This is a genomic window from Mucilaginibacter aureus, from assembly GCF_053514885.1.
On the sequence record NZ_CP170601.1, the window covers coordinates 5010961 to 5068631 of the forward strand.

At 42.1% G+C, this 57671-nt stretch carries 50 protein-coding genes and 2 rRNA genes (1 of these 52 running past the window's edge); 26 read left to right on the plus strand and 26 right to left on the minus strand.

Annotation, left to right across the window (positions count from 1 at the left end; all coding sequences use genetic code 11):
• The 17 genes from ACFGVR_RS21490 to kdsA form a co-directional block, all read right to left on the minus strand.
• Positions 1–1072, minus strand: partial view of an oligosaccharide flippase family protein gene (locus ACFGVR_RS21490; protein ID WP_448699643.1) — the 5' portion only. Its footprint begins 380 nt before the window's first position; 1072 of the gene's 1452 nt are visible here — the first part of the coding sequence; its start codon is at positions 1070–1072; the stop codon falls past the left edge of the window.
• A 25-nt stretch (positions 1073–1097) separates the two neighbouring features.
• On the minus strand, positions 1098–2108 hold the full coding sequence (locus tag ACFGVR_RS21495) for a phytanoyl-CoA dioxygenase family protein (protein WP_448699645.1): 1011 nt from the start codon (positions 2106–2108) through the stop codon (positions 1098–1100).
• Entirely contained in the window at positions 2105–3136 is a 1032-nt protein-coding gene (locus ACFGVR_RS21500; protein WP_448699647.1) for an acyltransferase, read from the minus strand. The genes ACFGVR_RS21495 and ACFGVR_RS21500 overlap by 4 nt, the downstream gene beginning before the upstream one ends.
• 80 nt (positions 3137–3216) lie before the next feature.
• The gene (gene pseI, locus ACFGVR_RS21505; protein WP_448699648.1) at positions 3217–4254 is read right to left on the minus strand and encodes a pseudaminic acid synthase; all 1038 of its coding nucleotides are present in this window, start codon (positions 4252–4254) and stop codon (positions 3217–3219) included.
• Between the two features lies 1 nt (position 4255).
• On the minus strand, positions 4256–4966 hold the full coding sequence (locus tag ACFGVR_RS21510; protein WP_448699650.1) for a PIG-L deacetylase family protein: 711 nt from the start codon (positions 4964–4966) through the stop codon (positions 4256–4258).
• On the minus strand, positions 4944–5618 hold the full coding sequence (locus ACFGVR_RS21515) for a formyltransferase family protein (protein WP_448699651.1): 675 nt from the start codon (positions 5616–5618) through the stop codon (positions 4944–4946). The genes ACFGVR_RS21510 and ACFGVR_RS21515 overlap by 23 nt, the downstream gene beginning before the upstream one ends.
• Positions 5619–7064 (minus strand): UDP-2,4-diacetamido-2,4,6-trideoxy-beta-L-altropyranose hydrolase, encoded by a 1446-nt coding sequence (gene pseG, locus ACFGVR_RS21520; protein ID WP_448699652.1) that lies wholly within the window; start codon positions 7062–7064, stop codon positions 5619–5621.
• Positions 7065–8372, minus strand: a complete 1308-nt coding sequence (locus ACFGVR_RS21525) for an aminotransferase class III-fold pyridoxal phosphate-dependent enzyme (RefSeq protein WP_448699654.1) — start codon at positions 8370–8372, stop codon at positions 7065–7067. It abuts the gene before it with no gap.
• A gap of 3 nt (positions 8373–8375) precedes the next feature.
• Positions 8376–9137, minus strand: a complete 762-nt coding sequence (locus tag ACFGVR_RS21530) for a cytidylyltransferase domain-containing protein (RefSeq protein ID WP_448699655.1) — start codon at positions 9135–9137, stop codon at positions 8376–8378.
• Positions 9125–10000 (minus strand): aldo/keto reductase, encoded by an 876-nt coding sequence (locus ACFGVR_RS21535; RefSeq protein WP_448699657.1) that lies wholly within the window; start codon positions 9998–10000, stop codon positions 9125–9127. Before ACFGVR_RS21535 ends, ACFGVR_RS21530 begins: the two co-directional genes overlap by 13 nt.
• Positions 9984–10658, minus strand: coding sequence for a class I SAM-dependent methyltransferase (locus tag ACFGVR_RS21540; RefSeq protein ID WP_448699658.1), 675 nt, complete (start codon positions 10656–10658; stop codon positions 9984–9986). The genes ACFGVR_RS21535 and ACFGVR_RS21540 overlap by 17 nt, the downstream gene beginning before the upstream one ends.
• Positions 10651–11841, minus strand: a complete 1191-nt coding sequence (gene pseC, locus ACFGVR_RS21545) for a UDP-4-amino-4,6-dideoxy-N-acetyl-beta-L-altrosamine transaminase (protein ID WP_448699660.1) — start codon at positions 11839–11841, stop codon at positions 10651–10653. The genes ACFGVR_RS21540 and pseC overlap by 8 nt, the downstream gene beginning before the upstream one ends.
• Before the next feature lie 3 nt (positions 11842–11844).
• Complete coding sequence (gene pseB, locus ACFGVR_RS21550) at positions 11845–12855, minus strand: UDP-N-acetylglucosamine 4,6-dehydratase (inverting) (protein ID WP_448699662.1); 1011 nt, start codon at positions 12853–12855, stop codon at positions 11845–11847.
• Between the two features lie 121 nt (positions 12856–12976).
• Positions 12977–14059: a lipopolysaccharide biosynthesis protein gene (locus tag ACFGVR_RS21555; RefSeq protein WP_448699664.1), complete on the minus strand. Its 1083-nt coding sequence runs from the start codon at positions 14057–14059 to the stop codon at positions 12977–12979.
• A gap of 4 nt (positions 14060–14063) precedes the next feature.
• Positions 14064–16529 carry an SLBB domain-containing protein gene (locus ACFGVR_RS21560; protein ID WP_448699666.1) on the minus strand — a complete coding sequence of 822 codons (2466 nt, stop codon included), beginning with the start codon at positions 16527–16529 and terminating at the stop codon, positions 14064–14066.
• 159 nt (positions 16530–16688) lie between these two features.
• Positions 16689–17624 carry a KpsF/GutQ family sugar-phosphate isomerase gene (locus tag ACFGVR_RS21565; protein WP_448699667.1) on the minus strand — a complete coding sequence of 312 codons (936 nt, stop codon included), beginning with the start codon at positions 17622–17624 and terminating at the stop codon, positions 16689–16691.
• A gap of 10 nt (positions 17625–17634) precedes the next feature.
• Positions 17635–18414 (minus strand): 3-deoxy-8-phosphooctulonate synthase, encoded by a 780-nt coding sequence (gene kdsA, locus ACFGVR_RS21570; RefSeq protein WP_448699669.1) that lies wholly within the window; start codon positions 18412–18414, stop codon positions 17635–17637.
• Between the two features lie 513 nt (positions 18415–18927).
• On the opposite strand from kdsA, the gene ACFGVR_RS21575 reads away from it, so the two are divergent.
• A complete protein-coding gene (locus ACFGVR_RS21575) occupies positions 18928–19647 on the plus strand; it encodes a carboxypeptidase-like regulatory domain-containing protein (protein ID WP_448699670.1) in 720 nt (239 codons plus the stop codon).
• Here ACFGVR_RS21575 and ACFGVR_RS21580 read toward each other — a convergent pair.
• Together ACFGVR_RS21580 and ACFGVR_RS21585 are read right to left on the minus strand one after the other, a co-directional pair.
• Positions 19644–20918: a M16 family metallopeptidase gene (locus tag ACFGVR_RS21580; protein ID WP_448699672.1), complete on the minus strand. Its 1275-nt coding sequence runs from the start codon at positions 20916–20918 to the stop codon at positions 19644–19646. The two genes, ACFGVR_RS21575 and ACFGVR_RS21580, sit on opposite strands and share 4 nt — an antisense overlap.
• A complete protein-coding gene (locus tag ACFGVR_RS21585; RefSeq protein WP_448699674.1) occupies positions 20918–22153 on the minus strand; it encodes a M16 family metallopeptidase in 1236 nt (411 codons plus the stop codon). Before ACFGVR_RS21585 ends, ACFGVR_RS21580 begins: the two co-directional genes overlap by 1 nt.
• Positions 22154–22353: 200 nt before the next feature.
• Between ACFGVR_RS21585 and ACFGVR_RS21590 the strand changes: the two genes are divergently transcribed.
• Both ACFGVR_RS21590 and ACFGVR_RS21595 read left to right on the plus strand, forming a co-directional pair.
• On the plus strand, positions 22354–23715 hold the full coding sequence (locus tag ACFGVR_RS21590) for a pyridoxal-phosphate dependent enzyme (protein ID WP_448699676.1): 1362 nt from the start codon (positions 22354–22356) through the stop codon (positions 23713–23715).
• A gap of 206 nt (positions 23716–23921) precedes the next feature.
• A complete protein-coding gene (locus ACFGVR_RS21595; RefSeq protein WP_448699677.1) occupies positions 23922–24500 on the plus strand; it encodes a DUF4251 domain-containing protein in 579 nt (192 codons plus the stop codon).
• 56 nt (positions 24501–24556) lie between these two features.
• On the opposite strand, the gene ACFGVR_RS21600 is transcribed toward ACFGVR_RS21595, so the two are convergent.
• A complete protein-coding gene (locus ACFGVR_RS21600) occupies positions 24557–25027 on the minus strand; it encodes an Lrp/AsnC family transcriptional regulator (protein ID WP_066001504.1) in 471 nt (156 codons plus the stop codon).
• Between the two features lie 128 nt (positions 25028–25155).
• On the opposite strand from ACFGVR_RS21600, the gene ACFGVR_RS21605 reads away from it, so the two are divergent.
• The 6 genes from ACFGVR_RS21605 to ACFGVR_RS21630 all read left to right on the plus strand — a co-directional run bounded on the left by ACFGVR_RS21605 (position 25156) and on the right by ACFGVR_RS21630 (position 29267).
• Complete coding sequence (locus ACFGVR_RS21605; protein WP_448699679.1) at positions 25156–25812, plus strand: metal-dependent transcriptional regulator; 657 nt, start codon at positions 25156–25158, stop codon at positions 25810–25812.
• On the plus strand, positions 25809–27725 hold the full coding sequence (locus ACFGVR_RS21610; RefSeq protein WP_448699680.1) for an Nramp family divalent metal transporter: 1917 nt from the start codon (positions 25809–25811) through the stop codon (positions 27723–27725). Before ACFGVR_RS21605 ends, ACFGVR_RS21610 begins: the two co-directional genes overlap by 4 nt.
• A 38-nt stretch (positions 27726–27763) precedes the next feature.
• Entirely contained in the window at positions 27764–28147 is a 384-nt protein-coding gene (locus ACFGVR_RS21615; RefSeq protein WP_448699682.1) for a hypothetical protein, read from the plus strand.
• Between the two features lie 68 nt (positions 28148–28215).
• Positions 28216–28668 carry an SsrA-binding protein SmpB gene (smpB, locus tag ACFGVR_RS21620; RefSeq protein ID WP_448699684.1) on the plus strand — a complete coding sequence of 151 codons (453 nt, stop codon included), beginning with the start codon at positions 28216–28218 and terminating at the stop codon, positions 28666–28668.
• Between the two features lie 79 nt (positions 28669–28747).
• Complete coding sequence (locus ACFGVR_RS21625) at positions 28748–28954, plus strand: hypothetical protein (protein WP_448699686.1); 207 nt, start codon at positions 28748–28750, stop codon at positions 28952–28954.
• On the plus strand, positions 28944–29267 hold the full coding sequence (locus tag ACFGVR_RS21630) for a type II toxin-antitoxin system RelE/ParE family toxin (RefSeq protein WP_448699687.1): 324 nt from the start codon (positions 28944–28946) through the stop codon (positions 29265–29267). The genes ACFGVR_RS21625 and ACFGVR_RS21630 overlap by 11 nt, the downstream gene beginning before the upstream one ends.
• A gap of 17 nt (positions 29268–29284) precedes the next feature.
• On the opposite strand, the gene ACFGVR_RS21635 is transcribed toward ACFGVR_RS21630, so the two are convergent.
• Positions 29285–29941, minus strand: a complete 657-nt coding sequence (locus ACFGVR_RS21635) for a protein-L-isoaspartate(D-aspartate) O-methyltransferase (RefSeq protein ID WP_448699689.1) — start codon at positions 29939–29941, stop codon at positions 29285–29287.
• Between the two features lie 114 nt (positions 29942–30055).
• Complete coding sequence (locus ACFGVR_RS21640) at positions 30056–30652, minus strand: YhcH/YjgK/YiaL family protein (RefSeq protein ID WP_448699691.1); 597 nt, start codon at positions 30650–30652, stop codon at positions 30056–30058.
• 60 nt (positions 30653–30712) lie between these two features.
• Here ACFGVR_RS21640 and ACFGVR_RS21645 point away from each other — a divergent pair, with 60 nt between their 5' ends.
• The gene (locus ACFGVR_RS21645) at positions 30713–30877 is read left to right on the plus strand and encodes a hypothetical protein (RefSeq protein WP_448699693.1); all 165 of its coding nucleotides are present in this window, start codon (positions 30713–30715) and stop codon (positions 30875–30877) included.
• Between the two features lie 39 nt (positions 30878–30916).
• Here the strand turns inward: ACFGVR_RS21645 and priA are convergent, their stop codons facing one another.
• Both priA and ACFGVR_RS21655 read right to left on the minus strand, forming a co-directional pair.
• On the minus strand, positions 30917–33400 hold the full coding sequence (priA, locus tag ACFGVR_RS21650) for a replication restart helicase PriA (RefSeq protein ID WP_448699695.1): 2484 nt from the start codon (positions 33398–33400) through the stop codon (positions 30917–30919).
• A complete protein-coding gene (locus ACFGVR_RS21655) occupies positions 33401–33787 on the minus strand; it encodes a DUF423 domain-containing protein (protein ID WP_448699696.1) in 387 nt (128 codons plus the stop codon).
• Between the two features lie 90 nt (positions 33788–33877).
• Between ACFGVR_RS21655 and ACFGVR_RS21660 the strand changes: the two genes are divergently transcribed.
• From ACFGVR_RS21660 to ACFGVR_RS21735, 16 genes are all read left to right on the plus strand, one after another.
• Positions 33878–35464, plus strand: a complete 1587-nt coding sequence (locus ACFGVR_RS21660) for a hypothetical protein (RefSeq protein WP_448699698.1) — start codon at positions 33878–33880, stop codon at positions 35462–35464.
• Positions 35461–35886: a DUF3995 domain-containing protein gene (locus tag ACFGVR_RS21665; protein ID WP_448699700.1), complete on the plus strand. Its 426-nt coding sequence runs from the start codon at positions 35461–35463 to the stop codon at positions 35884–35886. Before ACFGVR_RS21660 ends, ACFGVR_RS21665 begins: the two co-directional genes overlap by 4 nt.
• A 7-nt stretch (positions 35887–35893) precedes the next feature.
• Positions 35894–36385: a D-glycero-alpha-D-manno-heptose-1,7-bisphosphate 7-phosphatase gene (locus tag ACFGVR_RS21670; protein WP_448699701.1), complete on the plus strand. Its 492-nt coding sequence runs from the start codon at positions 35894–35896 to the stop codon at positions 36383–36385.
• Positions 36386–36909: 524 nt separating this feature from the next.
• A complete protein-coding gene (locus ACFGVR_RS21675) occupies positions 36910–37794 on the plus strand; it encodes a class I SAM-dependent methyltransferase (protein ID WP_448699703.1) in 885 nt (294 codons plus the stop codon).
• 48 nt (positions 37795–37842) lie between these two features.
• Positions 37843–39423: an N-acyl-D-amino-acid deacylase family protein gene (locus ACFGVR_RS21680; protein ID WP_448699704.1), complete on the plus strand. Its 1581-nt coding sequence runs from the start codon at positions 37843–37845 to the stop codon at positions 39421–39423.
• 4 nt (positions 39424–39427) lie between these two features.
• Positions 39428–40516: a hypothetical protein gene (locus tag ACFGVR_RS21685; protein ID WP_448699706.1), complete on the plus strand. Its 1089-nt coding sequence runs from the start codon at positions 39428–39430 to the stop codon at positions 40514–40516.
• Positions 40517–40640: 124 nt separating this feature from the next.
• A complete protein-coding gene (locus ACFGVR_RS21690) occupies positions 40641–40856 on the plus strand; it encodes a hypothetical protein (protein WP_448699707.1) in 216 nt (71 codons plus the stop codon).
• A gap of 67 nt (positions 40857–40923) precedes the next feature.
• Positions 40924–41217, plus strand: coding sequence for a putative quinol monooxygenase (locus tag ACFGVR_RS21695; RefSeq protein ID WP_448699709.1), 294 nt, complete (start codon positions 40924–40926; stop codon positions 41215–41217).
• A gap of 147 nt (positions 41218–41364) precedes the next feature.
• On the plus strand, positions 41365–42225 hold the full coding sequence (locus ACFGVR_RS21700) for an alpha/beta hydrolase (RefSeq protein WP_448699711.1): 861 nt from the start codon (positions 41365–41367) through the stop codon (positions 42223–42225).
• A gap of 98 nt (positions 42226–42323) precedes the next feature.
• The gene (locus ACFGVR_RS21705) at positions 42324–44825 is read left to right on the plus strand and encodes a glycosyl hydrolase 115 family protein (RefSeq protein WP_448699713.1); all 2502 of its coding nucleotides are present in this window, start codon (positions 42324–42326) and stop codon (positions 44823–44825) included.
• A 264-nt stretch (positions 44826–45089) separates the two neighbouring features.
• Complete coding sequence (gene msrA / locus ACFGVR_RS21710; protein WP_448699715.1) at positions 45090–45635, plus strand: peptide-methionine (S)-S-oxide reductase MsrA; 546 nt, start codon at positions 45090–45092, stop codon at positions 45633–45635.
• A 95-nt stretch (positions 45636–45730) separates the two neighbouring features.
• Positions 45731–48172 (plus strand): beta-propeller fold lactonase family protein, encoded by a 2442-nt coding sequence (locus tag ACFGVR_RS21715; protein WP_448699717.1) that lies wholly within the window; start codon positions 45731–45733, stop codon positions 48170–48172.
• A gap of 102 nt (positions 48173–48274) precedes the next feature.
• The gene (locus ACFGVR_RS21720) at positions 48275–49147 is read left to right on the plus strand and encodes an aldose 1-epimerase family protein (protein WP_448699719.1); all 873 of its coding nucleotides are present in this window, start codon (positions 48275–48277) and stop codon (positions 49145–49147) included.
• A gap of 223 nt (positions 49148–49370) precedes the next feature.
• Entirely contained in the window at positions 49371–52178 is a 2808-nt protein-coding gene (locus tag ACFGVR_RS21725) for an outer membrane beta-barrel protein (protein ID WP_448699721.1), read from the plus strand.
• A gap of 7 nt (positions 52179–52185) precedes the next feature.
• A complete protein-coding gene (locus ACFGVR_RS21730; RefSeq protein WP_448699723.1) occupies positions 52186–52959 on the plus strand; it encodes a GLPGLI family protein in 774 nt (257 codons plus the stop codon).
• A gap of 48 nt (positions 52960–53007) precedes the next feature.
• The gene (locus ACFGVR_RS21735) at positions 53008–53616 is read left to right on the plus strand and encodes a hypothetical protein (RefSeq protein WP_448699725.1); all 609 of its coding nucleotides are present in this window, start codon (positions 53008–53010) and stop codon (positions 53614–53616) included.
• Between the two features lie 764 nt (positions 53617–54380).
• Here the strand turns inward: ACFGVR_RS21735 and rrf are convergent.
• A 5S ribosomal RNA gene (gene rrf / locus ACFGVR_RS21740) occupies positions 54381–54492 on the minus strand.
• A 177-nt stretch (positions 54493–54669) separates the two neighbouring features.
• A 23S ribosomal RNA gene (locus ACFGVR_RS21745) occupies positions 54670–57547 on the minus strand.
• Positions 57548–57671: the final 124 nt, after the last annotated feature.

A 57671-nucleotide genomic window follows, 5' to 3' on the forward strand; every position in this document is an offset into this window, starting at 1 on the left:
ACAACGGGTAAGTAAAAAATGTATAAATACTCCAAAACATATACGAGCACAAAACAACGATAGCAATAGGATATGCTTCTCTTAGCTCTGGTTTTCTGAAAAGGAAAAAGAAGATCTCTTTTGTCCACAAACCGCCTGAAAATAAAATGCAGGATATAAGCAATGGGATAAATATCATCGACCTTTTAATAAAGGTTTTATGTTGCTCAGTGTCGTTCCTAAAGCCATCTTGCAGCTTTTTGGATAGCGCCTGAAATACACCATTTATGATGATATTGCTTTGAGAACCCAAATTATACCCCTGACTATACAAACCAATACTTCTTATGGGAACTTTCATATAATCGAGCAACAGCCGATCGGAGATACCCAATATATAAAGTGACAATTGATGAGGGGTTAATGGTAACCCTATTTTAAGCGCCTTTTTAACAAATATTAGCTTCAAATTAAAAACAGGAAATAGCATTTCTTTAACAAAAATCCTCCTGGCGTAGTAGATATAGCTCAGTAAAACAGTAATAGGCAATGAAATAATCCACCCCAGGTAGCCCATTTTAAAATACCTGATAGTTATAAATGTAATGCCTGTAGTGATGAGGCCCGTTAAAGCCGCACCATAAGCATAAGGCAGGGCCTTTTCTTTGAGTACGTAATAGTTAACAACAATAATATCAATTGGAGAAAGTATAAGGTAAGTACTAACCATTATTAAAACTGCCAGCCAATTGTTACCTAATTTATCAATAAAAGTAAGGTAAATAATGAGGGATAAAATAATACTGCTTACCAAACCGGCCATAATCATTAAACCGAATGATCTTTTCCAAACCAGCTTATAGTTTTCCCTATGGGTAAAAAATGAGTTTTGAAGTAAGATGTTTTGGCCCAGCACAATAACAATTTGAAATATGGATACATAGGCCATTACAAGTCCGTATATACCGTAATCCTGCAAGGTTAGATATGGACTTATTAACGGAAGTATCAATAAGGACGCAGCGAAAGAAACTTTAGGTAGTATAGTATATATCAGAGAATCCCGGAATATTTTTCTTTTAGAAATATCCATATCGGCTTTGAAGGCTATTCATTTATCATAATTTTTCGATCAGGAGCTGACCGTAGGTGTACGGGTACTGAAGTGCCAGCGACTTTATCTTATCGTTGGCGTATTTTATTTGTACCGGCGGGTATGTCTGGCCAAACATGCTATTGGCAAATTCAATCTGGAACAACAAACGTGAATTGGTTACAAGCTCTTTACCTTTATGAAAACCACGTGTATCAACTGCTATGATCGTCCCCCTTTTCCCACAAATTTCTAACATGTTTTGCTTACCGTAAGCTTGTTCAATTTCTTCGTCTGTAAATCGTCCATCACGCGCCAAACTAGCAGGTAATGTGGTATGCGATCCTTTTACGTAACAATGTGGGCCGGTATTTGTGTCAACATCGGTAAGATAGAAGAAGAATTTCATAAACTTTATTCTATCCATATCAAAATGGTACATCTGTGCTGCTGCCGATTTAACCTCACCGCTAAAAGGTGCACTCCACCAAAATGCCAAAAGATCCAATATCGGCTTAACGCCTAAATACTTTTGTGCAAATGCCAAAAGGGTTTGGTCAAAAATCAAGTTTTGTATTGACGCTAACTTCACGATCGAGTTATCATCGAACTGATATCTCGCGCTTATTGGCTTTGATAAGTCAAATACTATCTTTTCAGGAGAGTAATCCTGTGTGTCTTTATCCAGGTAATTTACAGGCTCTGTTACGGCAAAATTGTATATTTCGTCTACAATACTGTCCGGCAATGTTTTATCAAAAATATAAAAGCCGTCCCTTTTCATTTGATCAACCATTGCGTTTAATTCCGCATCGGTAGGTTTACCCAGTACGCCTTCGGTTGTTATATGCTGGTATTTACCTACCTTTTTATTAATGGTTGCCGAAATACGGTCGTTAGATTCCCCTCTGGTTGAAACAAACATTTGCCTCATCATTTGATAGGCATCCGGAGTGGTTGTGCCGGTTTTTTCAAACAGATCAAGCCCTTGTTTCAATTTATATCCGTGCCAGTATTTTTTTAGCAGACCGATCATGCCGTTTCTATTTTAGTTATTGAAAATGAAGGGACCGTTTGTGTGTTGTTCGTTTTAAATTCGATAATAACACATAAAAACCGTTTTAGTTCGCAAGTTAAGTCCCGATATAAATGATTTGTTACCTTATTTTGCAAAGGCTGATGTTGATTTAAAGAGAGTTCTTTTTTCAAAATACCACGAGCTATAGGCACATCAGCTATCAGCTCTTCACCGGCCCAAACCGCCATTAAACCCTCCTCATGTATTTCACCGGATAAAATTAGTGAATTTCTTTCAGATCTTTCTAAAATACAAATAGCTGTACCCCAACAAGGTAAGCCATTTTCACCCGTTCCACTGTGATCAAACCCCTTATAAAAGTATGGTCTTTCTGCTATTTTATCAGAGTTAATCTGGGATGGCGGAGTGAACTCTAAGCGTTTTTTTATAAATTTTGCCGGCGAGCCAGCCCAGATTTCATATGGTGGGATATTGGATTTAACAAATGAATTTGCGCCTATGATTGCTCCCCTGCTTACAACAACTCCCGATGCAATAACGCTGCCTTTCCCAAGCCAGCAATCTTCTTCTATGATTACAGGTTTATTATGCACGCTAAATTTATCCGCCGAATCAATTAAAAGGGCATCTTGTTGTTTAATAGGCAGTTCAGGCTGGTAGTTGTAGTGATGATTGCCGGAGGATAAAAAAACATCCGGAGCCAGTAATGTATCGCGGCCAATGTTAACCGTACCTAATATTTTGCACCTGTCCTGGATCGAAACATTTTTTTCTAAGATAATTTTACTACCGTAGTTAGTTTGAATTTCGACATCGCGGCCTATCCAGCACTTTTCTTCTATAATTATATTGGCTTCTTTATTTACCGGTTGAGTAACCAAAAGCCTGGACCCGTTTTCAATATACGAATGATTGCTAACCTTAATATTGGCTTTATTGACAAATTCGACCCCATCAAAATACCGGCCATTCAATATACCTCTCGCTTTAATACGAAGAATTGATTTAATTATAGCTAAAAGCATTTTAAAATATCCCACTATCGTATTGTTTGAATTAATATTCGGGGCCTCAAAATTAACAGGTAAAGTTTGATAATTTGTTGCTAAAACATTTCCGTGGTTAATCCGGTTCCCCGTTCCACATCAGTTTTGAATGTTTTGCCCAAAACCTCATTATAGTATTTGGGATGCATGCCATAACCCGGGCGTATCGATCTTACGTTTTCGCTGGTTATTTGTTCGCCTGCTTTTACATCCTGTACAACATAAAGCGATCTCGAAAATTCTCTCCCGCTCTTCTGGTTTTTTGTGAGGGTATAATCTACATATCCGCTGGCTTTTTCGGCTTCTCTTACAGCTTTAACCATTGCTGTAAATTCTTCTTCATTCATAGAGAATGACGCATCCGGACCACCTATCGCCCTATCTAAAATAAAATGCTTTTCGATGATTTTTGCACCATATATCGTAGCTACAACGGGTGCAGTGCTACCCATCGTATGATCAGATAAGCCACTTATAACCCCAAATCTGTCTGCTAAATCTTTCACCATTATCAGGTTAGCCTCCTCTATGGGTGCCGGATAACTCGATGTGCATTTTAACAATGCAATATCGCTGTTCCCCTTTCTTTTGCAGGCATCTATGGCCAATTGAATATCTTCAAGTTCGGCAATACCTGTAGATATGATTACCGGTTTCCCTTTTGATGCCACATATTCAATTAACGGAATATCTGTTATCTCAAAGGACGCGATCTTATAGGCGGGGGCGTTCAGATTTTCCAACAGGTCGACAGCTGTAAAGTCAAATGGTGATGAAAAACATACCAGCCCCTCGGCTTCGGCCACCTCAAATAATTGTTTGTGCCACTCCCAGGGGGTATAAGCTTCCTGATAAAGCTCATAAAAATATTTATCGTCCCAAATGGTGCCTTGCTTTAGTCTAAAATCTTCTTTTTTAGAATCAATAGTCATTGTATCGGCCGTGTAGGTTTGTAGTTTAATACAATCTGCACCGGCGCGTTTTGCTGCCTTAATGGTTTCGATAGCATTTTCTAAACTGCCATTATGATTCGCGGATAATTCTGCGATAATAAATACAGGGCTATTTGCTGTTATATTACGTGGTCCAATTTTCATCTTAATTAATATTTCTAATTAAACAAAAAGCTTCGGCATATTCAACGCCTGTTGCTATTCCCCATCGTTGTGCAACTATTTTTAATGCTTCGGGAGAGCGGGGATGCGGGTATGCCCTTTTTTCAAACTCATATGATTCCATAGCTTTTATTTTAGCGTTCAGGCCTTGCTCTGTGACCGAAACAAAAAGATTTGGAATAAAATGTTTGGGATCTGATGATGCCCGCCATTCTGTACCAGACATGGTTTCAAATGTTATGATAGTTTTAACTGTTTCGTGAGCCATTGGCCTGCAACAGGTTATTACGGCTTCAAATGTTCTTTGATGATCAATATTTACATCGCCACCATGATGTGTAAATATTACATCCGGAACAAAATCTTGCTTTTCTTTTTCAATTACTTTGATGATATCCAGTAAATCAACAGAATCAAACCGATTATCGGCAAAATTATATATTGAAACGCTTTGGTATCCTATCGCTTTTTGTGCGTTATAAATGTTAGCCCGGTGAATATTTAGCTGTTCATTCCACAGGGTAGTATCCCGCACATCTGATCTCGAGGTAATACCTTCTCCAAGTATAACTACATGTGTACTAACGCCATAGTCTGATACCAAACGGTTCATGGTGGCACCTAAACCCAATATCTCATCATCGGGATGTGCAACAACAATTAAAATTTTTTTATTTCTTAATGATTCTAACATTAGCGGTTAATTCATTTTCACTTAAAATATCAGCTTTGGTAAATTCAAATCTGAACTTTTCATTTTCCAAAAAAGCATGCGGATAACCATCGGCATCCAGCATTCGTATTATATCGTATAATTTTTCGATATCCTGTATTTCATCACTTATCAAACTTTGCTCTGGCTTTCTTCTTTTAAAGTAAACAGGCTCTCCGGTTTGTTTTACCGGCTTTATATCATTGTTAATGATATTCTCTATCATTTGTTCTATTACATTTCCGGCCCGTTTAAATATCTCGGTAGCTGTACCGTTTAATTGTAAGTCGGCTTTCATGTATATATCACCGGTATCAATCCCATTATCAACTTTTATCGCACTAATTTTAGTGCTTTTATGCCCTCTGACGATTAGGTTTTGCAAAGGGCTTCCTCCTCGGCCATAGGGCAAATCAGTCATGTGAAAAACAATACAATTATACTTATTATAAACATCCTCCGGAATGATCCATGACCAATGAAGAAAAAAAATATGAGCCGGTTTAATGTCCTCTAAGTTCTCTAAGTTGAGCTCTTCTTTGCTTTTTATTCCAATTGCATTGTACTTTAATAACAGGTTGTTTTGTACTTGATTTAAAGTAGGGTTGCAATTGGCTATAATTATCTTTTTCATTCAAAGATCGCTTATAATTTTCACAAATTTAACTATATCAGTAGTTGTAGATGTCACATTATATCCCAATTTTTTAAATACTTTAACCGACGCTGAGTTTTCGGCAAGCACCTCTCCTTCAATGACATGAATATCAATATCTGCTTCCTCTAATAGCACGTTCAGACCTTTTTTCAATAAGATGGTTCCTAATCCTTTATTTTGATATGCGGGATCGATCAAATAACTTATAGTTGCCACGTTTCCTTTTACATCAAACCTGATCGAACCAAACAAATTATTTTCATATTCGCCCACATAATAAAAACAGTCGGCACTTTGCAGTTTGCTTACAAACCATTTTTTGTGAACATCGTAAGGTATAGCTTCTTTATTATAAAAAAATTTTCTAATATCTGTATTATTAGCCCAGGCAAAGGTTTTTTCGATATCGTTTATGTTAGCTTTTCTTAAACTAACATTGTCTTCGTTATTGAGTTGTAAAAAGCAGTTTAACAATCTTTTCCCCGAATTGCCATCTATTACTTTTTTACTTTTTACCGGCTCACCAAGCACTTTCTTTATAGCATTAACAATATCACTTTCTGAAAACTGGCCCGCACTTTCAAAAGCATTCAATTCGCGGTATTTTTCGAAAAAGTACTTTTGATTATCTACGTACATACCCGAAATAATTTGGGGGCCTATTGATAACACTTCCTGCAAAATACCACTGCATGGTACAATGGCTAATTGGGCTTGTGCAATCAAATCAACCATGGTTTCGGAGTTAACCGCACGATTTAAAAAAAACCGTGGGTCTCCGGCTATAGTTTCGATCAATGAATTCGAAAAGTTATAGGCCGCGCCGGTTACCAAAATAATTTTTTTAAACGTTTTATACCGCTTAATAATACTTGCAACAAGCTGCGTTATGTTTTTACTGTCAGAACCTCCAAAACAAACAAAAACGGTTTCTATTTCATTTTTGCTTATAGCCTGTTTAGTGTTGTTTAAAAATGGGGGGCGCAATAATGCATAATCTGGTCCTAAGGCAAATTGTGTAAAGTACTTTGCCCGATAATCTGCCGCACCTACTCCGGGGGCATGATTGATGATCAGATCGGCCAGGTAATCCTGATTATGCAGATCGTCAATAAACACCAGCTTACAGCCTGTTGATTTTATTTGTTTTTGATAGTCAACGTCGAAGCTATATCCATCCAGAACAATAATATCATGATGGTTAATTAAACTAAAAAATGCAGACTCGTGACTAACAGATTGGTAAGCAAAGCCGTTGCTCTCTATTTCGCTGATAATTTCGGGCGGTATTTCTTTACTAATAAAAGTAATTTTAAACATGCCTTGCAACATTTGTGCTAAAGCTATACTACGCACCAAATGGCCTAATCCTATTTGTGCGTTACCATCAACCCTAAATTTTACGGTGCCTGCTGCTTTCAATTAATTTAGCCTTTTGAACCCTGAATGGCAAATTGGTCCTTCTAACAAACTTTCAATCTGCTGGCCGCCTTTTTCGCACTTTGCTATTGTTGCAAATACTTCATCTAACGCATTAAAATACAATTCAAATTTATCATCAGAATGTTCGGTACATGCATAAAAACTTGTGCTTGCCAAAAAGCCTTTTTTCAGCATTTCCTGTGCAATTAAGGTTTTATAAGCCAATGTATTTTCACTGTTAAAGCTGTAAGTACTTAAAGCTGGGATACCCGCTATGGTTATTGGTAGCTGATGTGCATCAGACAATTTTTGCCAACCCGATTGCATTTTTTGACCAATGGCCGTGATAAGCTCCCATGATTTAACCTTTTCCATTACTTTTAATGTGGCCAATGCAGCAGTGGGGCCAATACGTTCTGTCCAGAAAGTGCTGCTGATAAAGGTGGTTTGAGCTGCCTCCATCACCGATTTTTTACCAACAACAGCAGTTAATGCGTAGCCATTACCTATGGTTTTGCCATACATAGCCATATCGGGTTCAACCCCATATTTTTTGTAGATACCGCCGAATGTTTCTCTGAAACCAGAAGTACATTCATCAAAAACAAGCACTATATTTTTACGGGTGGCTAACTCTCTTACTTTTTGCAGAAAGTTATCTTCGGGACCAAAATTGCGTACCACCTCCATTTTAATTACACCTATTTCATTATTTTCAACTATAGACACCAATTCTTCGTAGTTGTTGTAATGAAAAGGGTAAATCGTATCTTTTAAATTTTTGGGCACTCCTTTAGGGCTTAAACCCGGTATCAAATGGCCGGACAGATCGTCGCCACCATTATGGTTAGCCGATAAATACCAATCGTGCCAGCCATGGTAGCCACAAATGGCTACTTTATCGCGGCCGGATGCCGCCCGGGCAATACGAATAGCAATTGAATTGGCTTCGCCGCCGCTGCGTGCAAAACGCACCATATGCGCCCATGGGTTTAGTTCCATAAGCTTTTCGGCAAGGTACACCTCTTCGGGGCAACTCAATGTGCTCATGTTACCATTTTTTACAGTTTCCATTACAGCTGCATCCACTTCATCATTACCATATCCCAAAGTATTGGTACCTATGCCCATAATACACATATCAATCAGCTCGCGGCCATCGAGATCCCATACCTTACAGCCTTTTGCCTTTGAAAAATAAGATGGCCACAGATCTGGTAAAAACATTTCGGGCCTTTTTGACAATAACATTGTGCCACCCGGTATAAGTGTTTTTGCTTTTTTGTATAATTCTTGTCCTGCTCCCATGTGTTAATCATTTTTAAGAGATTTCAACATCCCTTCGTTTCTAATAATATTTCCGTTTATGTGATCGAGCTTATCTTTTATAATATGCTCTGTATAAGTTATCCATGATCTGTCGGTTCCCAGGTCGTTAATAACCCTGGTGATCAGCTCCAAATCGCGGGGTTCATCAACAGTCATCCTGATATCCGAATAATTCTGACGGCATGGAAAGTTAACTGATGTAAATAAACTGCCGTTTTTAAAGGTTGAGTTATTACGTATATATGGTGTAACGTGCTCTCTTTCCGATTTCAAACCTGCTTCTTTCCATGCTTTTTCAAGCGCTGTAAATTTAAATACTTCTACGTCCTGGCCATCCGGAAAATGTTCTTCTAAAACGTTCGAAGCATAATCAACATCATTTATCAATGCAAGTGCTATTACCGCATCAACCAGGTTGGGATCTATCAGCGGGCAATCGGATGTTAAACGAACTACCCATTGCGGATTTTCTTTTACAGCGGTTTGATAAAACCGATCCAATACGTCATCAACAGAACCGCGTGAAGTTTTAAATCCCCAGTCTTTGCATAAGCTTTCAATGGCATCGTCTTCATTATTTACAGTTGTTGCCACAACAATATTTGTGGGTAGCTTACATTTTTTTAAGCGTTCCAGTTGTATTTTTAATAGCTCATCACCATTAATTTTTAAAAGTACTTTGCCAGGTAAGCGGGTGCTTCCTATGCGGGCCTGTGTTATGAGTAATATTTTTATTGCTTCCATAAAGACGGATTTAGCAGATCACTGTTTTTTATACGGATGTCATTGATGCTGTTTATAATACCTGCGGTTAAGCTTTCATCGGCATTAGCCAGGTTTTGATTTAACTGCTCCAGTGTATCAACACCAATTAAAATATGATCAATATCGGGTTGCTGAAGGCAATAGTTTAATGCCATTTTTTGTATTGATATTTCTGTACGGGCACTTAGCTGCTGAATGTATGTCAATTCATTAATCAGCGCTTTAACTGTTTCGTTTGGGTTTTGCAGGGAGCTAAAAAACAGGCCTTGTAAAAAAGCCGAGCGTGTATGTATTATTTTGCCCCGGGCTTTCGCTTTTTTTATAGCCTGTCCGCGCTGGTTGATATTATCAAACAAATTAAATGGCAACTGTATGATACTGATGTTATCATCTGCTATTACATCTTCCATTTGTTGATTAGTGTAAACAGATACTCCTAAATGCTTAACCTTACCATTGTTTTTGTAGGTGTTTAACCTGCCAACAGATTGCTGATTATCTTTATATGTTTGATACGAATGAAAAAGCAGCCCTTCAAGTTGTTTTACATGCAGCTCGTCAAGATATTTTTCAATCTTATCTTCTATCTTTTCATCAATATGATGAGGCAACTTGGTAATAACATTAAAAACCTGGTGAGGGTATTGCCGATGGAACTGCCCAATGATGTCATGAGCGTTGCCATATGCTTCGGCGGTATCCAAACAACGAACTCCGGATTGATGGGCCGCATTAAGAATAGCGTTTACAGTTTGTTGTGTTGGCTTACCCGTAGTGTTATTTATACCATAATTGAGCCCGAACTGTACGGTACCTAAAACTATTTTATTTATAGCTTGCACTAATATCCTTCTTTAATAAAGAAACACTGTACTTGTCATGATAATTATCTGTTGCATCTAATTTTCTTTCGGAGTGGTTCCAGGTAGATTTATCTAAAAGATAGTATAATTTAGATGCTGTAAAAACCTCATCGTAGTTTTGTTTGAAAGAAAATGCAGAAAATTCTTTAATGTGATGGTACGCATTTTTCAATGCCGTTTCTGAAAAGAAATCGACTATAATTAAAATGCCGCCATTTTTGAGTACCCGATCAATTTCTGATAAGACTTTAAAAAAGATATTTCTATCTATCACATAAAAAACAAAACCTACAATAATTACGTCCATTGCTTCATCTTCAAAACCAGACAAATTATCGGCGGTTCCGTTTATAAAGTTTACACGCGGATAATTAGTCTGCCCATACGCAATGGCATCTTTGGATGGTTCTATCCCAAAAACAGAACTGTTTGGAAACAATTCAAGTATACCGTTAAGCCTGTATCCGGCCGAGCAACCAATTTCTAATACAGTTTCAGGATTTATGTTATACTCCTTAATTAAACTCAGAACTTTATCTTCGGTTTTTGAATAATTAAGTAATACTGATTTGTTTCGATGAAACCAGGCGTCGGCTTCGTATCCGATAAAGGCATTTGTTTGTTGCTTATTATTCATAATACTCTGATATTTTAGCTATAACAAATCGTTGTTCGTCTTGTGATAAAGTTGGGTACATGGGCAAACTTATGCAATGCCTGTAATATTTTTCAGAATCAGGCATATCGCCTTCCTTCCAGCCAAATTGCTTGTAATAAGGCATTAGGTGACAAGGGATATAATGAATTTGTGCAAATATGTTATTTGTCCGCAGGTAATTATACAGCCCCAGCCTGTCTTCTGTTTCGATGACGTACAAATGATATGCATGGCCATCAACTACACCAGATTGGCCTTTAATAAACGGCTTGCCTTTAAATGCCTGGTAATACGTGTCAGCAATCTCTCTTCTCCGGTCTAATCCCTGGTCTGCTCTGGTTAACTGACTTATTCCTAAGGCTGCCTGAAAATCGGTTAACCGGTAATTATAGCCAAGCTCCTGCATCTCCATATACCAGCCGGGATAAGTATCGGTATTTTCAACCCCATTAGCAAAATCGGCACTATTGGTATATAACGCTTCGTTTTTGGTAATACCGTGAGTACGTAACTTTAATAATTTATTATATAGCTCTTCGCTGTTTGTAGTGATCATTCCGCCTTCGCCACAAGCAATATGTTTTACCGGGTGAAATGAAAATATTGCCAGATCGGCAAAGTTACCGTTGCCACAGTTTTGTTTTACACCTTTGCTATCTGTAAAGTATCCTCCGGGCGCGTGGCATGCATCTTCTATTATCCACAGGCCAAACTCATCTGCCAGCTCTTTAAATTTTTCCAGATTTACTGCATTACCGGCAAAATCGACAGGGATAATACCTTTATAAGTACCAGCCGGCGCCGCTTGCAGTAAAGCCCTTACCTTATCAATATCCAGTAAATATGTTTCGGGATCAATATCTGCAAATACAACTTCGCCATCACAATACCTAATGCAATTTGCCGATGCTGCAAACGTAATAGGTGTGGTAATTACCTTATCGCCCTGGGTAACACCTAAAGCTAATGTGCACAAATGTAATGCGGCTGTACCGTTAGCTACAGCTACCGAATATTTGCAGCCAATGTATTTTGAAAATGCCTGTTCAAATTCTACTATCTTGGGCCCCTGAGTCAAATAGTCGGTCTGCAGGGTTGTAATAACTGCCTGTATATCGTCTTCAGTAATATTCTGTCTGCCGTAAGGAATAGCTTTGCTCATAAATTATGCTTCAAATGTTGGATCTACGTGTTCGGCAATTAATGTTCTCAAGCTTTCTACAGTTTCCCACTCGGTATTTTGGCCCGATGAGTAGTTAAACCCCTGCGGTACAAGTTTTGCGTTAAACTTTTTAACATAGTTATCAAGATTCCAGCAGGGTACCTGGGGCAATATTACGTAGTATTTACCCAGATCGTAAGTTGTGAACGAGTCGGAACTTGTGATCATTTCCTCATGGATCTTTTCGCCCGGGCGAATACCGGTAATACGGTGTTCGCATTCGGGCCCAATTGCCTCTGCAACATCCATAATTTTATAGGATGGTATTTTAGGTACAAATAGCTCTCCGCCCCAGGCAGTGTCTAAGGCATGTAATACCATATCAACTCCGCCTGCAAGCGAGATGTTAAATCTCGTCATGGTAGGATCGGTAATAGGTAAAACACCTTCTGCTTTCTTTTTAAGGAAAAATGGTATTACCGAACCATTAGAACCCATTACATTACCATATCTAACAACAGAAAAATTGATGTCCTTTTTACCTCTTATATTATTGGCTGCAATAAATAGCTTATCCGAAGTTAATTTGGTAGCTCCGTAAAGGTTAATAGGCGCACAGGCCTTATCTGTTGATAAAGCAACAACTTTTGTAACATCAGAGCTTAACGCTGCTTTAATCACATTTTCGGCACCGCCTATATTGGTTTTAACACATTCATCCGGGTTATACTCGGCTATGTGTACGTGTTTCATGGCGGCAGCATGTATCACATAATCAATATCGGTGAATGCCCTTTTTAAACGTTCCAGATCGCGTACATCGCCAATAAAGTACCGGATAGCCGGATATTTACTGTCCGGGTAATCCTGGGCCATTTGAAATTGCTTTTGTTCATCCCTGGAGTAAATAACCAGACGTTTAACGTCGGGCCATCTGGTTAAAATAGTTTTTGTTAACTCTTTACCCAACGAACCAGTGCCACCAGTTATTAATACAGATTTATTCGAAAACATTTTATTTGGTTTGTTTATTTTATCTTTTTTTTAAATTATGCAGGTGGATAATACACTTTTTTATTGCGGTATCCAACTTATATTTTGTTATGCCATGTATTGCCCCGGTTGGTACAGACTATTAAAGAACAAAGTTGGCAGATAGTTTTTTAAAAACTAAAATAACGATAGCCAATACCCCCCCGGCAATACCTCCGGCAATCAATGCTATCAATTTGCGTATTTTGGTTTTCTCTAATGGCAATATCGGCCGGTCAATAATTTGTATCAGTGGTGTTTCTTTTCGTAAGGCCATTTTAGAGACCTCGAGGTTACGTACCAGTTCGCTTAAAATTGCCTGATCGGCCTGGACATCAACTTGCCGCCGTTGCGATTTTGTTTTTAATACCAGTCTGTTTGGGTTTGCATTAGGGATATCATCCATAGATGAGGCAACGCCGATAATTGCCTGATTTAATTCCTGGCGAATAGAATCGGTTTGATGCTGAAGGATTGCAACATTTTTTGCAGATTTTTTGGTTTTGGTATCGATGTAAAAATCAGATACTGTTTGTGTCAATGTTTCTGCAAATAATTTTGCAAACAATTCGTTTCCTGAAGTTACTTTAACCGATGTAATACTTCCGCCTTTGTCTTTCTTTTCGACAGCTAACGCACTGGTAGCCAGCACCTTGTAAAATTGGCCCAATATACTATCTTTTTGCAAGGTAAATTTCGAGCGATCTTCATCAGGTAAAAATCGGATATTTTTCAGATTATCTGTTGTATTCCAAATATCTCTAAAATTGTTAAAAGAAATATAATACTCGGCCAATGTTTGTGTTTTGCCACTGATGTTAACCGGTGTCAGCAGTGTTTTTTCAATCATTGCCCGCGATTGCATAAGTTGCATCAAATTATCCCCACTAAACACGCCGCCGCCACCACCGCCGCCAATATCAATACCTAACTGGCTTGCTAAACCAATAGTCCCGCTCAATCCGCCGGTAGAATTATCTTCTAACGCAAAAGTCAACTCTGCCTTGTAAATTGGTTTTTTAAGCAGTGCATATCCTATACCTACCGCTCCTCCAAGCAAACCCGCAATTAAAATAACCTTCCATTTTAAAAGCAGAAACTTATACCCGCGCCTTAATTTTAAAATAATATCTCTTAACGATATTTCATTATCTTCTGTACGTTTAGCCAAAGTACTTTTTTCCATTGTATTATTTGGTTAAACTAATTATGCCAATAATAACTGCTCCCATTGAAGCCAACCCACTCAATAAGCCTACAGACTCGGCTGCTGACAAGCCTCTTTTTACTGGTTTTTTAGGGATCACGATCTGACTGCCCGGCTTAATTTTAGGGTAGTTTTTGAAAAATAAAAAAGTATGTGTACTCTGTACCGTACCGTTAGGGTAAACTACAAAGGCCCTTTTCTTTAATGCATCGGGCGAAAAGCCACCTGCATTATTAACGTAGCCGCCAAGCGATTTAGAATTACTATATATTACCGAGCTTGGAAATAAAACCTCACCGTTTACTTTTACCAATTGCTGTTGTTTGGGGATGATCAAAACGTCGCCCTGTTCAAGGATCAGATCAATATCAGAACCCGGGTTACTTAATATCTTTCTCAGGTCGATGCCAACGTTATCGTTTTTTACCTGATCTATGATATTATTTGTTGAATCTTGAAAAGCTTTTTGCAAGTGCTGTAACCTGTCTATACGTGCTTGCTTTAGTTCTGTGGAATCAATTTTATTCTTGCTCGCATCCAGGCCATTATTATCGTTGGTACGTTTCAATGTTCCGCCTTCTATATCGGCATAAGCGGTTAGTCCTCCCGCACGTTTTACCAGGCTGGATATTTTTTCATTTTTGGTATTGATAGTATAGTTACCCGGGTACAGTACTTCGCCTTCAATTTTAACTGTTTTTTGTTTTTCAAATCCCGGTAAACCGTATACCGAAACTTCATCAAACGGTTCTAATTTAAATGCTGATGTGCTGTATTTTAACTGGCTATCAACATCTACAACAAAAACCTGTGCCACAGGGGCACCTTTTTGATTTGGGTCGCTATTGTTAATTCGGCGGGCTATCTCAATGCGTTTGGCACTCGCACCTTCGGCAAAGCCCCCTGCCTGGATGATCAGGTCTTCAACAGTCATATTATCGGCATAACCAAACTCACCTGCTCTTCTAACCTCGCCGTGAATGGTCACCCTGGATTTATCGTGCAGATCAAGTATTGATGGAATGGTAACAATGTCTTCCCTTTGTAACGGAATATCTGCAGCAGTTTTTGCAACTATCGCCTTGGTATCAAAAGGGATGCTTTCGAGCGTGTTATCTGATTTTAAACGCGTGATATATCCTCGTGAACCAAATGCATCCTCTTTAAGTCCGGCTGCTTTATTAATTAACTGCAATAAGGTGAGCCCTTTTTCCAGTTCAAATTGCCCTGGTCTGAAAACGGCCCCATTGATGGTTACACGGTTTTCAAAGCGATCGAGTATTTTATCAACGGTATATTGATCGCCGCGCAACGGGAGATAGTTTGAATAATCTGCCGAGTTTATATCTGTTACCCGGCGCTCTTTATCGGTTACCTGTATAGCTTTAATTGTTGAAGTGTAAGCGATATCGGTAAACCCGCCTGCAAAATTTATCACATTTTGTAAGCTTTCGCCGGGTAGCACCTCAAATATAGCAGGGTGTTTAACCTGCCCTGCCATGGACACTCTAACTTTGTAGGTTGGCACACGTATTACATCGCCCTCCTGCAAACGGATGTTATCTTTTTGACTTCCTTTGAGTAAAAAATCATAAAAATCAATTGTTTTGATCTCCTGATTATTGCGTATTAATTTGATCTGCCTGAACGATCCATTATCATTTGGCCCCCCGGAAGAATATAAAGCATTAAACACTGTTGACAATGATGAAATGGTATAGGTACCTGGTTTAACCAGTTCGCCTGTAAGGGTAACTTTTATGCTCCGGATATTGCCCAGATTTATGGCTACACTGCTACCATGCCCAATGGCATAATGGTTTGCTATTAATTTAGAAGTGATTATTCCTTTGGCCTGATCAATTGTTTTACCGCCAACATTTACCTGGCCAATTCCAGGGATTTGTATACTTCCATCCGGCGATACTATCGGCTTCCATTGCACCTGGTTAGCACCGTAAACATCGATCAAAACCTGGTCATCCGGCCCCAATACATAGTTTTGTGGTGTTGGTATGCGCAAATTAGGCTCAAATGTGATATCGCTTCCGTTAAACAGATCGGAACCAAAAACCTGCAGTTTGCTTGTATCGCGATTAGTGCGCCTGTCGATAGTTTGAGGCGTATAATTTAATTGCCTGGTACCCGATTGGTTATCTGTAGATGAAGCTGTGCCGGTGTTATTTCTTACCTTGTTTATACGGTTTTGGAGTTTATTAGCGTCTTCCTCGGTCATGCCTTTAGCAATTGCCGTACTACGCAACTGCGCATCAGACATACCGCCTGCCTGGGCTTGCTTTATCAGATCCTGGATCTGTGCATCGGTAAGATCATCAACTTTTACACTGCCAATATTTGATGGGGTTATAGTTTGAGCAAATAGGGTGCTGGTATTTTGTAGGCAAATGAAAAAAACAAATAATATTAAAGCACGGAAGGGATATTTCATTTTTATTTTTTGTTAAGACTCAACCGAGTATAAACAGTTTAAAATTTAAGGTAAATAATTTATTTTTTTACGAAACTAACAATTAATATATAATGATTATAGGTTTTTTGTAATTTACCGAAACGTATCAAACGTAATTTAGTTTAAAAAAAACTTAAATTAATTGTTATATATTTGATATACACCTTTAATTGTACGTGCTACTGCCGACCCTACCAAAACTGTAACTATTTTCTTCTCCAGCATCAAGTTATCAGCAGTATTGATATATTCATTTTCATCAACTATTATAGGATTAGGATTCATCATTGTACCGATGTGTAATTTTGAGGTGTCGGATACCTGTACCAGGGCCCGGCGCAGATCACCGTCGGTAACTATACCGGCAACATTTTGAGGAGTACCCACTATAACCATCCCAATACGCCCTTCGGACATTTTCAATACCAGATCGGTAAACGAGGCATTGGCATTAATAAACGGCAGGTTATCTGTACGCATCAGATCTTTAACCTTAAGTACCAGTTTACGCCCAAGGCTGCCACCGGGATGGAAACGTGCAAAATCAGTTTCTTTAAATTCTCTAGATTCCATTAATGCCACCGCGATCGCATCGCCCATAACCAGAGCTGCTGTTGTTGACGATGTAGGTGCAAGCTTTAACGGGCAGGCTTCGTGCTTTATTTTGATGTTTAGATGATGATCGCTGTTGCGGGCAATGGTCGAATCGGGATTACCGGTCATCGCGATAAGCACATTGCTATTAAACTTTAAAAACGGGATAAGCTTTAAAACCTCGTCGGTTTCGCCGGAGTATGAGATCAGGAGAATAATATCATCCTTGCCTATCATACCCAGGTCGCCGTGAAAAGCCTCGCCGGGATGCATAAAAAAGCTGGATGTACCGGTACTTGATAATGTGGCCGCTATTTTTTTACCAATAAGGCCCGATTTACCTATCCCGGTAACAATTACCTTACCGGTGCCTTTTAATATGGTTTGTATCACCAGGTCAAATTCGCTGTCAAGCTGGCCCGCAACCTGCTGCAACGATTCTATTTCTATATCAAAAACCCTTCGGGCTATACTTTTCATTAACCGATGCTTATTTGTTTAACAAAGGTGCAATAACATTTTCCAGATCATGCAGCTTTACCATATTAGGGCCATCGCTCAGCGCATTATCAGGGTCGGGGTGTGTTTCCATAAAATAACCACCGGCACCAAATGCTTTGGCAGCAAGTGCCATCATGGGTACAAAAGTACGATCGCCACCGGTTTTGCCTCCCGCCCCGCCCGGGCGCTGTACCGAGTGGGTACAATCCATACAAACCGGGTAACCAAACTGCTTCATATCGTATATATTTCTGAAATCAACCGCAAGGTTGTTGTAGCCATACATATTGCCACGCTCGGTTAATATAATTTGTTTGTTACCTGCTTCAAGTACCTTTTGAGCCGGGTAAAACATATCGTGTCCTGAAAGAAACTGAGCTTTTTTAACATTAACGATCTTACCGGTTTGTGCGGCGGCAACCAACAGATCGGTTTGGCGGCATAAAAAGGCTGGGATCTGTAAAATATCAACCACTTGTGCCGCAACTGCAGCCTGGGCCGGTTCGTGTATATCGGTTGTAACCGGCAATCCAAAACGTTCTTTTACATTATTGAGCATCTCCATTCCCTTTTCTATCCCCGGCCCACGATAGGAATGTATTGATGTGCGGTTTGCTTTATCGAACGATGACTTAAAAATAACCGGCACATTAAACTTTTGCCCAATGACAGCAACCTTTTCGGCAACGGTATAAAGCAGGTCCTGGTTTTCCATAACACAGGGCCCTAATATGAAAAATGTACCGCTGCTAAGTTGTTCAAATAACATAATGTAGATTAAATTACCCGCAAAGATGGAAATTATTGTTAATGTTTGATGAAAAAAACTATTCACAAGCCGTAAAAGCGATAAAAAATAAACCAATTATCCAAAATGTTTATTGGCGCTATTACCATATTATATTTTACCGTAAAAGTAGTTCGCCATACAAAAACCAAATACTTAGGTAGGAAACGGTATAAAAACCATCTATCCGGTTTGGTAAGTACTTAATTATGCGGTGTATGTGGAAAAAAAATGTGTTAAATTGTTGTTAAAAATTAGTCTGGTAACTCTATAGATTATATATTTGTACTAATTGTTAATTTATCCGTACTAACCAATTTGTTCTTTATGATAAATAATGAGGTCAGTTAACTAAAAGAGAAAGTTCCCACTTTCTCTTTTTTTGTTTTATGCCCCTGGCGATATGTTAAAAAAGCCTAAAATAACAACCTTTCTATAGCGTTATCAGTTTACAATTGATAAACTTGCAACATCATCAAAATACTGTTTTTGCAAATGTGGCGTTCTCTGTTGCTTTTTATTACTTCAAGCTTAATTTACTGTACGGCATATGCACAGATACCCGTTAGCGGCAAGGTTTACGAGTTAGGCACGCGTGTGGTATTGCCCGGGGTAAAAGTGCAAAACACCAGCACAAAAGATAATACACAGACCAATGCAGCAGGTATATTCAGCATTAAAGCGAAGGCTGGTGATATCCTGATCTTCGAATCATTTGCGTACAAATCAGACACCGTGCTGGTAACCAGCACCCGTTACCTGGAGATCTTTATGCAGCCTCAAAATACCAATTTAAAAGAAGTAACTGTTAAAGATCAATCAACCAAACTGGGTAAGCTGAGGGACACTGCTTTTCATAATCAGACAGTGAGATATCAACGGGATGAAAACGGCAATTATAAAGGGGGCGTTTCCATTAATTTTGGATATGGAAAAAGCAGCAAAGAAAAACGAAACGAAAAATTAAGTTATGATACTTTAGCAACAAAAGCCATTGATAAAGCCTTCAGCCCAGCAAATGTGAGCAAATATGTACCGTTAAAAGGCGTCGATTTGAAACAATTTATAGCACTTTACCGCCCAACCATTAAGCAATATAAAGCGCCTAATTTTGATATGACGCTTTATATGAATGATTGTTATAAAAAGTACAAGGCCCTGCCGCCCGATAAACGCAAGCTGGCATCGTTAAAAGCTGATACGACGGGTAATTAGTACTTGCCTACTATGACCTTGTAAAACTGATCGAAATTTAAATACTCGTTAGCAAGACTTAAAACATCCTGTGCGGTTATATTGCGGATAACTTCGGTGTAGCGGTTGTAATATTCCAGGTCAAGCCCGCTTAAATAAACGTTTTTAAACTTATCGGCATGCGAAAAAACATTTTCGAGGCTGCCCAATAACGAGCCCAGCATGTAATTTTTTACCAATGAAAGCTCTTCGTTGCTTACCAGTTCGGTTTTTAGGATATTGATCTCCTTTTCGATCTCGGCCATGGCCTGGTGGGTAACATCGGCACCAACTTCGGTAGCAATAAAGATAGCCCCACTATATTTCATTGATGACATGCCTGAGCCTATGCCATAAGTGTAGCCTTTATCCTCGCGGATGTTGGCCATTAAGCGCGAACCAAAGTAACCACCTAAAATAGTATTAACCACCTGCAAGGCCGGAAAATCCGGATGGCTGCGATTGATGACTTTAGTACCTAAACGCAAAGCCGACTGCAACGCATCGGGCTTTTCAATATAATTGAACAATTGCTCTGATCCGGTGAAATCGGGCTGGGTAATATCCGGCACACCGTTATTTGCCCAATCCTTACTAAAACATACGGTTATCTCTTTTAATATATCATCATCAATTTTACCGGCGGCTACAATTGTACAGTTATTAGGCTGATACGTTTGCTTGAAATGCTTAAGCAGATCGGCACGGTGGATCCGGGCATAATCGTCAACATCGGGACTGATACCATACATTGTACCGCCAAACAAAGTTTTATTAAATACCCTGCGGGCCACAAAATCGTTTTTTTGCAAACTAACCTGGAGCTTTTGCTGCTGATTACGGATAAAGGTGCTTAGTTCCTTTTCGGGAAAGGTAGAGTCGGTTAATATATCTTTAATAACCGGTAAGGTATGCTTTAGGTGCTTGTTTAAGCAATATAAGGTAACCTGCGAATGATCGAAACCATAATCAACCTGCAAAAAGGCGCCGTAATAATCAATAGCATCCGCAATTTGAGCGGCGGTTAATTTGGTGGTACCATCATTAAGCATGGTGTTAACCGCAATGTTTAACAAGGGCCTGGCCGGGTTGAACCGCAGATTGCTAAAGATCCACTCGATACGCACTAGTTCCTGCTCGCCCGAATTGAACCAGTAAAGATTGCAATCATTGTCGAACCGGATATGGCCAGGGGCAATTAACTTAATATGCTCAATAGCCTTAAATTCGGGGGTAAAAGTTCTGTCTAACATTATTCGGCTAAATAAATGAGCGTTGATGAATTTTGTTTTGTAAATAAGTGCTGCGCCTGGCGCTGTATATGCTGCGGCGTAATGGCCAGGTAACGGCTTATTTCGAGATTAAGCAGATCGGCATCGCCAAGCAATTCAAAAAATGCCAGGTTCATGGCCTTATCCAGTAATGACATTTCGGAAAACATCATGGTGGATTCGGTTTTGTTTTTGACCTTGGTCAGCTCATCAACCTCAATCACCTCGTTCTTCAGCTTTTCCAGCTCGTCCCAAATGGCAGCTTCGGCAGTTTCGATACTTACACCGGTTACGGGTTTACCGTCAACCACAAACATACCTGCATCTATGCTTTCGGTGGTGTAGGCGTGTATCTCGCTAAACAATTGCTTATCTTTTACCAGGGTGCGGTATAAGCGGGATGAGTTACCGCGCGAAAGCAGGTCGGAAATAAGATCGGTAGTGTAATAATCCTCGTCGGTACGGGCAGGCATGTGAAATGCCACATATATACTATTTAAAGGCACCTTAGCTGTTACAGTTTGGCGGCGTGCCTCAAGCTGTACAGGTTCCTGCGGTAAATTGCGATGGTATTTGTTGCCGGACGGTATCGGTGCAAACCATTTTTCGGCCAGCTCTTTTAACTGTTCGGTATCAACATCGCCACCTACAACCATAATAGCATTTTGCGGGTTATAGTGCTTTTTAAAAAAGGCCTTTACATCGTTTATCTGCGCTTCTTCGATATGCGAAAGTTCTTTACCGATAGTTGCCCAGCGATACGGATGTACTTTGTAAGCCAGCGGGCGTAATTTTAGCCAAACATCGCCATAAGGCTGATTTAAATAGCGTTGCTTAAACTCTTCCATTACTACGTTGCGCTGTACCCCGAGGCTTTTTTCGCTAAAGGCCAGGCTGAGCATGCGGTCGCTTTCGAGCCAAAAGGCTGTTTCGATATTAACGGCAGGCAGGGTAATATAATAGTTGGTGATATCATTACTGGTAAAAGCATTGTTCTCACCGCCTACCCTTTGTAACGGTTCATCATAACTTGGGATATTGATGGAGCCCCCAAACATTAAATGCTCAAACAAATGGGCGAAGCCGGTTTGACCGGGATCTTCGTCGCGGGCGCCAACATCATACAGTATATTAAGCACCGCCATGGGTGTGGTTTTGTCTTCGTGAACAATGACCCGCAAGCCATTACTTAATGTAAAACGGTTGAATTTAACCATGTAATAAACTAAAAATCAGATTTGTTAAAACGGACAGCAAATGTAAGATTTTTAGCCGCTTTAAAAACCGGGTAACGATACTTTCGGAGGAAATAAGCAAATCTTAAAAATCACACAACAATGATAGAATATGTGACACGATAAAGCTAATTTTACACCATTAATAAACTACTATTACGATCAAGTAAATCAAGCACTGTATGTGGCACAACAATATATTAGAAACCATAGGTAATACCCCTCTGGTAAAACTGAACAAAATAACCAAAGATATACCTGCTACCGTTTTGGCTAAGGTTGAAACAACCAACCCCGGTAATTCGATCAAGGACCGTATGGCGCTGAAGATGATTGAGGACGCTGAAAAGAACGGATTGTTAAAACCAGGCGGTACTATTATAGAAGGCACATCGGGTAATACGGGTATGGGCCTGGCCATGGCTGCTATTATAAAAGGCTACAAATGTATTTTTACCACTACTGATAAGCAGAGTAAAGAAAAGGTTGACGCGCTGCGCGCTTTTGGCGCCGAGGTTATTGTTTGCCCCACCAACGTTGACCCGGAAGACGCGCGCTCTTATTATTCGGTTTCATCGCGGCTGGTGCGCGAAACGCCAAATTCGTGGAAACCTAACCAATATGATAACCTGTCGAACTCGCAGGCGCATTATGAGCAAACCGGGCCCGAAATATGGGATCAAACCGAAGGCAAGATAACCCACCTGGTTGCAGGTGTTGGTACAGGCGGAACCATATCCGGCATAGCTAAATATTTAAAGGAACAAAACCCGGATATCAAGGTATTGGGTATAGATACGTACGGATCGGTATTTAAAAAATATAAAGAGACCGGCATTTTTGATAAGAACGAAATATATCCCTACATAACCGAGGGAATTGGCGAAGATTTTTTACCACAAAACGTTGATTTTAGTTTGATAGATCATTTTGAAAAGGTAACCGATAAGGATGCCGCCTTAATGACCCGCGAAATATCACTAAAAGAAGGGATCTTTGTAGGTAATTCATCAGGCTCGGCCATTGCAGGTTTGCTGCAGATGAAGGACATGTTTAAAGCCGGTGATGTGGTGGTGGTGATCTTCCCCGACCATGGCTCGCGCTACATGGGCAAGATGTTTAACGAGGATTGGCTGCGTGAGCGCGGATTTTTAACCGACACCAAACTTACCGCCCGCAGCATCATCGCCAAAAAAGAAAAACAGGAGATCGTGACCATAGATTGCGAGAAAACCATTGTGGAAGCCATCGGCACCATCAAAACGCTGAACATTTCGCAGATACCGGTTACTCAAAAAGGTATGGTGATTGGCAAAATTACCGAGAGTGGTATACTTGATGCCTTGCTGGAAAACCCCTCGCTTAAATCGAGCCCGGTAAAAAGCATTGCTACAGGCTCGTTTCCGTTTGTTGACCTGAACACCAGCATCGATAAAATATCATCGCTGATCAATAAAGATAATACCGCTGTGTTGGTTGAAGATGAAAACGGTGCGATAGAGATCATTACGCAGTACGATATTATTAATGCGATATCGGGATAAATAGAAGCAAGAATCAAGAGCCAAGAATCAAGAGATTTCTCTCACTGGTTTGATAAAAGAAAAAAGTCACTTCTTAACAGAAATGACTTTTTTTATTTGAAGTCGTGGTTCTTGATTCTATTCTTAATTCTAATTGTTTTACATGGATAATAATTATTGCCCAATAACATGTATATTAGCTTATTAACTTAACACGACGTATCATCATGAAACTTGTAAACTGCATCTTACTACCTGCATTGCTGTTATTTGTCAACGTATCTGTTACCTGTGCACAGGCACAAACTCAAACCCTTCAGCCTACAGAACTCAAGCAATTAGCTGATGGAAAGAAATTCGTATTCAAACCCAAGACCGCTAACGTAGAGAAAAGCGCAACTACCTTTGGCGCAAGCTTTGTAAACGCCGGCAATGCTAACCACGTAACTTTAGACGGAGAGTATAGCTTAGCATTTAGTACCGACTCACTTTTGACCTATCTACCCTATTTTGATAATGAGATAGAGGATAAGCCAAGAGGAACTGCCGGATCCGGGGGATCTGTTATCACCAATGTAAATGAGAATGGCATAAAATTTTCAACGGCCAGATACGAGTACGCCGTGAAACAACGAAAAACCGGCAAGGTGGTTATTAACATTAAGCCCGCAGAAAACAAGCTGGTTGAAACGATGGTTTTGGAGATAGAGCTGAATGGGACGGCCAAATTGACACTCGACCTGCCCAATCAGGCCAATGCCATAAGTTATAACGGAACGATCCAACAATCAGGAACTATGAATTAACCTAAAGGCCAAAATAAAAACCTCTTTTTTCAACCAGCAGCTAATTGCCGAATTTATTAATATTCCAGCGGCACCGTAGGTTCTTTTTTGCTGGTGCTCATGATCATCATGGTTTGGAAGGTTTTTACCACGGTGATCTTGCTGATCTTATCCATGATCAATTGCTCGTAAGCCTTGATGTCTTTTACGTATACTTTCAATAAAAAGTCGCACTGACCAGTTACGTGGTGGCATTCGGTAACTTCTTTAATGGCCTTGATCTCATCAACAAATACCTGGATGGTGTTGTTTTTATGAAAGTCGAGCGAAACCTGGATGAACGTTTTGATGCCCAAACCCAGTTTTTCTTCGTCCACCAGGGCGTGATAGCTCTTGATATACTCAGAGTTTTCCAGTTTGCGCACACGCTCTAAAGTAGGCGCAGGCGATAAGCCAATCTCTGTTGACAGTTGAAGGTTAGTGATACGCCCGTTTTCCTGCAGCGTTTTTAAAATTTGTAGGTCTATTTTATCTATGTCGGTTGCCATAATTGGTTACAAATATATATTTTCCATCGAAACAAAATAAAATTTTTAAAAAATGATATTAAAGCAAAATAAATTCGTTTTGAAGAAAAAATTTAGATAAGTCTAAAATTATTATTAGATTTGTTTAAATGAACTCGTATACTGAAGAAAACTATCTCAAATCGATCTATCATCTTTCGTCGGCAGATGAGGAAAGTGTAAGTACCAACAGCATTGCCGGCGCGCTGAACACCAAGGCCGCATCGGTAACCGATATGTTGAAAAAACTGGCGGATAAGCAATTAATCAACTACACTAAATATCAAGGCGTTAGCCTGACAGAAGATGGGAAAGCCATTGCCATTAACATTGTGCGCAAGCATAGGTTATGGGAGTTTTTCCTGGTTGAAAAACTACAATTTAAATGGGATGAGGTGCATGAACTGGCCGAAGAACTGGAGCATATAGCCTCGGTTGAACTGGTTGACCGCCTGGATAAATTTTTAGAGTATCCGAAATACGACCCTCACGGCGACCCCATACCCGACAACAAAGGGCGGATAAAGAGCAACGAGTTAAAACCAATTGCGCAGCTTGCACTTAACAGCACCGCAATAATTATGGGGGTAAGAGAACATGCGCCTGCATTTTTGCAATACCTTGATAAGCTGCAGCTCACCATCGGAAAAAAGATACAAGTTACCGATATCATCAGTTATGACCAATCGGTAGTGTTAAATATAAATGATCATTCATCCGTCACCATCAGCAGAGAAGTGGCAAAAAACATCCTGGTATCGATATGAATGAGCATCATGCAGAATCGTTAGGAACCGCGCATAGTTCGGTAAATACGGAAAACAAAACCGGATGGCGTAAGATAATGGCCTTTTTAGGTCCGGCATACCTGGTAAGCGTTGGCTATATGGACCCGGGCAACTGGGCTACCGATATTGCCGGCGGCAGTGCATTTGGCTATAAACTGATCTGGGTATTGTTATTGTCAAACATGATAGCCCTGTTGCTGCAATCGTTAAGTACACGGCTGGGGATAGTGCAAGGGCTCGATCTGGCGCAAGCTTCAAAAAACACGTATACGCGCTTTGTAAATGTTTGCCTTTATGTACTTGCGCAGATAGCCATTATAGCCTGCGACCTGGCCGAGATCATCGGTATGGCCATCGGGTTACAATTGTTGTTCCATTTGCCGTTGCTTTGGGGTGTATCGCTTACCATAACCGATACCTTATTGCTGTTGTTTTTGATGAACAAGGGTATGCGCAAACTGGAAGGTTTTATTATCTCCATGATCTTTATCATCGGGCTATCGTTTTTGATAGAGATGTTTATTGTAAAGCCCGACATTACCGAAGTGGCGCATGGTTTTATACCCGGCAACCTGAGTGGCAGTGCTTTATATATCGCTATCGGGATCATCGGCGCAACGGTGATGCCGCATAATTTGTACCTGCATTCGTCGCTGGTGCAAACCCGTAAAATTGACCGATCTGACGAAGGTATAAAGGCAGCTATTCGTTTTAACCTGTTTGATACCTCGATAGCCCTCAACCTGGCCTTTTTGGTTAACGCGGCTATATTGATACTGGCAGCAACAGCATTTTTCCATCGCGGGTACTTCGAGGTTGCCGAGATACAGGACGCGTATAAATTATTGGAGCATATTTTTGGTTCGCTTGCGCCTGTGCTGTTTGCGGTGGCGCTTATTGCATCCGGGCAAAGCTCAACCATTACCGGCACGCTTGCCGGGCAGATCATTATGGAAGGGCACATTAACCTGCGGATACAGCCATGGCTGCGCCGCTTATTAACCCGGCTGCTGGCTATTTTACCGGCAGTGCTAACCATTGTTTACTTTGGTGAAAACGGGCTAGGTAACCTCATTATTTTGAGCCAGGTGGTATTAAGCCTGCAATTGGGCTTCGCGGTTATCCCGCTTATCCATTTTACATCGGATAAAGAAAAAATGGGCAGGTTTACCATTGGTCCTATTGCAAAAATATTGGCATGGGCAAGTGCTGCGCTTATTGTGGTACTGAATGGCAAACTGGTTTATGAGCAGATAAACAACTGGATAACACAAGTTCCGGCTGCAGCCATATGGATATATAGCTTAGTGGTGCCAATAACCATTGGTATTGGCGCGCTTTTATTGTATGTGTTTTTTAAACCGATATTTTTTAAACACCAAGGCCCTACACGCAAACCTGTACAGATACCGCATGGCGTTGCCACTGCGATAAACGACCTGGCCGAAACTGCTTATACCCATATTGGCGTAACGATCGACTTTTCGAAAAACGACCGGGATTCTATTCGGCATGGGTTGATGCAGGGCGGCATAAAAGCACGCTACACCCTGATCCATATTGTGGAAACGGCTGCAGCCAACTATCTTGGTACTGAAGCTTTGGACCATGAAACCCAAAGTGATAAAGAAAACCTGCAAAAGTATGTAAACTCTTTAACCCACCTGGGCTATCAAGCGAATGCCAAAATTGGTTATGGTAAAGCTGCTAATGCTATTGCTCAGATAGTTAATGACGAAGGGATTGATTTTATAGTGATGGGTGCACACGGGCACAAGGCGTTAAAGGATATTATTTTCGGTACTACGGTTGATGCGGTAAGGCATAGGGTTAATGTACCGATATTGATTGTGAAGCCAAATCCTATCAGCGCTAAAGAAAAGGAACATTAAAACAATTATAACCACTATATTTTTAGTAGTTTTAGGTTATGAAGCTGCTATTGTTGTTGGGCATAGGTTGTTTTTTCCTTTGCTCGTGTAATAAGTATAACACCATTTATTTTGATTTAAAGGATAGAGCGATAGTTAGTTGCAGCGATACGATAAAGGAAATTGATATTGAAACTCCGCAAAGCACTATCAAAATTTTAGGGCATGGGTATCGGAAGCCATTTTATATCAACAGGCTAAATCCGGATTATACTATATCCATTGATGGCGAACTGCAATCCGGATATATTATTACTTTACAACCCAATACCACTTATATTGTCAAATCACAAAATGGGTTTGATCAAGGACCAAGTGCATTAGATTTTTCAACTGATGATAAAGGCCGCGTTGTCAGCGCTTCGAAAACTTGGTGTAACTAAGTGGTAAGCGAGTAGCGCTATCTTCTTTCCTATTTCTTTCGCATATTTGCAGTCCGGAAAAAACTACCATGGCCCAGGATAATATCTACATCAAGAATAAAAAAGCATACTTTGAATACCATATACTGGACAAATACGTGGCCGGGCTTAAGCTGCTGGGTACCGAAATCAAATCCATCCGCGAAGGTAAAGCCAACCTGACCGACGCTTTTTGTACTTTTATTGACGGGCAATTGTATGTGCGCAACCTGCACATTGCCGAATACTCGCACGGCTCGTTCTACAACCACGAGCAAAAGCGCGACCGTGTTTTGCTGCTCAATAAAAAAGAACTGAAAAAACTGCAGACCAAAGGCGAAGAGAAAGGTTTTACTATTGTACCATTGGCAATATTTATCAGCGAGCGTGGTTTTGCCAAACTGGAGATTGCCCTTGCCCAAGGTAAAAAGACCTTTGATAAACGCGAAACCATGAAAGAACGCGACAGCAAGATCGAGATGGATAGGGCATTGAAACGTTAACGCAATTTCGGATTTTCAGCTTAGGAGTCAACCTTCTGAAATATTATCTGTAAATTTATATTATTGTAAGGAAAGCACCATGAAAGTTTTATTGGACATACAGGATGACAAGGCTCCGGCTCTTTTAGAAGTACTGAAAGGCCTGTCTTATGTAAAAACCGAAAAAATAAACGATAATAATGTTAACATTTTAAAGGGTTTAAAAGAAGCTGTTGAGGATGTTAAACTAATTAAAGCGGGAAAACTAAAAGGCAAGCTGGCAAAAGATTTGTTAAATGAGCTTTGAGGTAATAGCCATTAAAAATTTTAGCAGGGAAGCGAAACGCCTTGTTAAAAAATATCCTTCACTTAAAACAGAACTTGGCAATCTTTTCGACAGCCTTGAAAGCGAACCTACACAAGGCAAATCAATAGGGAACAATTGCTACAAAATAAGGCTATCAATATCCAGTAAAGGAAAGGGAAAAAGCGGAGGTGCGCGAGTTATAACCCACGTTTATATAAAAGATAGTAAGGTGTTCATTTTATCAATCTATGATAAATCTGAACAAGCAAATATTACGGATAATCAAATTATAGAGCTGCTTAAGGAGATCTAGTCTTCACTGATCTCCTACTACCATGCTTTATCCCCCACCAGGGGCACGAATCTAAAGGTATCCAGTGTAACTTTCTCGAAATCGGTTTCGCTTACCTTTAAAACCGTTACCATTTTCTGGCTTTGCTCGTCGCCTACCGGGATAACTAAAATACCGCCTATGGCTAATTGCTTAAGTAAATCTTCGGGGACAAAGGGTGCGCCGGCCGTTACGATGATCTTGTTGAATGGGGCATGCTGCGGCATGCCCTTTGAGCCATCGCCGCAAAAAAATTCGGCTTTGTAACCTATGTGAGGCAGCACTTTGATGGTGCGCTGGTATAGTTTCTCCTGGCGCTCAATGGTGTAAACCTTCGCGCCAAGCTCTAATAAAATGCAGGTTTGGTAACCGCAGCCAGTACCTATTTCCAATACTTTATCGCCTTTGCGAATGTGCAGCAGTTCGGATTGGTAAGCTACGGTATAGGGCTGCGAAATGGTTTGCCCCTCGCCTATCGGGAAGGCAATATCCTTATAAGCCTGGTTCCAAAAGGTTTCGTCGAAAAAATAATGGCGCGGTACTTTGGCAATGGCTTTTAAAACGTTTTCGTCTTCGATGCCCTTGGTTTTTAACAGTTCAGCCAGTTTTTTACGTGCGCCTTTTTCGCGGTAATTATCAATATACTTATAAGCCATTTCGACCGTAAAGTTATTACAAAGGCACTAAAACAAGGCATAAAAGGGCAAATGTGTAAAACAAAAAACGGGATGAGTTTGTGCCTCATCCCGTTAGTTTTTCAACAATACTATTTATTGCACATACGGTATCTTGATCACGATCTTTTTATCGTGATCTGCGCCATCCGCCTTGATGTTTACACGGTGGGCATCGGCAGGAAAGAACAGGAAGAAAGTTCCGGGACGGGCCTCGTATTGTATACCTGTGCCTTGATAATGGGCAACGTCTTTAGCGTCCAGGTATGGTTCAGTTACTGTTAGGCTGGTTATTGGTGTTGTTTCCATCTTTTCGGCACCGGTGATGGCATATTGCAGATCGATAAATTTGCGGTGCGATTCCCATGCTGTTTTTTCGTACTCTTTGGTTGGGTTATCAGTAACAGCTACGGTAGCTGTAGTGCCTTCAACAGCATATTTACCTACCGGCAAGGCATCCAGATCGGTATTTTTTAAGTAGGCGAACACCTTGTCCCATACCACTTTGTTGGCAGCGTATTGTTTGGCGAATTCCATTTTATTGGTTGATGGCGCCGGTACAAGCTTTAAACCATCGAGGTATTTATGGTCGGCAAACCATTTATCAGCTTTGGCTTGCGTCCACTCGGTTTGAGCCGATGCAGTAAAAAATGCAATGATGGTAAATGTTAATGACAGGAGTATCTTTTTCATAATTTATTTGTTATTGGCGGGATAAAGATAGAAAATAGTAAATTAGTTATACTAAACAGAATGAAAGAAGATAATAGCAGTAATTTACTTTTCACCAAGTTAAGTGAGAATCAAAAGCAAGATTTGTTACTTGCTTACGATGAAAGTTTTGACCCTGAAAATTTAATCGACCATGAAGAGGTTAAGCAACACCTTAAGAAATGGTTGAGTCCGCTCTCTGAATGAAAACTTATCGTTCGATAAAGATTTAAGAGTTATTCTTTTTTAATATGGATCCACATCCGGCTGCACGATACACCCTTTGCTTAGTTTGGTAGTTTGAAACTGCAATAATACATCCTGCAAAATAGCTTTCGCTTTAACTATCGATACCGTATCCTTTTCGAACTTGAGCATGATGGATTTGATATAATAGTTGCGAATGCGGTTAATGAGCGGAAACTCCGGGCCTATTACCCTATCGCCAAAATGCCTGCGCAATTCGGTTGCCAGGTACTCAGCTTGCTGGTATAGCATTTCGGGTTGTTTGTGTTTGATATCCAGCTGGATGATGCGGTAGAACGGTGGGTATTTAAAACCTTTGCGTTCGGCCATTTCGGTGTTGTACAGGTCGAGGTAATCATTTTCGATAACCTGTTTGATCACACGGTGTGCGGGGTCGTAAGTCTGGATAACCACTTTGCCTTGCTTGCCACGGCGCCCGGCCCTGCCGCTTACCTGGGCAAGTAACTGGAAGCCACGCTCGTTAGCGCGGTAATCGGGATATTTGAGCAAACTATCTGCACTGATGATACCGATAACGGTGATATCCGGAAAATCGAGGCCTTTGGCTACCATTTGCGTGCCAACCAAAACATCGATCTTTTTTTCTTCGATGTCATTCAGGATATTTTGAAAAGCCATTTTTGAGCGGGTGGTATCAAGATCCATCCGGGCAATGCGGGCGTCGGGCAACAGCATGGTCAATTCGTCTTCTACCTTTTCGGTGCCGAAGCCTTTTTGCTCCAGATGGGCCGAACCGCAGGCCGGGCAAATATTGGGCGAATCTTCGCGGTAACCGCAATAATGGCAATGTAGTTTGCCGCTGCTTTTATGGTAAGTAAGCGTTACATCGCAATTGATACATTTGGGTGTGTACGCGCAGGTTTTACAGATAATGACCGGTGCATAGCCACGCCGGTTCTGAAACAAAATAACCTGCTCCTTTTTAGCTAAAGCCTGCTCTATATCCAGCATCAGCACGCTGCTGAAATGCGATTGCATGGTTTTGTTTTTTGTTTCCTGAATGATGCTTACCACTTCGATATGAGGCAATTGCACACCACCGAAACGTTCGTTCAGTTCTACCAATCCATATTTTTCGGTCTGGGCATTGTAATAGGATTCGAACGAGGGTGTAGCTGAACCCAGCAGTACCCTGGCATGATGCAGGTTACCTAAAAAGATGGAGGCGTCGCGGGCGTTGTATCTCGGCGCGGGGTCGTATTGCTTGTAAGAACTTTCGTGTTCCTCGTCAACGATGATCAGACCCAGGTTCTCAAATGGCAAAAACACTGATGAGCGCGCACCCAGCACAATACGGTATTCGCCTTTTAAAACCTTTTGCCAAACTTCAACCCGTTCGTTATCGTTGAACCGCGAATGGTAAACGCCAATGCTATTACCAAAGTGACGGCGCAGGCGTTCAACGATATGGGTAGTGAGGGCAATCTCAGGAAGGAGATAAAGCACCTGCCTGCCATTGGCCAGCATTTGTTCAATTAACCGGATATAGATCTGAGTTTTGCCCGATGAGGTTACGCCATGCAGCAACACCACATCCCTGGTATCAAACTGATCTCGGATGCCGCTCAGCGCTTCTGTTTGCTTGTCGCTTAAAGTAAAGTTCTCATCCAGTTCGTCTTCAGTATCCAATAAACGGCTGACATTGCGTTCATCAGCAATAAAAACCTCTTTATCAATTAAAGCCTTAATGGCGGCTGCGTTGGCGCCGCTGGCTTCGGTTAGTTCGGTTTTAGAAATTTGTTTTTGCTGGCGCGACAGGTGAATGTAAGCCAAAAGCGCATCGGCTTGCTTGGGGGCACGCTCCAGTATCGCGAAAAGCTCTTTGATTTGCTCAGGATTTTGGTAAACCGGGTTAAGCGTGATGAACGTACGTTTGCGTGGCTTGTAACGATCGCTTACCTCTTCGCTGATGTGAATGATGTTTTTTTCGAACAGTGATTTGAGGATAGGCATTACCGTTTTTTGCCCCAGCAGTTTGGCCACATCGCTAACGGTGAGCTCGGGCTGCATATCCAATGCATCGATAATTAAAAACTCTTTATCGTTCAGTTCCGATCTATCGTATTCGAAACCTTTGTTGATGATGATCTTTGTTTCGCTGGCCAGTTTAAGTGCGGCGGGTAAAGCAGCATTCATTACTTCGCCTACGTTGCACAGATAATAATCGGCTATCCATTTCCAAAACACCAGTTGGCGGTCGTTAACTACCGGCCGGTCATCCAAAATATCAATGAGGTATTTGGCCTCATATTTTTCGGGAGCCCGGGTGCTGATGCCGGCGATAATAGCTGTATAAAGCTTGCTTTTACCAAACTGCACCACTACCCTTTTGCCTATGGCTATCTGCTCATTCAGCTCAAAAGGGACGCGGTAGGTGTAGTTTTTAGAGATCGCCAAAGGCAATATCACTTCAACAAAGAGTGTTTCCCGTTGGTTATCTTTTGGTTCGGCAAAATCAAGCATTTATTTGTTCCTTAGTCCGGCAACAGCTAATGTAACCCATCCGGCAATAAATAGCAAGCCGCCTATTGGCGTTATGGGCCCCATTACGGTAAGCCAGCTCCATCCGATTAAATCGCGGCAAGCCAACAGGTAAAGCGAGCCGGAAAAAAAGATAATACCGAATGTAAAAAGGTAATAACTTGCCGATATGAGGTTGTTTTTAAAACGGGTAAAGGTTGACAGGAACAACAAGGCAAAAACGTGGTAAAATTGGTATTGTACAGCAGTATGCCAAACTTCGAGCTGTTTTGCATCCAGCTTTGCCTGTAAGGCATGTGCACCAAAAGCTCCGGCAATAACCGCAAGCAAACCAAAAAACGAAGCAGTTACTATGATTTGTTTATTCATTGGTGATATTTGCCCGCTAAGTTAACAAGTTGAAAAGAATAACTAACGGCTTGCGGTTTAAAAATCTATTTTTGTAAAAACATCCCTAAAATGAGGCGACTTATTATTATCACGGCTATTTTATTGATTATTACAGCGTTGATAACTGTTGCCTACTTTAAAAATGTACGTTTACCCGGGCAGCAGTCGGGCAGGGTAATGAGTGCCATTCCGGCGGACGCAGCGCTGGTTTTTGAATATAAAAACGACCGTGATTTTTACGAGCTTTTAGGTAAGGATAGCTTACTGACGGCGCTGATAGGCCAGCAACGGGCCGACGAGCTAACCGAGCTTAAAACCAGCGTGTTGCAAAGCCCGGACCTGAAAGCTTTTTTTGAAGGAGAGAGTATTTTTATATCCATTCATCCACAAAAGGATAGCGTAGCGTTTTTGATCACCACATCGGGCAATAAACCTTTAGATGGTGCATTTGAGCGCTTTGGCACATTACGTACCGACGACATGGATATTGTGAGCACCACATTTGCGGGCAAACAAGGCCTGGTTGTTAATCTCAAAAAGATCGGTAAAAAACTATACATGGTTAACCAGGGCGAGAATATCTATTCGACAGGATTTTCAAAGCAACTGGTTGAAGCCTCGGCTTTGTACCACGCACAAAAGCACGAAGATGTTTTTGTGCAGATGACCGACCAACAGAATGCCAACTCGATAGCCAATCTATATGTTAATTACCTGGCCCTGGAACCACTTTTTGATGGTTTATTTAAAAACAAGAATAACGACCTGTTCCGCAGCTTTCGCCAGTTGCCTGCCGTGGCATCGTTAAACCTGAACTATAAAAGCGACGCGCTGATGTTTAACGGCACCAGCCATATCCGCAGTGTTGACCCGAATAGTTATTTAAGCCTGTTCAGGTATCAGCAACCTACTATAAATGAGTTGAAGGATATCTTCCCGGCAACCACGGCTTACAGTGTCAATTTCGCGGTATCCGATCCAATTAAGTTTGAGAACAACCTGTTTCAATGGCAGCAACAAAATGGCGTTAATGTGGAAAAGAAGGCGGTATTTGACCGCATCAAACGCGAAACAGCGGTTGACCTGACCAAAGAGTTTATGAACGACCTGGGTAACGAATTTGCCATTATCACCACCCGCTACCAGGAAAAACTGGCTATTATTAAGCTAAAGAACGGCTTGCAATTGCGCCCGTTTATGGTGAACATCAGTACGATGGCGACCGAAGATGCCGGGCAATTTAACTATGATAAACTGCCTTTGTTTTTATTGGGTGACGCATTCAGCATCTTCAGGCGTCCGTACTTTATCATTGTTGATAACTACCTGATCTTGTGCGGATCGCAAACAGGGTTACTGGAATACTATCGTAATTATACCAATGGCAATTTGCTGAGCCATAACGACGAATACCGCCGTTTTGATAACCTGCAGGCCGAAAAAAGCAATGTGTCGTTCTTTATCCAGTTTAAAAACGCGCAGGAGCTGTTACGGTCGGAACTGGAGCCCAACTACGCCGAAGCCTTTGAAAAAAAGAACACCGGCTGGAATAAATATTACGCGGCATCGTACCAGTTTACCACTGCCGACAAAGACTTTTACACCAATTTTTATATGCGCCTTAACCTACCCGACACGGCCAAAGTAAACCCATGAACACGCTGATCGGGATCTTTTTGCCGGCTATTTTCACCTTCCTTTCGGGATTACATTTTTATTGGGGATTGGGCGGTAAAGGGGGAATCGGCGTAAGTGTGCCAACCAATAAACAGAACAAAAGAGTTTTAAATCCCGGCCCGTTAGCCTGTTTTGTAGTTGGTTTAGTTTTACTGGCGATGGACGTTTTTATCCTGGCCAAAGTCAAAATGATCGGCATACCTTTATGGAGCTGGCTGGATGATTTTGGACTTTGCGCGATATCGGTAGTTTTTATTTTACGCGCCGTGGGCGATTTTAAATACGTCGGCTTTTTTAAACGGGTAAAGGGTACTAACTTCGCCAACGCTGATACCAGGTACTTTTCGCCGTTGTGCGTATTGATTAGCTTACTGGTATCGTTATTGCAACTCAATAAATAGAACACGAATGCCGGATAAAAATAAAGCGGTTTTTTTGGACCGCGACGGGGTATTGAATAAAGAATTGGGCGACTATGTTTGCCGTTTGGAAGACCTGATAGTGCTGGATAATTTTGCCGCGCTGAAAGCTTTGCAGGATAAAGGTTATTTGCTGATAGTAGCCACCAACCAGGGCGGCCTGGCCAAAGGCTGGTATACCGAAGAGACACTGGCTGCGATGCACCAGCACATCCGCGATGTTTACCAGGAACATGGGGTTAAGATAACCGACTTTTTTTACTGCCCGCACCACCCCGATTTTACCGGCGATTGCGATTGCCGCAAACCTAAACCGGGCCTGCTTTTACAGGGGATAGCCAGGTACAACATCGATCCGGCACAGTCCTACTTTGTTGGCGACCGGGAGCGGGATGTGGAAGCGGGGACCGCGGCAGGTGTAAAAGGGATACTGATTGATAGCGACCAGCCGATAAGCACGGTTTTGGGGCTCATTAAATAGAAGCCCCCCGCCCCCGTAAAGGGGGAGTTTTAAAAGCGCACCACCAATTATTGACTTGCTAATCAGTGTTTTTTTTCGTATATTTATAGGTGATCGTTCTTTAAAAGCGCTTTGACATTGTTGTACATTGTGTATTGAATCATCGTCAAGGCAATTAAAATACGTGTGTTGATAACGACATATATACAGGTGGGTATACCCACCATGCACCCACCCAATACCTACCTATTTTTCAGGATGTAAAATCACAAAAAGCCTGATTGCATTGCTTAAATGAAGATTTGAAGAAAACAAAGCTAAAAAATACCGACAAATACCCACCTTGTTTCAATGACTGAATGATTGATTGTTTGATTGGCGGCAAGTTACAGTGGGGCAAATAAGGCAAAACATTCAAACTTTAAAACCCTTACAACATTCCGGCAAGCATCATTTGCGCATCTGGAAATCCCTATATTTGCTGAAATAAAATGATTAATTATAAGTCTATGGACTATCGTCTGTGGACTATGGACTAAAAACGAATGATTCAACTCCTCACACCTACGCACTGGAAAGATTACGAACTGATTGATTGCGGCGATTTTGAGAAATTAGAGCGCTTTGGCAACCTGGTATTGATCCGCCCGGAGCCGCAGGCTGTTTGGAACAAAGGGCTGCCTGAGTCGGAATGGCAAAAACAGCACCATATCAGGTTTAAGGGCCGCTCGGCAACATCGGGCGAGTGGGTAAAAAAGAACAACAACCTGCCCGACCGCTGGAACATCGAATATCAAAACGATGATGTAAAAATAGGCCTGCGCATGGCGCTAACGTCGTTTAAGCATGTGGGGGTTTTCCCGGAGCAGGCCGTAAACTGGGATTATATCTCAAAAAACATCAAAAAGTTTAAAACACCGCAGCCCAAGGTGCTTAATCTGTTTGCTTATACGGGCGGTGCATCGCTTATCGCGAAGGCTGCCGGTGCCGATACCACACACGTGGATTCGATAAAACAGGTAGTGACCTGGGGTAATGAAAATATGGAGTTATCGGGACTGAAAGATATCCGCTGGGTGGTTGAGGATGCGCTAAAATTTGTAAAGCGCGAAGTAAAGCGCGGCAAAACCTATAATGGGATCATACTCGACCCGCCCGCTTACGGCCACGGCCCTAACGGCGAAAAATGGAAACTGGAAGACAGCCTGAACGAAATGATGCAGGACGTAGTGAAACTGCTCGACCCGGAAGAACATTTCCTGATACTGAATACCTACTCGCTGGGCTTTTCATCGGTGATTGTGCAAAACCTCATCCAAAGCGCTTACCCTAAAGTGCAAAATTTGGAGATAGGCGAATTATACCTGCAAGCCACTGCTGGCAGCAAGTTACCACTGGGTGTGTTTGGCAAATTTTTTAAGCATAAATAACGCCGGTTAAATTTGTATTTAAAATTTTCAACCGGTAATTTAGCCAGGATGCTAAAACAAAAACTACTGACCCTAATGTGTTTGCTGCCCCTGTTATTCCAGGCACAGCAACATTTTGATCTGATACTAAAAAATGGCAAGATCATCGACGGTAGTGGTAACCCCTGGTTTTACGGGGATGTAGGCATCACACAAAACAAGATCATCAGCATAGGCGATCTATCTAAAGACAAAGCGGACAAGGTGATAGATGTTACCGGGCTGATCGTAGCACCGGGCTTTATTGATGTGCACACCCATATTGAAGGCGACGAAACCAAAACGCCTACAGCCGATAACTTTATTTACGATGGCGTTACCTCGGTTATCACAGGTAACTGCGGTTCATCAAACACCGATATCAAGGCTTATTTTACCAGTTTGCAGCAAAACCCGCTATCCATCAATGTAGGTACGCTGATTGGCCATAACGATGTACGAAAAGCCATTTTGGGCGAGAATATGGTAAAACCGGATGCCTTGCAGGTTGAAAAAATGCAGGGTATTGTTGACCAGGCCATGCGCGACGGCGCGATGGGCCTATCCACCGGATTGATCTACTCGCCGGGCATGTATTCGCAAACCGAAGAAGTGGTGGCGCTGGCCAAAACAGCTGCAAAGTATAAAGGCATCTACACCTCGCACATGCGTAACGAAAGCGATAAGATATTTGATGCGATAAACGAAGCCATCGATATCGGCCGCCAGGCGCAAATGCCGGTGGAGATATCGCACTTTAAAGTTGGGCGACCCAACTGGCACAAAAGCGACCAGATGATAGCCATGGTTGAAGCTGCCCGCAAAGAAGGTTTGGATGTTACTGTTGACCAATATCCTTACACAGCCAGCAGCACCACGCTAAACGTGCTGATACCCGATTGGGTTTTAGATGGCGGCCATGCCGCGGCGGTAACACGCATCAACGACCCGGAAGTTCACCCCAAAATAGTGGCCGAAATGGTAAAAGATATGCAGCGCCGCGGTTTGCCAACCTTTGAGTACGCCGTGGTAGCGCATTGTGATGCGGATACGGCATATAATGGTAAAAACATTTTCCAGATCAATGCGATGATGGGCCGCCAGCCTACCATTTCCAACCAGATAGAAAGCATTCTGGATATCATCAAACTGGGTGGCGCGGCAATGGTTTTTCATGGCATGAACGAAGATGATGTGATCAACATTATGAAATACCCTTTAACCATGGTAGCTTCCGATTCGGGTATCCGCCTGTTCGGTTCGGGTGTGCCCCATCCGCGCGGTTATGGCAGCAATGCCAGGGTGCTGGGTTATTACTCGCGCCAAAAAGGTGTTATCCGGTTAGAGGATGCCGTTAGGCGAATGACTTCGCTGCCGGCGCAGAAATTTAAATTAACGGGCCGCGGCCTGTTACAACCGGGCATGTTTGCCGATGTAGTGGTATTTGATGCCGATTCGGTTATCGATATGTCAACTTATGAACACCCACACGCTTATTCAAAAGGCTTTAAATATGTTTTGGTGAACGGCAAACTCACTGTTGATAATTTTAAACATAATGGTACCAAAAATGGTGCTATATTGCGCGGCCCGGGCTATATACCCAACTAAACAAATGAAATTGAAAACACTACTCACTACGATCGCTCTTTCAACATCGGTCATCGTATTTTCTAACTGTGGCGGCGGCGCCAAAACAAGCGCAACGGCAACTGCCGGTGCTAAAACCACTGCAACTGCCGACACTACAAAAAAAGCTGCAGCTGCTACCGCTGAGGCGACTGTCGACACAACAACAGCCCCGAAGATAACCTATCCGCCGCTTGACAAGGCCGCGTATGATGAAAAAATGAAATTCATAGCACATGGCGATACTACCGGTAAGTGGCCGGTTAAAAACACACCGTATCCATTGCCTGGCGCTATTTTACCGTTTAAGCGCGTAGTTGCGTACTATGGTAATTTGTATGCCAAAAAGATGGGTATCTTAGGCGAGATACCACCAAAAGAAATGCTGGCCAAACTACAGGGCGAATGTAAGCACTGGGAAAGGGCCGATCCGAAAACGCCCGTACAACCCGCTTTACATTATATAGCCGTTGTAGCACAGGGCGATGGCGGTAAAGATGGCAAATACCGTTACCGCATGCCGTTTAAGCAAATAGACAGCGTGTTGGTTTTAGCTAAAAAAATACATGCCATTGTATTTTTGGATGTACAGGTTGCTTTAAGTAACATTCATGCCGAGTTGCCTTTGTTTGAAAAATACTTTGCTATGCCGCAGGTTCATTTTGGTATGGATCCGGAGTTTTCGATGAAGGATGGTTCAAAACCAGGTAAAAAAATAGGCACTTATGATGCCGAGGATATCAACTACGTATCAGGATATTTAGCCGGTATTGTTAAAAAATATAATTTGCCTCCAAAAATTTTGGTGGTACACCGTTTCACCAAAAAAATGGTAACCAACTACAAGCAAATCAAACTGCATCCCGAAGTTCAATTGGTAATGGATATGGATGGCTGGGGCGAACCTGAATTGAAATTAGGCACCTGGAGATACTTTATTTACAATGAGCCGGTACAGTTTACAGGCTTTAAACTTTTCTACAAAAACGATATCAAAAAAGCTCCGAACCACATGATGACGCCGGAAGAAGTTTTAAAACTAAAACCAAACCCGAACTACATTCAGTACCAGTAAGAACAATCAATCACAATTTATATCAAAGCTTTTAGCCGCATGGCTAAAGGCTTTTTTCGGTTTTAACACGTTTATGTCAAACAAAATAAGTTGCCGCACCTTGTAGTTACATACATTTACTACTATGGCAACCAGGCAAGTCAAAAAAATAGATCAGCGCAAGGCTGATACCGCAGAGATACATAAGCATAATTTGGGTGTGATGATGCCCTTTATCAAATTTGGTGTTGGCGCGATGAAGCTCATTGGACAGACACTGATCCATATTGTAAAGCATATACCCAAACCAGGGCATGATGAACCTAAAACTAAGCCCGGCGGCAGGATAATTAAACTTTAATTATTTGAAAGGAATCTTCGGGGTAACCGACTAATTGTGTTAAACGTATTTACAAAAACCATTTATCATGATTACGAAAGGAATATTGGCACGCCTGGAAGCCAAACCAGGTAAAGAAGACGAAGTTGAAGCATTTTTAAAAAGCGCACTGCCGCTTGCGCAGGCCGAAACCGGTACTGTGAGTTGGTACGCTATACGCATCAGTCACAACACTTTTGGCATATTTGATACTTTTGAAAGCGAAGATGGCCGTAAGGCCCATTTAAACGGGCCAATTGCTGCCGCTTTGATGGCTAATGCCGATAAGCTACTGGCTGCACCTCCCATCCTCGAGATGATAGAAGTACTGGCTGCAAAGTAAGATCATCATTTTAATTTTCAGGGCGCAGACGCCATACCGGGGCTGCGCCTTTTTTATCGATCAGCCTTGTAACAAGCTTACTATAACTTGTCTTTTTGACATTTTTTGACTATCTTCGGGATACCAATTGAAATCGATTTCAGCCAAATGAAAAGATCATTTTCAGTCATCCTGATAGGTTTATTGCTCATGGCAATGGCCTCGCAGGATATCCCGAAAGAAATATCCTTATGGCCTAAAGGCGCTCCTGGCTCCGAGGGTAAAACAGCTCCCGAAAAGGTAGTCAAATCAAAAAGCGGTGAGTTATCTGTATCAAGTGTCAATAATCCTTCTATCACCCCTTATCTTCCATCTGCCGATAAGGCAACCGGTGCCGCAATTATTGTAGCTCCGGGCGGCGGGCATAAAAACATGGCCATTACCCACGAGGGGTATAACGTTGCCGAATGGCTGCAGCAGCACGGCATAGCAGCATTTGTACTCAAATACCGCCTGGCTAAAGAAGAGGGCTCTACCTATACGGTTGATGGCAACGAAGTACCCGATATGCAGCGCGCCATCCGGCTGGTGCGTAGCCGTGCTAAAGAATGGGGTATTGATACCGCACGTATCGGCGTAATGGGTTTTTCGGCAGGCGGCGAACTGGCGGGCTTATGTGGGATGCGTTTTGATAACGGTCTTGCAAATCCGGTTGATGATGTCGACAGGCTAAGTTCACACCCGGCCTTCCAGGTGTTGATCTATCCGGGCAACTCCAGCAGGTTTGAAGTATCGCCTAATTCGCCGCCGGTATTTATTGCCTGCGGGTATAATGATCGTCCGGATATAGCCGAGTATATGCCCGAGTTATATCTGAAATACAAAAAATTGAAGATCCCTGCCGAACTGCATATTTACAGCGGCATTGGCCATGGTTTTGGTTTGCGCCCCACTCTAAAAGGCGCGGCAGCACAATGGCCTAACGAACTTTACGCCTGGATGCAGGACCGGGGTTTTATTAACAAGTAATGAAAAATTTCTTACTATTTCCCCCCTATTGAAGAAGATGCACGAGCCAAGATGCAAGAATCAAGACAAAACAAACTGAAAAATACCCATAAATACCCATGTCTGTAATCAAATCCTTCATAGCCCTATCTTTTTTGTGTTTTTGTTCGTTAGCCGGTATCGCGCAAAACAGTAAACCTATAATCATAACCAACAGCAGTAGCGCCGGTGCATTTCCATTGGTAAAAAGCAAAAGCGCGGCCCCGGTATGGATAGATGCGAACGAGGCCGAGGTAGTAAGTATAGCCGCAAATTGCTTTAGCAATGATGTAAAGAGCGTATCCGGCGTAACACCTGGCGTTGTTAAAAATGGAATGCCGTCGCCCTATGTGGTGATCGCCGGTACCATTGGTCATTCTAAAATGATAGACGCTATGATAGCGAACCGTCAGATAGATGTAAGCAAAGTAAAGGGTCAGTGGGAAACATTCAGTATTTCGGTAGTTGATGCGCCAACAGCTAAGATCAATAAAGCTTTAGTCATAGTCGGCAGCGACCGCCGTGGTACAGCCTATGGTTTTTTTGAACTTTCGCGGATGATCGGTGTATCGCCTTTGGTTTGGTGGGCCGATGTAACCCCGCGGCACCAGAACGAAATTTACATCACTCCGGGCACCAGCATTGTTGGTCCGCCATCGGTAAAGTTCAGAGGGATCTTTATCAATGATGAGGATTGGGGCATGCAGCCCTGGGCGGCCAAAAACATGGATAAGGATATCAAGGATATCGGTCCCAATACTTACGCCCATATTTTTGAGCTGCTGCTTCGGCTTAAAGCCAATTACATCTGGCCGGCCATGCACCCCTGCACCAAGGCTTTTTGGTTTTATAAGGAAAATCCTGCTGTTGCCGACCGTTACGCTATAGTTTTAGGCGCCAGCCACTGCGAACCTATTTTGCGTAACAATGTATTTGAATGGGCTGATAACTACGAAACCGAATTTGGCACGAAGCCGGGCGAATGGCGCTACGATGTGAATAAGCAGCAAATTGATAACTATTGGGATGTGCGGGCTAAAGAATCGGCAAAGATAGATGCGGTTTATACCGTGGGTATGCGCGGCATACATGATGGCAGTATGCCCGGCCCTAAAGATAAACGCGAAAAAATGAAGCTGCTGGAAAACGTAGTGACCAACCAGCGCGATATACTGGCTAAAGATATCGCCAAACCGGCCAATACTATTCCGCAATTGTTCTGCCCGTATAAAGAGGTGCTCGACCTGTACCAAATGAATATGAAACTGCCCGACGATATTACCATTTGCTGGGCCGATGACAATCATGGCTATATCCGCCAGGTATCCAACCCAACCGAGCAAAAGCGCAGCGGGGGCAGCGGGGTGTATTACCACTTCTCGTACTGGGGTGCACCGCACGATTTTCTGTGGTTGTCGAGCGTGTCTCCTGCCCTAACCTCGTACGAGATGAGCAAGGCTTACCAGTTTGGTGCCGATAAGGTTTGGATATTTAATGTGGGCGACTTTAAACCTGCCGAACTGGAGATCCAGTTTGCAATGGATCTGGCCTGGGACATCAAAAGATGGACGCCCGAAAAAGCACACGAATATCCTAAACAATGGGCTGCCGAAACCTTTGGGACTGAGTTTGCAGAGCCTATTGCCAGAATCAAAGCAGAGTATTACCGTTTAGCAGCATCGGCAAAACCTGAGCACGTGGATGTGGTTAGCTTTAGCGAGGCCGAAGCCGATAAACGCTTAGCTGATTATGCTCAGCTAAGCAAGGATGCTGAAGAACTGAGCCGTAAAATACCGGTCAACCTGCAGGACGCCTATTTCGAATTGATCTTATATCCCGTTAAAGGTGCAACTTTAATGAATGAGAAGATATTTTATGCGAAGAAGAGTGTGCTGGATCCACACGACAAAGATGTTTACGCATCCAAATCAAAAGCGGCCTACAATACCATTAAAGAGCTGACTAAAAAATACAACGAACAAATAGCCGGTGGTAAATGGAACGGAATTATGAGCGATCATCCCCGGGATCAGAAAGTGTTTACCATGCCCCCTACTACGGAGACAATAGCGCAAGCCGACCCTGCCAAGCCATTATCCAGCCCTGTTTTGGAGCCGTGGGCAGGTGCAGCTAAAACTATTATCGCAGCCAGCCAGTATAGCAATAAAAAAGATGCCGATGGCACACATATCGAAACCATTAGCGGATTAGGCGTCAATGCTAATGGCGTTACTGTAATGCCGATAGTAGAGAAAAGCTATGTCAATGATATCAAAGCAGCGCCGTACGTTGGGTACAAAGCCAGCCTCACCGCGGGCAGTGATAGTATTACTGTAAAATGCCTGCCTACCTTCAAACTCTACAACGGCATGGGTTTGCGTTATGCGATCTCGGTAAACGACGATACCCCGCAGGTGGTCGATATCAACGCCAAAGCAGATACTAAGGAATGGTCGCCGAATGTATTGCGGGGCTACTCCATCGGGCAAACTAAGCACCAGGTAGCCAAGGCGGGTGAAGGAACGATAAGAATCTATTTGCTCGATCCGAGTGTGGTTTTGAGCCAGGTGGAAGTGCAGTGATAATGGAAGACGGATGAGGTAAGATGGAAGATGTGAAAAAAATACTTGTTTGAAACGATATGCCTGCGTTAGCGATTGCAGCGGATACCGGCCATGTGGCTAAGGCCTGTGCAGTATGAGCGAAAAGCGCGGGCCACAGGCAACGCCCAAGAGTTCAATTATCATATTACCATTCTTATCTCACACCCTATATAAGCCCTCATTTTATATTGACATTCTCCTGATCTCAAAAAATCAAATTATCCTTAAATTCGTTACTAATTTATGAACATTCAAAAAATAACATTTGGCAACGGCTGCTTTTGGTGCACCGAAGCTATTTTTCAATCAATAAAAGGAGTAACATCGGTAAAATCAGGCTATATGGGCGGCGATAAGCCTAATCCAACCTATATGGAGGTTTGCAATGGCGATACCGGTTATGCTGAGGTTATCCAACTGGAATATAATGCCGATGAGGTATCGTTTGATACGTTGCTGCTTGCTTTCTTTAAAACGCACAACCCTACTACCTTAAACCGCCAGGGTAATGATGTAGGTACGCAATACCGTTCGGCTATATTTTACCATAACAACGAACAAAAACAACAGGCCGAAGCAATGATCAAGAGGCTGACCGACGAGCAGATTTTTGATAAACCCATCGTAACCGAAATAACTGCGGCCAGCGACTTTTACATTGCCGAAGATTATCATCAAAACTACTACAACGATAACAAGATGAAGCCTTATTGCATGTTTGTTATCCAGCCTAAGATGAACAAGTTTGCGAAGGAGTTTACAGAGATCATTAAACCGGAGTTGTTGTAAATACTGGGTGTACGGTCTGTTAAGTTTTTGTTAAGTAGGCAAATCAGTGCGGCCAATTGGTTAGCTTTGGTCAAAAAAATTGACTGCCTACCCTCATGAACAGACTTACCATCACCTTCGGTTTTATCTTAACCGCATTCACATCCATAACATTAGCGCAAACACCCGGCCCGATAGCAAATACCAACCAGGTTTTGCTGCCCAATGGCTGGAAACTGAGCCCCGCCGGGCGCTCCCTGCAATTAGGCGATCTGCCTTTAAACACACAGTTATCCGCATCGGGTAAACTGCTGGCAGTAACCAACAACGGGCAAAGCGTGCAAAGCCTGCAGCTTATCGACCCTAAAAACGAGCAATTGCTTGATCAAAAAGTGGTTGGCAAATCTTGGTATGGTATCGCCTTCAGCCGCGACGAAAAAAAGCTGTATGCCTCTGGCGGTAATGACAACTGGATACTTGCTTTCAACATTGTAGGTAACAAATTTGGCTCAGCCGATACCATCAGGTTAGGCGAGGTGTGGCCAAAAGGTAAAATATGCCCTACAGGTATTACGGTTACCCGCGATAATTCAAAACTTTATACGGTAACCAAAGAAGACAATACCCTGTACATTATCGATCCGCAAAAAAGATCGGTATTGGATAAAGTTAAACTGGACGCCGAGGCGTACAGTTGTGTGCTTTCGCCCGATGAAAAATTGTTATACATCTCTTTATGGGGCGGCCAAAAGGTAGCCGTTTACAATACCGAATCGAAAAAAGTAACCGCGGAGATCGCCACACAAGATCACCCCAACGAGTTGCTGTTAAACAAAAAAGGCACCTGGTTATTTGTAGCCAACGCTAATGATAACTCGGTATCGGTGATCAATACAGCAACCAATAGGGTTGTAGAGAGCATTAGTACCACTTTGTACCCTACACATTTAACAGGATCAACCAGTAACGGGCTTGCCTTATCGCCCGATGAAAAAACGTTATACATTGCCAATGCCGATAACAATTGCCTGGCTGTATTTGACGTAAGCGTGCCTGGCAAAAGCCATAGTAAAGGTTTTATCCCTGTGGGCTGGTACCCTACCAACGTTAAAACCTTAGGCAACAAAATTTTAGTGGCCAATGGTAAAGGTTATACCTCAATGGCTAACCCTAAAGGTCCGCAACCAGTTAAAAAAACCGATAACAGCGGTTACCAAAAAGGCGCCGTAAACAGCCGTGAGCAATATATCGGCGGTTTGTTTAAAGGTAAGTTATCGATAATTGATGTACCTAATGATATCGAACTAAAAAAATATACCACGCAGGTTTATGCTAACACGCCTTTTACTGAGCAAAAAGCGATTACGGCTGATGGTTTGGAAGGAAACCCGATCCCGCGCAAGGTAGGCGATAAATCACCCATCAAATATGTATTCTACATCATCAAAGAAAACCGCACTTACGACCAGGTTTTAGGCGATATGCCAAACGGAAACGGCGATACTTCGCTTTGCATCTTCGGCAAAAAGGTAACTCCAAATTTGCACGCGATTGCCGGCGAGTTTGTGTTAATTGACAACTTTTATGTGGATGCCGAAGTAAGTTGTGATGGCCATAGCTGGAGTACTGCCGCCTATGCTCCCGATTTTACCGAAAAAACCTGGCCTACAAGTTACGGCGGCCGCGGAGGTAATTACGATGGTGAAGGCACGCGCCTGATAGGCTACCCGCGCGATGGTTATATTTGGGATTATTGCAAACGTGCCGGTGTAAGCTACCGTACCTATGGCGAGTTTGTTGACGATGGAAAAGCCAATATCAAATCGCTGAAAAATCATTTTTGCACACAATCGCCAGGTTTCGATCTGGATATTACCGACGTGACGCGCGAAGAGATATGGGCTCACGATTTTGATTCGCTGCTGGCAAAGAAAGCTGTACCGCAATTTAACTCCATCCGTTTGGGTAATGATCATACAAGCGGGCAAAAGAAAGGTAAAATATCGCCTATAGCTGCCGTTGCCGATAACGACCAGGGCGTAGGAGCATTGATTGAACATTTATCACAAAGCCCTATCTGGAAAGAATCGGTGGTGTTTATATTGGAGGATGATGCGCAAAACGGCCCCGACCATATCGACGCGCACCGCTCGCCTGTATATGTAGCCGGCGGCTACGTAAAACGCAATGCTGTTAGCCATAGCATGTACTCCACATCGGGAGTTCTCCGCACAATGGAGCTGATATTAGGCTTACCACCGATGAGCCAGTACGATGCTGCAGCCACCCCGATGTTCGATTGTTTTAACAATACTCCCGATACCACACCTTACGTAGCCAAACCTGCCGAGGTTGATCTTCATAAACGTAACATAGCCGATAACAACAGCAGTAAACGTTCGGAGAAGTTCAACTTCGCCAAAGAAGATGCCGTGCCCGACCTGGAACTGAACGATGTAATATGGAAATATGTTAAAGGCGAAAACGCGGTAATGCCTGCACCAAAACGTAGCGCGTTTGTAATGCCGGTAAAGAAAAAGAAGGATGACGACGACTGATCTCTGTAGATCCGATCATGTTCTTACAAAAAGGTTTCTTTAAAAAGAAACCTTTTTGCTTTGCGCATAGTTGTATATTTACAATTATAAACCAACACTATTATGCCGATTATCCAAAACCAGTATCTCAAAGTATCCATCAGGCAGCAGGGGGCCGAACTAACTTCCATTTACGATAAAACCGATTCGACCGAGCATTTATGGCAGGGCGACGAAAGTATATGGCCCTGGCACGCTCCAAACCTGTTCCCGATAATTGGTGCTGCTAAAGATAACCAGATACATGTTGATGGTAACGATTACACACTTGAGCGGCATGGCTTTACACGCACATCGCATTTTCAACTGATCGAAACAAGCGATACGCACGCCAAATTTTCATTACTTTTCAGCGAAAAAACTTTGGCCGTTTACCCTTATAAATTTGAGTTTCAGATATTGTATGATCTGATAGATAATGCCCTGCGTATCACCTATAAGGTGATCAATCATGATACTAAAACCATTTATTTCTCGGTAGGTGGCCACCCTGCTTTTAATGTGCCTTTTTATAAGGGCGACGCCTACGAAGATTATTACCTGGAATTTGAACAATCAGAAAAACTTGAGAAACATGTATTGGTAGATCCGGGCTTGTTTACCGGGAAAACCGAACCGGTTAAAACCGATGGCAAAAAACTGCCCCTAACTCCCCAATTATTTGCTGCCGATGCTTTGGTATTTAAAAATATCAAATCGCGCGAGGTGCATATCAAAAGCACCAAACATAGCAAGGTGTTATCGGTTGAGTATCCGCATTTTAATTATCTTGGTATTTGGGCTAAAGTGGGCGCGCCTTTTGTATGTATTGAGCCCTGGTTAGGCTGCGCCGATACCGATGGCCGGGATGTAGATATCAAACAAAAAGAGGCTATCCAAAAAGTTGACAAAGGTCATGTTTTTGAAGCCGAGTATTTTATAACCACCAGTTTTTAAATATTTTATCCCGTAAAAAAAATTTCTGTGTTGACAACAGGTGGTTGATACACACCAGGCAAATGGCCGCGTAACGGTATATTACGAAACGGAAGTGTATCTTGGGAAAATATAATTACCCGGTTGATCCTTATATAGCTATTTTAATATTTAACAATATTTAACTCTCCCGTCTTTTGATTACTAAATTATTAGTTATATATTGAACGCATAAAACCTGCCTATGCGATTCACAATTCTGGTGATAGTTTTCTTGTGTTTAAGTACTATTGCTGTATTTGCACAAAACAGTTATAGTATTAAAGGCCTTATAGCTGATTCGGCCTCGAACGGTAAAATGCAAAACACCACTATTTGCATACTCAACGCAAAAGATTCAACCCTATATCAATTTACCCGCGCCGGTGTTAACGGCTCTTTTTCAATAAACAACCTTCATAAGGGCAAATTTTTGCTGCTAGTTAGCTATCCCGAATACGCCGACTATGTTGAGGCTTTTCAACTCGACTCTGTAAAAAGGGAAAAGAATTTTGGTAAGATCAACCTTACCTTAAAATCGAAACTATTGAGCGAGGTAATGATCAAGGGTACAAAGGCACAGATCAAAATAAACGGCGACACTACCGAATTTAATGCTTCGAGCTTCACTGTACAACCCAATGCCAAGGTGGAAGACTTGCTAAAGCAACTCCCGGGTATTACAGTGGATAAGGATGGCAAAATAACGGCACAAGGCCAGGCAGTAAATAAAGTTTTGGTAGATGGTGAAGAGTTTTTTGGCGACGACCCTACCCTGGTTACCAAAAACCTACGCGCCGATATGGTTGATAAGGTGCAGTTGTATGATAAAAAAAGCGACCAGGCTGCCTTTACAGGGATTGACGACGGGGTTAAAAATAAAACCATCAACATCAAACTTAAGGAAGATAAAAAGAACGGTTACTTTGGTAAAGTAGATGTCGGTGTGGGTAGTGATGGATTTTATCAGGGACAGGGCTTGTTCAATAAGTTCACAGCAAAATTTAAGCTTTCTGCTTATGTTACCCTGGCTAATACCGGTAAAACGGGTTTAAGTTGGGAAGATAACAGCAAATACGGCGCCGGATCTGACAACGTGCAGGTAAGCGACGACGGCGGTATTTATATAACCGGTGGTGGCGGTGATGAGCTCGAATCATTCGGTGGTAATTATAACGGCCGGGGCATACCGTTGGCGCGTACCGGGGGCGCACATTACGATACCAAAGTCACTAATAACAAAGCCACACTAAATACCAACTATAAAATAGGCGAGCTTACAGTTGATGGGAATAATACAAGCCTTACTCAAAACAACTTACCGGGTAATGTATTAAACAGTAACTCGAGCCAGGATTATCATAATTATATATTCAGGCAAAAGCTCGATGTAGCCTATAATCTCAAAATTGATACCACGGCCAATTTGAAAATAACTGCCGATGGCACCATGAAACACGGCACAACCAATAGCAAATATAACACATCCAGCTATCGCAACACCGATATCCTGCTTAACGCTGGTAACCGCAGCATAAACAATACCAGCGATACCAAAATATTTAATGCCAGCGTATTTTACAGTAAAAAACTAAAGAAAAAAGGCCGTACATTCTCAATAAGTGTAAATGGCGGGTATAATGAGGTTGATACCTACGGTTACCTAAATTCGTCTATCAAGTTTTATAACAATACCAGCGCCGGCGATACTACACAATTGATAAACCAGTATAAAACCAGTAATACTAAAACTTCAGTATTTAACTCAAATTTCACCTATACCGAGCCTTTGAACAAATATCTCACCCTGGCGTTAAATTATGGGTTGAACGTTAATAATGGCACATCCAACAGGGTAACGCAAGATCAAACACCGGCAACAGGCGAATACGACCACTTTAACAGCTTGTTAAGCAATAATTTTAAGCTCGAACAGTTATCAAATCAGGGTGGAGCTACCTTTAACTTAAAAAAAGGCAAGGCTACAGTAAATGTGGGTACTAAGGTAACGGCCGTAAATTTCGATCAAACCAACGAATATACAAGTGCAGTTTTTAAACGTAACTTTTTAAACTGGAATCCCAGCGGGTATTATCAATACAATTTCTCGCAAAGGCATTCTATCCGCTTCGGCTATAACGGCAACACAACCCAACCTACTATCGATCAGATCCAGCCTGTATTTACCAACACCGACCCATTGAATCTTACTTTAGGTAATCCAAATCTTCGGCCATCGTTCAATAATAGCTTTAACTTTTATTACAACACTTATAAGGTTTTAAGCGACCAGTATTTTTACATCAGCGGCTCATACTCGTTTAGGGTAAACCCTATAGTGAGCAACACCGTTACCGATTACACCACAGGTAAAACAGTTTACCGGTACTCTAATCTTACCGATAGAAACTCTTCAAACTTTTCTCTGTACTCAAACTTTGGCCGTAAAGTTAAGGCCCTGGGCGATATTAATCTTGGTTTAAACACCAATATTAATGGCAACATATCCTACAATTACTCAAATGACACCTTAAATACTACAAAAAACAGCACTTATGGCATACAGTTCAATGTATCAAGGTATATTGAGAAAAAGTTTGATATCTATTTTAATTTTGGCCCCAATTACACAGTCAGCGGTTCTTCATTGCAGCCTGGTATCAACAATAATGGTTTCGGTCTTAACGGGTACTCGTACTTTAATCTATACCTGCCAGGCAGCTTCGAGATAAATTATGAGGCTAACTACCAATTCAGGGGCAAAACCCAGTCATTCGATCAGGATTTTAATCAGTTGTTATTAAATGCCACCATCAGCAAAAAACTCCTGAAAGAAAAAAATCTTAAAATATCTGCTACCGGCAATGATCTTTTAAATCAAAATTCAGGCTTTAATCGCAATGCTAACGGAAGCACTATCTACCAAAACAGTTATACTACCATTAAACGATATTTCTTATTTTCTATAACTTACGATTTCAGTCATTTTGGTGGCGGTATCGAAAAAAAATGATCCTGTTATGAAACGTCTGTCCATCATCACACTACTTTTAGTACTGCCATGCGGTTTTCTCTATGCGCAAAATGCGCACTTCTCGATCAATGGTGTTATTGAATACCAAAAGAGCGTGAATATGTTCGCACTGATGAAAAAAAACATCAACAAGGATAACGAAAGTTATATGCAGCCTGCATACGAAAGCTACATTAAAAGCCAACCGCAATTTAAAATATTAAAAAGCACACTTACCTTTTCAAAGGATAATACCACGCTATTTATCCCTATCGAGCCCGAAACGCCATCAAATGGTTTTGGAGGTAATATTATGGCCGAGCAGAATAACATTATTTATACCGATGTAAATAATCACACCAGTATTTGCCAGAAAAAAGTATACGAAGAAACTTTTTTAGTTAAGGACAGTACCCGTAAGATCAATTGGAAGATAACCAGCGAAACCCGCGATATTGCCGGTTTTAAATGTCGCCGCGCCAACGCTTTGATTATGGATTCGATATACGTTGTAGCATTTTATACCGATGAGATACCTATTTCAGGTGGCCCGGAGTCGTTTACCGGTTTACCCGGGATGATATTGGGCGTGGCCCTACCTCACGAAAACATTACCTGGTTTGCCACTAAGGTAACCGATATGTTGGCAAGTCAAAAACCATTGGCCCCGCCTACAAAAGGAAAACCTATTGACAATAAAGGATTGGCCAAAATTTTACAAGGTGCTTTAAAAGATTGGGGCACTTACGCGCACTCGGCACTAAAGGCGTTTTCTTTGTAGATATTATCTCTGAAAATTAATGGTAAATTTAATTACATATATTTAGTAATGCGTAATTTACTGTTGCTGTTAGGTTTATTGCTGATACTGGCAAATGTTTCATGTAGCCGAACTGGCTTAAAAAAATATTATACCCGCATCTCTGCAGAAGAGTTTGCAAGTTACGATTCAACTTCGATCATAGCTACCTCAAAGTACGGGGTAATATATCATGCATTTACACATGCGCAGGGTAGACTACTCACCAGCTTCAAAGTTGATTTTTGGGTGTTCGAGAAATATGATGGCAAGAAAAAGTTAGGGCTTTACAAATTAGACCCATCAACTGAACTTAAAAATGATTCCACCCTCATATTTTATGGAATGCCTTTAAAAGTAGCCGGCGATACTTCAAACTGGCCAAAAGGCATCTGGTTTTATCAGAGCAAAAAAGGTAATGAAAGTACTTTTCAAATAGACTCTATGCCTAAACCGCCCCTTTCTGCAGATCCACAAAAGCTATCGCCGGGGATATATCTTTACGATGCAGGTAAGTTCATAAGATTGTCCTCATCCCAGTCGGAAGAGGCATTTAGTGAGTTAGAGCGTAGTGGGTTTTACTATTTGCCTCCGCCAGGTCGTTTTTATATTGTAGCAAGCTTAAAAGATATTATATAGCTTTTCAACCTATAGAGTCACCATTCATTTCTGTTTTTGGATTAATACTTGCTTTACGTGCAACATTGTATACTTCAATAAATAATACCAGGCTTATAACAAAAGGTAATTTAATTAAGAAGCTTTCATTAACAAGCAACCAGGCATAGCCAAAATTATCATATAATCTGGGACTTATTATCGGGATGGCGAATGCTAATATAGTGAGCGCCGAGAATGCAATAAAGTGTCTGCGTATAATTCGCTCTCTAACAAAGAAAAGGCAAAAAAGAGCCAAAATTGATAATATCCGATTAATGGATATGAGCCATTCAAAAGAATGAAAGTTTATGGCCCTGAATAGCGCAGGTGATAATTGTACTGACCATGCTAACAGCGGTATACTAATTTTAACCACAATAGAAAGCAAACAGATCAATCTTACCCATTTACGTTCTTTAAACTTTACCAAAACCCAATACAATCCGAAAAACACAACATTTTCCGTTATCATAAAAACTGTAAGTGTTAGATAATACAAAAAGGGACTTAGAGTTACCGGTGTTTTAAAGCTTTTGAAGATAGTTTCATGGCAGCAGATAAAATACCATATATCAAATAACACTAAAAACGAATTTACAGCTACCAGAAATAATGCTATGCGTTTGCTGATTTCCACAGCATTAATATAGGAAATATTATTGAAGACGCTATGGTAAGTATGAAAACAAACCGCTATAAAACAACAAACCCCACTAAGCAATGCTTAGCAGGGTTGTTTTAAGATTGGGCACCGACTTACTCTCCCACGTATTACCGCAGTACCATCAGCTCTGGCGGGCTTAACTTCTCTGTTCGGAATGGGAAGAGGTGGACACCGCCGATATAGGCACCTGAATTTCTTCAGTGGTTAGCTTGCGCTAACGCTATATACTGTATTAGAATATTTTATAGTTTGTGATTCGCTTTACCGAACCCATAAACTAAGACATGATTGAAAGAAGTAAGTTTAAGAGAAAACAACAGCTTTGTTGTTGCGGGTGTACCGGAAAGGTACACCCACTATTACCTGCTATGAGAAAGCTTCGGGTTATTAGTATTACTCGGCTATGATGTCACCACCTTTACACCTGTAACCTATCAACGTAGTAGTCTGCTACGACCCTCAATGGAAGTCTCATCTTGTGGCTAGTTTCGCACTTAGATGCTTTCAGCGCTTATCTATTCCCAACGTAGCTACTCTGCAATACAGCTGGCGCCATAACAGATTCACCAGAGGTTAGTCCAACCCGGTCCTCTCGTACTAAGGTCAGCCCCACTCAAACTTCCAACGCCCACAACAGATAGGGACCGAACTGTCTCGCGACGTTCTGAACCCAGCTCGCGTGCCACTTTAATGAGCGAACAGCTCAACCCTTGGGACCTTCTCCAGCCCCAGGATGTGACGAGCCGACATCGAGGTGCCAAACCTCCCCGTCGATATGAGCTCTTGGGGGAGATCAGCCTGTTATCCCCAGCGTACCTTTTATCCTTTGAGCGATGGCCCTTCCATGCAGAACCACCGGATCACTATATCCGTCTTTCGACCCTGCTCGGCTTGTCTGCCTCACAGTCAAGCAAGCTTATGCTATTGCACTCCCCGTACGGTTACCAAGCGTACTGAGCTTACCTTTGAAAGCCTCCGTTACCTTTTTGGAGGCGACCACCCCAGTCAAACTACCCGCCAAACAATGTCCTCCCGTTTCGAGAGTTAGACACCAAATACAGAAAGGGTGGTATTTCAACGTTGACTAACCGACTCCTAGCGAAGCCGGATCACAGTCTCCCACCTATCCTACACATCCTGTATCCGATATCAATGTTAAGTTGTAGTGAAGGTGCATGGGGTCTTTCCGTCCCGTTGCGGGTAACCGGCGTCTTCACCGATACCACAATTTCACCGAGCTCATGGCTGAGACAGCGCCCAGATCGTTACACCATTCGTGCAGGTCGGAACTTACCCGACAAGGAATTTCGCTACCTTAGGACCGTTATAGTTACGGCCGCCGTTTACTGGGGCTTCGATTCAATGCTTCGCCTTGCGACTAACATCCCCTCTTAACCTTCCAGCACCGGGCAGGTGTCAGGCCTTATACGTCATCTCTCGATTTTGCAAAGCCATGTGTTTTTGTTAAACAGTCGCCTGGGCCTTTTCACTGCGGCTGATATTGCTATCAGCGCCCCTTCTCCCGAAGTTACAGGGCCATTTTGCCGAGTTCCTTAGCCATGATTCACTCGAGCACCTTAGGATTCTCTCCTCGACTACCTGTGTCGGTTTACGGTACGGGTTTTTATAACCTGAAGCTTAGCGGGTTTTCTTGGAAGTCTGATTACCTGAACTATTACCTTACCCGAAGGCTCAGTATACTATCAGCTTTCAGCAAAGACTGCGGACTTACCTACAATCCCTATACCTACGGCCTTTAACGATCTATTCCGTCAGATCGCGTCAGTGTCACTACTCCGTCACCGCATCGCAGTTATAAAAAGTACTGGAATATTAACCAGTTGTCCATCGGCTACGCCCTTCGGCTTCACCTTAGGCCCCGACTAACCCTGATCCGATTAGCGTTGATCAGGAAACCTTAGTCTTTCGGTGGGCGGGTTTCTCTCCCGCCTTATCGTTACTTATGCCTACATTTGCTTTTCTACAAGGTCCACAGTAACTTACGTATCTGCTTCGCCCCCTGTAGAATGCTCCCCTACCAGTGCAATAAATTGCAATCCATAGCTTCGGTATACCACTTGATGCCCGTTTATTATCCATGCCCGATCGCTCGACTAGTGAGCTGTTACGCACTCTTTAAATGAATGGCTGCTTCCAAGCCAACATCCTAGCTGTCTGTGCAATCGGACCTCGTTAGTTCAACTTAGCGGTAATTTAGGGACCTTAGCTGATGGTCTGGGTTCTTTCCCTCTCGGCCTTGGACCTTAGCACCCAAAGCCTCACTCCAGCGTATATTATATAGCATTCGGAGTTTATCTGGATTTGGTAGGATTTGACTCCCCCGCACCCAATTAGTAGCTCTACCTCTATATAACTCAACCGCCAGGCTGTTCCTAAAAACATTTCGGGGAGTACGAGCTATTTCCCAGTTTGATTAGCCTTTCACCCCTACCCACAGATCATCCGGAAACTTTTCAACGTTTATCGGTTCGGTCCTCCAGTACCTGTTACGGCACCTTCAACCTGTCCATGGGTAGATCACAAGGTTTCGCGTCTACCCCCTCTGACTGCACGCCCTATTCAGACTCGCTTTCGCTTCGGCTGCGTGACTTAATCACTTAACCTTGCCAGAGAGGAGTAACTCGTAGGCTCATTATGCAAAAGGCACGCCGTCACGGAACAAGTCCGCTCCGACCGCTTGTAAGTACACGGTTTCAGGTTCTATTTCACTCCCCTGTTCGGGGTTCTTTTCACCTTTCCCTCACGGTACTGGTTCACTATCGGTCTCTCAGGAGTATTTAGCCTTACCGGATGGTGCCGGCAAATTCCCACAAGGCGTCTCCGACCTCGCGGTACTCAGGATACCACTATCCTATTATTACTTACTCTTACGCAGCTCTCATGCTCTATGGCCGGGTTTCCCACCCCGTTCAGATTCATTTTAATATTCATGTTGTGGTCCTATAACCCCCATTATGCCGTAACATAATAGGTTTGGGCTTCTTCCCTTTCGCTCGCCACTACTCAGGAAATCACTGTTGTTTTCTCTTCCTCTGCTTACTTAGATGTTTCAGTTCAGCAGGTTTGCGCATTTATGCAACTATTCTTCAAATAGTTAGGTTTCCCCATTCGGAAATCTGCGGATCAATTCATATTTGCTAATCCCCGCAGCTTATCGCAGCTTATCACGTCCTTCATCGCCTCTGAGAGCCAAGGCATCCCCCGTGTACCCTTTCTTACTTTCTTCTACGATACCGCCTTTTGCTCGGTATGTATGCTTTTTGATTGGATTGCCGTTCTCCAGTATTTTCCAGTTAATATCCAGTACTTAGACTTGCGTTTCCATACTTTTTATTTCACTGTTCCGTAC

Bases quoted from the DNA above. Each gene is read 5' to 3' on its own strand.
- pseB (WP_448699662.1), bottom strand. From the start codon at position 12,855: ATGTTTTCGAATAAATCTGTATTAATAACTGGTGGCACTGGTTCGTTG.
- ACFGVR_RS21640 (WP_448699691.1), bottom strand. From the start codon at position 30,652: ATGAAAAAGATACTCCTGTCATTAACATTTACCATCATTGCATTTTTT.
- ACFGVR_RS21515 (WP_448699651.1), bottom strand. From the start codon at position 5,618: ATGAAAAAGATAATTATAGCCAATTGCAACCCTACTTTAAATCAAGTA.
- ACFGVR_RS21660 (WP_448699698.1), top strand. From the start codon at position 33,878: ATGAGGCGACTTATTATTATCACGGCTATTTTATTGATTATTACAGCG.
- ACFGVR_RS21595 (WP_448699677.1), top strand. From the start codon at position 23,922: ATGAAACTTGTAAACTGCATCTTACTACCTGCATTGCTGTTATTTGTC.
- ACFGVR_RS21670 (WP_448699701.1), top strand. From the start codon at position 35,894: ATGCCGGATAAAAATAAAGCGGTTTTTTTGGACCGCGACGGGGTATTG.
- ACFGVR_RS21635 (WP_448699689.1), bottom strand. From the start codon at position 29,941: ATGGCTTATAAGTATATTGATAATTACCGCGAAAAAGGCGCACGTAAA.
- ACFGVR_RS21680 (WP_448699704.1), top strand. From the start codon at position 37,843: ATGCTAAAACAAAAACTACTGACCCTAATGTGTTTGCTGCCCCTGTTA.
- ACFGVR_RS21495 (WP_448699645.1), bottom strand. From the start codon at position 2,108: ATGATCGGTCTGCTAAAAAAATACTGGCACGGATATAAATTGAAACAA.
- priA (WP_448699695.1), bottom strand. From the start codon at position 33,400: ATGCTTGATTTTGCCGAACCAAAAGATAACCAACGGGAAACACTCTTT.
- kdsA (WP_448699669.1), bottom strand. From the start codon at position 18,414: ATGTTATTTGAACAACTTAGCAGCGGTACATTTTTCATATTAGGGCCC.
- ACFGVR_RS21605 (WP_448699679.1), top strand. From the start codon at position 25,156: ATGAACTCGTATACTGAAGAAAACTATCTCAAATCGATCTATCATCTT.
- ACFGVR_RS21690 (WP_448699707.1), top strand. From the start codon at position 40,641: ATGGCAACCAGGCAAGTCAAAAAAATAGATCAGCGCAAGGCTGATACC.
- ACFGVR_RS21530 (WP_448699655.1), bottom strand. From the start codon at position 9,137: ATGGAAGCAATAAAAATATTACTCATAACACAGGCCCGCATAGGAAGC.
- ACFGVR_RS21725 (WP_448699721.1), top strand. From the start codon at position 49,371: ATGCGATTCACAATTCTGGTGATAGTTTTCTTGTGTTTAAGTACTATT.
- ACFGVR_RS21610 (WP_448699680.1), top strand. From the start codon at position 25,809: ATGAATGAGCATCATGCAGAATCGTTAGGAACCGCGCATAGTTCGGTA.
- ACFGVR_RS21540 (WP_448699658.1), bottom strand. From the start codon at position 10,658: ATGAATAATAAGCAACAAACAAATGCCTTTATCGGATACGAAGCCGAC.
- ACFGVR_RS21645 (WP_448699693.1), top strand. From the start codon at position 30,713: ATGAAAGAAGATAATAGCAGTAATTTACTTTTCACCAAGTTAAGTGAG.
- ACFGVR_RS21585 (WP_448699674.1), bottom strand. From the start codon at position 22,153: ATGGTTAAATTCAACCGTTTTACATTAAGTAATGGCTTGCGGGTCATT.
- ACFGVR_RS21675 (WP_448699703.1), top strand. From the start codon at position 36,910: ATGATTCAACTCCTCACACCTACGCACTGGAAAGATTACGAACTGATT.
- ACFGVR_RS21615 (WP_448699682.1), top strand. From the start codon at position 27,764: ATGAAGCTGCTATTGTTGTTGGGCATAGGTTGTTTTTTCCTTTGCTCG.
- ACFGVR_RS21600 (WP_066001504.1), bottom strand. From the start codon at position 25,027: ATGGCAACCGACATAGATAAAATAGACCTACAAATTTTAAAAACGCTG.
- ACFGVR_RS21590 (WP_448699676.1), top strand. From the start codon at position 22,354: ATGTGGCACAACAATATATTAGAAACCATAGGTAATACCCCTCTGGTA.
- ACFGVR_RS21730 (WP_448699723.1), top strand. From the start codon at position 52,186: ATGAAACGTCTGTCCATCATCACACTACTTTTAGTACTGCCATGCGGT.
- ACFGVR_RS21705 (WP_448699713.1), top strand. From the start codon at position 42,324: ATGTCTGTAATCAAATCCTTCATAGCCCTATCTTTTTTGTGTTTTTGT.
- ACFGVR_RS21700 (WP_448699711.1), top strand. From the start codon at position 41,365: ATGAAAAGATCATTTTCAGTCATCCTGATAGGTTTATTGCTCATGGCA.
- pseI (WP_448699648.1), bottom strand. From the start codon at position 4,254: ATGAAAATTGGACCACGTAATATAACAGCAAATAGCCCTGTATTTATT.
- pseC (WP_448699660.1), bottom strand. From the start codon at position 11,841: ATGAGCAAAGCTATTCCTTACGGCAGACAGAATATTACTGAAGACGAT.
- ACFGVR_RS21560 (WP_448699666.1), bottom strand. From the start codon at position 16,529: ATGAAATATCCCTTCCGTGCTTTAATATTATTTGTTTTTTTCATTTGC.
- ACFGVR_RS21625 (WP_448699686.1), top strand. From the start codon at position 28,748: ATGAAAGTTTTATTGGACATACAGGATGACAAGGCTCCGGCTCTTTTA.
- smpB (WP_448699684.1), top strand. From the start codon at position 28,216: ATGGCCCAGGATAATATCTACATCAAGAATAAAAAAGCATACTTTGAA.
- ACFGVR_RS21655 (WP_448699696.1), bottom strand. From the start codon at position 33,787: ATGAATAAACAAATCATAGTAACTGCTTCGTTTTTTGGTTTGCTTGCG.
- ACFGVR_RS21500 (WP_448699647.1), bottom strand. From the start codon at position 3,136: ATGCTTTTAGCTATAATTAAATCAATTCTTCGTATTAAAGCGAGAGGT.
- ACFGVR_RS21525 (WP_448699654.1), bottom strand. From the start codon at position 8,372: ATGGGAGCAGGACAAGAATTATACAAAAAAGCAAAAACACTTATACCG.
- ACFGVR_RS21715 (WP_448699717.1), top strand. From the start codon at position 45,731: ATGAACAGACTTACCATCACCTTCGGTTTTATCTTAACCGCATTCACA.
- ACFGVR_RS21575 (WP_448699670.1), top strand. From the start codon at position 18,928: ATGTGGCGTTCTCTGTTGCTTTTTATTACTTCAAGCTTAATTTACTGT.
- ACFGVR_RS21665 (WP_448699700.1), top strand. From the start codon at position 35,461: ATGAACACGCTGATCGGGATCTTTTTGCCGGCTATTTTCACCTTCCTT.
- ACFGVR_RS21735 (WP_448699725.1), top strand. From the start codon at position 53,008: ATGCGTAATTTACTGTTGCTGTTAGGTTTATTGCTGATACTGGCAAAT.
- ACFGVR_RS21565 (WP_448699667.1), bottom strand. From the start codon at position 17,624: ATGAAAAGTATAGCCCGAAGGGTTTTTGATATAGAAATAGAATCGTTG.
- ACFGVR_RS21555 (WP_448699664.1), bottom strand. From the start codon at position 14,059: ATGGAAAAAAGTACTTTGGCTAAACGTACAGAAGATAATGAAATATCG.
- ACFGVR_RS21630 (WP_448699687.1), top strand. From the start codon at position 28,944: ATGAGCTTTGAGGTAATAGCCATTAAAAATTTTAGCAGGGAAGCGAAA.
- ACFGVR_RS21510 (WP_448699650.1), bottom strand. From the start codon at position 4,966: ATGTTAGAATCATTAAGAAATAAAAAAATTTTAATTGTTGTTGCACAT.
- msrA (WP_448699715.1), top strand. From the start codon at position 45,090: ATGAACATTCAAAAAATAACATTTGGCAACGGCTGCTTTTGGTGCACC.
- ACFGVR_RS21685 (WP_448699706.1), top strand. From the start codon at position 39,428: ATGAAATTGAAAACACTACTCACTACGATCGCTCTTTCAACATCGGTC.
- ACFGVR_RS21580 (WP_448699672.1), bottom strand. From the start codon at position 20,918: ATGTTAGACAGAACTTTTACCCCCGAATTTAAGGCTATTGAGCATATT.
- ACFGVR_RS21720 (WP_448699719.1), top strand. From the start codon at position 48,275: ATGCCGATTATCCAAAACCAGTATCTCAAAGTATCCATCAGGCAGCAG.
- ACFGVR_RS21695 (WP_448699709.1), top strand. From the start codon at position 40,924: ATGATTACGAAAGGAATATTGGCACGCCTGGAAGCCAAACCAGGTAAA.